Below are 41,121 nucleotides of genomic sequence, written 5' to 3'. Positions count from 1 at the left end.
TAGATACCATGTCACTGCCTGCACGATCAGCCATGCCTCGAAATGCCGCCCTTTGAAATCGTCCTTCGACTGGCGCTTCAGCTTTTCGGCAATGGCATTCAGAATCATGGCTACGCTCCGCTACATCGGGAGCTGAATTTCCACCGTTGTGGTCAACAGCTAGTTAACCAAAAGAATTTGCGACACGCCCGCTTCCTCTCGTCTTGATGAGAGTACGCTTAAAGAACTCCGCCCAGTTTTCCCCCAGTTCAACAGTATCCGCCATCAGGGGACATGACCAAAGCAGAAACACGCTTTACTCATCGTTGGGCATCTTCATTTGCCACGGAGTTCGCCGAGGCTGGACAGGAGGAGTGCTGTTCTAGCTATTTGGATTTTGATACGTATCCATCTACGGTTCGGCCACGACCACGTTGTTTCTGCCGTGTCGTTTTGCTTCGTATAGTGCCGTATCGGCGCGAAGCAAGAGCTCCTGAAGTCGTTCTTTGGGTCGAGCTTCGGCGACGCCGAAGCTGCACGTGATGCGCCCTTTAGGCAGAGGATCAACCACACGGCTTTCAATGACAACACGAAGACGCTCAGCCACAATCTCCGCGGACGCGAGGTCAGCTCGTGGCAAAACAATGCAAAATTCTTCGCCGCCCAACCTGCTTGCGCAGTCGTAAGGGCGAAGTTGATCCTTTACAGCTTCCCCAATCGCTATCAGGACATTGTCGCCAGTATCATGGCCGTATTCATCGTTGATGCGCTTGAAATGGTCGAGATCGAAGACAATCAGCGAGACAGCTTCACCAGAGCGCTTGGCCTGCTCCTGGATGGTGGGCATTTGCTCCATAAGCGCTCTTCGATTACCCAGCCCAGTCAAAACATCGGTCGACGCTTGATGTTTGAGCTGCTTGGTCAACTCTTCCATCTGCAATAACGTCGTCCGTGCAATATCGGTCACTGTTCCAATTTCGTCAGACGAGGTTGGATAAAATCTCAAAATACTTTTATCTTCCGGGTACCGCTTCATCGCGATGGAAAGGCGGGTCAGCGGTTGGATAAGCCGCCAGATCGCAAACAGACAAATGCTTGTGCCAAGCAGTGTTGCGCCGAGGACAATCGCGAAAACCGGGAGAGCGCCGGGTTCGAACCCCATCGCCAAGTAACCAACAAGCGCAATGAGCGGCACGTGCACGCTGGCGAAGCAGATAAGGAAGGTCTTCGCAACAAAGGACGATTTGATCTTGTTCAAGTGCACCTCTTGCAGTCAATATCTTTAGTCTGCCTCTTATAGAGCCTGGGAAAGGCCGATCCCATACTGCTTTTGAATAGGCGAGATGTTGCAGCCAGGTGTTTCCATTCAGGTAACTATGAAGTCATTGGGCGTCGGCGATCACATCGTCGAAATCTTGCCAGAAGTTCATTAGCAGGTCCCGGCAGATCGTCGAGCGGTAGCGACCTGAACGACACGACTGGAACACTGCGAAGTGGCGGATGGACATTCCCCGCAATACGTTGAGATGGGTTTGACGTTTGAGAACGCTTCGACGTGCTGGTGATGATTGAAGCAGCAATTAGCTGCTGTACTGATCGCGCGCCTGGAGAGATCGATCTGATGGCTTAAGCTTTTGCATCAAAGCATCCGTGCTGCGCGACCTCTGCGCCGCGTGGCATTGTTGTAACAACTCGGAGCCTGCTGCACAGACCTATGACGCAACTGCTCCACAGCATCGGGGAGCGGGATGTTGCGGTTTGCAGCCGCTGCCAGATACTCCAACCTTAGCCCATGTGCGGAAAACTCCCCCGGCTGCGACCCCGCCATCGCCCGTTGCTTCAGAATTGCGTTGATGGACTGCGGATCTAGCGCCTGCTTTGACACGGTGCCCCAACGCCCAATTCCGCTGAAGACACTGCCCTTTCCGATCTCGGCGGCCGCACGGTATTATCCTGCTCGCTGCTTGTGGTTTTCGTCCGCCCGAGATAAATGGCAAGAGAGGGGAGGGGAGGGCCGTCCGGCATCTCGATCGACGGCTCGCTGGTCAATTGCTCGACTCGAAATCCGGCGATCTCGCTGCGCCGACGGCCGCCGGAGCCAAAGGCGACCATCAGGATTGCTCTGTGACGCAGATCGCGTAGGCCGTCGCCCGCGCAAGTGGCCAGCAGTTTTGCCAAAACGTCGCCGGTCACTGCCTTCGCGCTTTTACGCGACGCGTCCGAGGGACGGCCCGCACGGCGTGGCGAATGGCCGATTTGAGGGCAGGTGAGGTGAAGGCACCATCGATGCCGTGCCATTTGGTCAGTGTCGACCAATTGGCCAGACGCCGACGCACGGTGGATGGCGCGTGCGGGCCGACGGATTTGAGAAACCCTGCTTTCGGAGTTTGTCATCCACCGCGGCTGGCATCCCATGAACGACATCGGCAGCTTGTTTTTGAGGTGATTGCCACCCGAACTGACCCGGTAGCACAGTATATTCTCATCGAGCGATGACCTACGTTCGAATCTTGCCTTTCGTCTGAAGAGCGGGGCTACGGACTGATCGACATGACAGTATTGAGCTTGATCCGACGCTGCCATTTTCGATCGGCTGCAAGACTGAAACACCATCCGCAAATTTTTACTAGTGGATAGCGGAGAGTAAAAATTATGGTTCCGGAGCAGCCGATCAAAATTTGTTAGGGTCAGGACTCATTGATCAGAGCCAGAAGATAACGGTTGCAGCGAGAGCGATGGCGGAGAGGAAGACCATTGGGCATCTGTCGTAGCGCGTAGCGACACGCCGCCAGTCTTTGAGACGCCCGAACATGATCTCGATCCGGTTGCGCCGTTTGTAGCGGCGTTTGTCGTATTTGATGGTTTTGTTGCGGGACTTCCGCCCCGGAATGCAGGGGGTGATCCCCTTCGCCTGTAAAGCGTCACGATACCAGTCGGCATCATAGCCACGGTCGGCCAGTAGCCATTTGGCCTTGGGAAGTTCATCAAGCAAGGCGGCAGCACCGGTGTAATCGCTGATCTGACCGGCCGTAATGAAGAAGCTGACCGGGCTGCGGCCATTCGCATCCGTGACGGCATGAAGCTTGGTGTTCATGCCGCCTTTCGTGCGTCCAATCAGGCGGCCCGCACCCCCTTTTTTACCCGCAGGCTGGAAGCTGTGCGGTGGGCCTTGAGATAGGTCGCATCGATCATGATGGTCTTGTGCTCTGCAGCTTCAGGCACGGCCAGACCTTCCATCATCTGGATAAATACGCCCTTGTCGCTCCAGCGTTTCCAGCGGTTATACAAGGTCTTCGCCGGACCATATTCCCTCGGCGCATCACACCACCGGAGGCCGTTGCGATTGACGAAAATGATGCCGCTCAGGACACGCCGATCATCGACACGCTGGCGGCCATGGCTCTTGGGGAAATAGGGCTGAAGACGGGCCATTTGCTCCTCCGTCAGCCAGAACAAATTACTCATCAGTCGGGCTCCTATCCGCCCGTCTGAATCATAGCCGTCAATTCAAATCAATGGGTCCTGACCCTAGATACGATCACCGCACTGCAGTCCGCCAACGACTATGGTCGGAACGCATTGGATGTTCTCGACCAAAAAGTCGGTTGGGACCGGTTGCTTCGGATGAAGCCTGAGCTTGAGTCGATGGTCGACGACAACGAGGCACCGCCGTTGACCGTGGCAGCCGAACAATACGCGACCGTCCACAAATACATTGGTGCATTTCTTTAGGCCTTCACGTTTCGCTCGGCGCATCGCCACGACCCGCTTCTGGCGGCAATTGCGCTGCTGAAACGGCTTTATGCCGAGAAGCGGCGGACACTCCCTGATCGCGTGCCGCTCACCCATCTCAGCCAAACTGATCGACGGCTTATCTTCGAACAAGGGAAACCTGATCGCCGTCTCTACGAGATCGCCACGCTAGCGGCTTTGCGAGACCGGCTTAGATCTGCGGACATTTGGGTCGACGGCAGCCGATCTTTCCGGCCGATTGACGAGCATCTGATGCCGCGGTCGACATTCATCACGATGAAGGAAGAAGATCGTCTCGGTTTGGGGGGCCAAGGCGACGGCGCGCAGTGGCTTGCTGAAGCGTGCCAGATGCTCGAGTTCAACCTGCAGCGTCTTGCGCACAGAGCACGATCCGGAAAGCTCGAAGGAGTTCGTCTTGAGGCCGGAACGTTGATCGTCACACCAACCGTCGGCGAAGTCCCCGTGGCAGCAGAGGAACTGAATGCCGAGATCAGCGATATGTATCCGTTGGTCGAGGTTCCCGACTTGTTAAGGGAAGTGCATGAATGGACCGGCTTTGCGGATCACTTCACGCATGTTCGCACCGGCGACATCCCGAAAAATGTCTCTGCCATGCTCGCTGGTGTACTGGCCGATGCGACGAACCTCGGCCCAAAGCGAATGGCGGGCGCATCCAAGGGGATCAGCGCTCACCAGATTGGGTGGATGCGCACATTCCATGCCCGATCGGAGACCTACCGCGCGGCGCAAGCGTGCATCACCGATGTCCACACCCAGCATCCGCATTCCCGCCTTTGGGGCAATGGCACAACGTCATCGTCAGATGGCCAATTTTTTCGTGCGAGCGACCGAGCCGCAAAGCGCGGCGACATCAACTTGCATTACGGCAGCGTGCCAGGATCGAAATTCTATAGCCATCTGTCAGATCAGTACGGCTACTTCAGTATTTTGCCCATCAGTCCAACCGAAAGCGAGGCGGCCTATGTGCTCGATGGGCTCTTCGATCAGGACACGGTCCTCGACATCCAAGAACACTTTACCGACACAGGCGGAGCCAGCGATCATATCTTCGGGCTGTTCGCCCTGATCGGAAAGCGGTTCTCACCGCGACTACGCAATCTCAAAGACCGGAAGTTCCATACGTTTGAAAAGAACGGCGCATATCCGGCGCTGTCGAACCATATCGGGACGCCGATTAATGCCAATCTGATCCTCGATCATTGGGACGACCTGCTCCATCTCGCGGCGTCGATCACGACACGGTCCGTGGTGCCGTCTACGATCCTCAAGAAACTGTCCGCGTCTTCAAGGCAGAGACATCTCGCGAGGGCGCTCCGCGAACTCGGCCGTATCGAAAGGTCGCTCTTTATGATCGAATGGTTCTCAAGTCCGGCACTACGGCGGAGATGCCAAGCCGGTCTAAACAAGGGCGAGGCCGCCCATAAGCTGAAACGCGCTGTGTTCTTCCACGAGCGGGGAGAAATCCGCGACCGGTCGTTCGAGAGCCAGGCGTTCCGCGCCTCGGGGCTCAATCTCGTCGTCAGTGCGATCGTGCACTGGAATACGGTTTATCTTGATCGCGCGGTCACACAGCTGAAACGAGCGGGGCGAGACATTCCTGATACTCTATTGAAACACATATCGCCGCTCAGTTGGGAACATATCAACCTTACCGGCATCTACACATGGGATGCCGAACATCAGATGCCGAACGGATTTCGATCGCTCCGCCTTCCGGCTAGGCTAAGGAACGCCGCGTAAGTTCTCATTCCGTTCGTCCTTAGCGTACGATTTCGGACTGCTCTTGTTCTGACCCCAAGATGATAAGGTCACCCTCCCAGTGCCCAAACCGCGATCTGTTTCCAATGAAATCAGGCCTTTGCGATATGCGATGGCTGGCCGGGAATGCTCCGTCGCGAGGCTTTCTTGACCGCAGTGGCCGACGTTTGCGGCGTGCTTCCGGCAGATAGTGATAGAGACCGAGCTGATAATCTTCCTTGCTGTAGATGAACCGGTAAATGGTCTCGGCGCAGACACGGACAAGGCTCAATTTCTCCGATACCAGACGCCCGGCGATCTGTTCGGGTGACCACCGGGCCTCCAATCGACGAATGACTTCGGCACGAAGATCTGGATAGCGTCGAAGCTTGCGCAGACGTCGCCGCCGCTCGCGCCTCAGTTCATCGGCGATCGTCCCAAAATACCCGGTGTACTCGGGCAGCTCGTTGTCATGGAAGGTGTTGCGGCGGATTTCTCGATAGATGGTCGACCTGTGGCGTCCCAGCCGCCGGGCCATTTCGTTGATCGTGACTTTCTGATCAACCAGACGGTGAAGGAGGCGGCGATCGGCGAGGGTCAATTGCGTATAGCAACCGGACATGTAAAAATCTCCAAAGTGAAGCCATTGAAAATATTGGCATGTCGCACTTGGAAATAGAATGTACCCGGCTACAGAGAAAAGTCGCGTAATCTATATTATGGAACTTATGATCACATCTGTGCGACGCGACAGGTTCATTGCGGCAGAAACATCTGCACCTGCGGGACAGCAATTGACAAGACTGGGCACCAATTTGGCTGTTTCGAAAATTTTTTGAATACACAATTGTTGAACTTATATGCATCAGCCGGTATCGGATTGTGCCGATTTCCTGGGTTTGACGGTAATATCCCAACACAAACACACCTCCCTGCATAAATATAAGGCGAAAACCGTCGATTTTCGACGGCCACCGGTCATGGGTGTCACGGATTTCCGTGCAAAAGCCGATGGACAGGTCGTTTGTTTTATGTAGATTATGGATACATAGTTTTCATTATGGGGAATATGATGCGTAAACTCATTCGGGCTGGCCATATTGTCGCGTTTCAGGATGGCGGCCATAAGCATCTGAGGGATGGTTACATCCTCATCGAAAACGACCGGATCGCCGATGTCGGCGGCGGCCAGTTCGAAGGTCAGGTCGACGAGATCATCGATGCCGCCGATAAGATCGTCACGCCCGGCTTCATCAATACCCATGCGCATCTGAGCGAGTCCCCGCTGGACAGGTCCTTCGTGGAAGATCGGGGTCCGCGCAATTTCTATCTCTCAGGGCTGTTCGAATTCCTGACGGCTCGCGATGGCGCTATTACCGACCAGGCCCGCCGCGCTTCGATTTCCGCTTCCATGCCGGAACTGATCCGCACCGGCACGACCACAATCGTCGAGATGGGCAGCCATGGTGATTTCGTGGCCGATCAGGCCGAGAAGGCGGGATTGCGCGCCTATATCGGCGAGTTCTACCGTTCGGGCCGCTGGCTGACGAAGGATGGCAAAAGCGTTCAGTACGAATGGCGGGAAGACGATGGCGCGGCGGCCATGCAGCATGCCGTCGATTTCATCGGCAAGATCGAAGGCCGTGCCAATGGCCGCATCAAGGGTTTCCTGACGCCTGTCCAGATCGATACCTGCTCGGAAGCGCTTCTGCGCCGTTCACGCCAGGCCGCTACCGACCTGAATGTGCCCATCGCATTGCATGTGTCGCAGTCGGTGCCCGAATTCCAGGAAATGGTCAGACGAAACGGCTGCTCGCCCGTCGAGTGGCTGGAGAAGATCGGCTTTCTCGGCGACGATGTCATCCTCGGCCATGTGATCATGCCGGGCGGCTCGACCTGGACCAACTATCATGCCGACGACCTCGGCATTCTCGCCGATACAGGTACAAACGTTGCCCATGCGGTCTGGGTCTTTGCCCGCCGTGGCATCGCCATGGAGAGCTACTCCAAGTATCTCGCTCGCGGCATCAACATGACGCTTGCCACTGACACCTGCCCGCAAAGCATGATCGAGGCCATGCGCTGGACGGCCGTCATTTCCAAGATCATGGACCGGCGCACGGAAGTCGCAACGGCCGCGGACGTGTTCAATTCCGCAACCCTGGCCGGTGCCAAGGCTCTCGGGCGCGACGATCTCGGCCGCATCGCAACCGGCGCCAAGGCAGATCTGCTGTTCTGGGAAGGCGCCAGCCTGTTCATGACGCCGATGCGCGATCCGGTCCGCAACATCGTTTACTCGGCCCAGGCGGAAGACCTGAACTCCGCGATGATCGACGGAAACTTCGTCATGCAGAATCGCGTCGTTCCCGGCTTCGATATCGCCGCCCTCACCGCCGATCTGCAGAAGGGCGCTCAGGACATGTGGGGCAACATGCACCTGCAGGACTGGGCACATCGCGACATCAATACCCTTTCACCGGAAAGCTATGCGGAGTTCCGGCGCTAGTTTCGCATGCCGCCGTCTCACACACGGGACGGCGGAACAGGTCTTGAAGCTCAAAAAACCAGGGGAACTCGAATGAAGTTCAATATCGTAAAGGCCGCACCGGTCCTCGCCGCGATCGCATCCGCGGTTCTGTTTTCCGCCCCGGCTCTTGCCAGCGATCTCAAGATCGTCATGGAAAGCCGGCTGGGTAATCTCGATCCCATCCTCAGCGGCTCGCACCAGACGCGCGACCATGGCTACCTGATTTACGACACTCTGTTCGGCCTCGATGCCCAGCAGAAGGTCCATCCGCAGATGGTCGATACCTATACGACCTCCGAGGACGGCAAAATCTTCACCTTCACCCTGCGGGACGGCCTGAAATGGCATGACGGCAAGCCGGTCACCGCCGCCGATGTCGTTGCATCCATCAACCGCTGGGGCAAGCGCGACCGCATGGGCATCGCCCTGATGTCGATCACCAGCGAGGTCAAGGCCGTCGATGAGAAGTCCTTCTCGCTGACCCTCAAGCAGCCGTCCGGCATCGTTCTCGACGCCTTCGCCAAGCCGAGCGGCAATCCGCTCTTCATCATGCCGGAAAAGGTGGCGCAGACGCCCGTCACCGAAGCGGTGACGGATTATACCGGATCCGGTCCCTTCGTGTTCAAGGCCGATGAATATCAGCCCGGCGTCAAGGCTGTTTACGTCAAGAACGAAAATTATGTGCCGCGCAAGGAAGCCCCGAGCTGGTTCTCCGGCGGCAAGATCGCCAAGGTCGATCGCATCGAGCGCATCGAAATGGCCGATCCGCTGACGGCGCTCAACGCCCTTAACAGCGGCGAGGTCGATTATCTTCAGAACATCAATTTCGACTTGCTCGACATCGCCGACAAGGATCAGGTGACGACAGACCGGCTCGATGAGCTTGGCTATCAGATCAGCTATCGTTTCAACCACCTACAGGCACCGTTCAACAACAAGCTGGTGCGCCAGGCGGCCATCTGGGCAATCGGCCAGGAGGAAGTCATGCAGGCGCAGTTCGGCGCGCCGGAAAACTTCAAGGTCTGCGGCGCGATCTTCGGTTGCGGCCTGCCCTATGAGAGCGACGTTTCCGCCGAGATGGCTGTCAAGGCAAACCCGGAAAAGGCCAAGGCGCTGCTGGCTGAGGCTGGATACAAGGGCGAACCACTCGTCCTCATGCACATCTCCGACATCCGTTCCCTCTCCTCCGTCGCGCCGGTGATGGCGCAGCAGTTGCGGGCCGCCGGGTTTGTTGTTGAAATGCAGGCGATGGACTTCATGACCATGCTGTCACGCCGCGCCAACCAGGGCCCGACCACCGATGGCGGCTGGAGCATCTTCATCACCAGCTGGCACGCAACCGAAATCCAGGACCCGCTGCGCAACTTCATGATCGTGGCCGAAGGCAAGGGAAGCTACGCCGGCTGGGCCGATGCACCGGTCATCCCGGCGCTGACGCGTGAATTCCTTACCTCCACCTCCCCGGAAGACGCAAAGGCGATCGCCGCCAAGATTCAGGGCGCTGTTTATGAAGAGGGCATCTTCGCCCCGCTCGGCACCTTTGCCCGCGTCAGCGGTTACCGCAAGACAGTCGAGGGCGTGCTTCCGGCACCTGCCAACATCTTCTGGAACATCTCGAAGACAGAGCAGTAAGACCATGCTGGCCTATATCGCCCGGCGTATCGTGATGACCATCCCCGTCATGGGGGTGGTCGCCCTGATCGTGTTTTCCCTGCTTCACCTGGCGCCGGGCGATCCGGCCGTGATCATGGCCGGCGATACAGCGTCGCCGGCCCAGCTTGCCGGAATCCGCGCCAGCCTCGGCCTCGACAGGCCGATCTACGTGCAGTTCGTCTATTGGCTGGGGCAACTGTTGCAGGGCAATTTCGGCACCTCGCTGCATTCGCACAAGCCGGTCGCGGAAATGATTTCTGCCCGCGTCGGGCCGACATTGACCATTGCTGCGACAACGATGATGTTCTCGCTGCTGGTGGCCATTCCCATGGGCGTTTATGCCGCCTGGGCACGGGGCCGGATCAGCGACCGGCTGGTCATGGCCGTCGCCGTACTCGGGTTCTCGACACCCGTTTTCGTGACCGGCTACGTCCTGATCTATCTCCTGTCGCTGAAGGCCGGCTGGTTCCCTGTCCAGGGTTTCACGCCGCTTTCCACGGACCCGGTGCGTTTCCTGAAGACAGCCACGCTGCCGACCCTGACGCTATCGACCATCTATATCGCGCTGATTGCACGCATCACCCGCTCGAGCATTCTCGAGATTCTTGGCGAGGATTTCATCCGCACGGCGCGTGCCAAGGGCGTGCCCGAAACCCAGGTCGTTCTCAGGCATGCCCTGCGCAATGCCGCAGTGCCCATCGTCACGGTGGCGGGATCGGGCGCAGCTTTCCTGATCGGCGGGGTCGTCGTCACCGAAAGCGTCTTCAACATCCCCGGCCTTGGCAGGCTGGTGGTCGAATCGGTGCTGGCCCGCGACTACCCGTTGATCCAGAGCCTGATCCTGCTGCTGTCGCTCATCTACATCCTCATCAATCTCGCGGTCGACCTCCTCTACACGGTCTTCGATCCGCGCATCCGCTACTGATCGGCCGCCTTGGGCGCCATAGAAAGAAGGCAACGGATGTCCGCCATTTCCTCGAATTCGAACGGCAACCGCACGATCGGCGGGAGCAACCTGCTTCTCATCGCGGCAATCGCCTTCCTCGTGCTGGTCACGCTTGCGGCGATATTCGCTCCACTTATGACCAGTGCCGACCCGATCTTCATCAATCCGGTGAACCGGCTGAAGCCGCCGTCTGCGGATTTCTGGTTCGGAGCCGACACGATGGGCCGCGATGTTTTTGCGCGTGTCGTCTATGGCGCACGCACCTCTCTCACGGTCGGCATCGCCGCCGCAGCCGTGTCGCTCATGCTGGGGCTTTTGATCGGGCTGGTCTCAGGGTATTTTCCGGTTATCGACGGTATCCTGATGCGGGTCATGGACGGCATCATGTCGATACCGTCCATCGTGCTTGCCGTGGCTCTGGTCGCAATCACCGGCGCCAATCTCTACACGGTCCTGCTGGCCATCATCCTGCCGGAGTTCCCGCGTGTGGTGCGTCTGGTGCGCGGTGTCATTCTGGGCCTGCGCAACGAGCCCTATGTCGAGGCGGCAATCTCGCTTGCGACCCCGACATGGCGCATTCTGCTGCGCCACATGCTGCCCAACACGCTCGCTCCACTGATCGTGCAGGGAAGCTTCATCCTCGCATCGGCTATCCTCACCGAAGCGGTGATGAGCTTTCTCGGTGTCGGCCTGCCGCCGGAGGTTCCCTCCTGGGGCAATGTGATCGCCGAAGGGCGCACCTATTTCCAGCTCAGGCCCGGCCTGATCTTTTTCCCCGGCGTCTTCCTTGCGCTGACGGTGCTTGCCATCAACCTGATCGGCGACGCCCTGCGTGATGCGCTCGACCCGAAACTCGCGCGGAGGGCCTGATCCATGACAGACACCGACATGCAACAGGACGTGCTTCGCATCGAGAGGCTGACCGTCTCCCTGAAACAGACCGGGGCGGCAACCGTCCGGGACATATCCTTTTCGATCAAGGCCGGAGAGACCCTCTGTGTGGTGGGCGAATCCGGCTCCGGCAAGTCGGTCACTTCGCTCGCGGTCATGGGTCTGCTGGATCCTGCCGCCCTTGCGGTGACCGCAGGCCGGATCGTGGTCGATGGCACCGATGTTCTTGCCGCCAGCCGGGAAGACCTGCAGAAAATGCGGGCGACCCGCATGTCCATGGTCTTCCAGGAGCCGATGACGGCGCTCAACCCGGTTGAAACCGTCGGTGCGCAGGTCGAGGAAGTGCTGCGGGTCCATGGCGAGACGGACCGCACCAAGCGCCGCAAGCGCGTCCTCGAGATGTTCGAGGCGGTGCATCTGCCCGAACCGGAACGCATCTACACCTCCTATCCGCATCAGCTTTCGGGCGGGCAGCGGCAACGCATCGTCATTTCCATGGCGCTGATCATGCGGCCAAAGCTGCTGATCGCCGACGAGCCGACGACCGCGCTCGATGTGACGACGCAGCGGCAGATCCTGCTGCTGATTGGCGAGTTGCAGAAACGTTACGGCACGGCAGTGCTGTTCATCACCCATGATTTTGGCGTGGTATCCGAAATCGCCGACCGCATCGTCGTGATGAACCGAGGTGACATGGTCGAGATCGGCAGCCGCGACGCTGTGCTGGCCAACCCGAAACAGGATTATACCCGCATGCTGGTGGCCTCGGTGCCAAGCCTGTCGCCGCCGGAAAGAACCAGCCTGGCCGGTTCCGAAGTGCTGCGGGTCACGGGTCTCACCAAGGTCTATGCATCCGGCGGGTTCTTTTTCGGCAAGCGTCAGGTGGATGCGCTGAAGCCGACGGATCTCGATCTCCGGCGCGGCGAGATCTTCGGCGTCGTTGGCGAATCCGGTTCCGGAAAGACGACTTTCGCCCGCTGCCTGACCCGCCTGATCCAGCCTTCGGCAGGCTCGATCCTGCTTGATGGCACGGATATTTCCCAGATGCGCGCCCGTGCCCTGCGTCCCCACAGGCGTCGTCTGCAGGTCGTTTTCCAGGACCCGTTCCGGTCGCTGAATGCCCGCATGCGGGTGCGCGACGTGATCGTCGAAGGCATGCTGAATTTCGGTGCTCCCAAGGACGAGGCTTATGAACGGGCGGGCGTACTGATGGAACGCGTCGGCCTGTCGCGCGATATGCTCGGCCGCTTTCCGCATCAGTTCTCCGGTGGCCAGCGGCAGCGTATCTCGATTGCCAGGGCACTGGCTCTGGAGCCTGATATCCTCGTCGCCGACGAGTCCGTTTCGGCACTCGACGTCTCGGTGCAGAAACAGGTGCTGGAACTGCTGCGCGGCATCTGCGACGACAATGGCGTCGGCATCCTGTTCATTACCCACGACCTGCGCGTTGCGGCACAGATCTGCGACCGGATCGCGGTGATGCGCAAGGGCGAGGTCGTCGAGGCCGGCACGGCCCATGCGGTACTCTCCAATCCCAGCCACGCCTATACCCGCGACCTGATCGCCGCGGCTCCGGGGCGCCACTGGGATTTCGCAAATTTCAAGGCATATGGCCCACCGGCATGAACCGGCGGGCCTTCGACATCATCCCAGGATCGAAATACGAAAGCGAAGCGCGATGAAAATGATCGGCGTTGATGTGGGCGGGACGTTTACGGACCTCGTCTGCTGTGACATGGAAACCGGCCATGTGGTCATCCACAAGGTCTCAACCACGCCCCACGATCCCTCCGAAGGGGTCATGCAGGGTATTCGGGAACTGTGCGTGAGGGCAAACGCCGAACCGTCCGAAATCGCCTACGTCTTCCACGGCACGACAACGGCTACCAATGCGGTGCTGGAAAACAAGATCGCGCTCACCGGCATGATCACCAATGAAGGCTTCCGCGATATCGTCCATATCGGTCGCCACCAACGCGTCGAGCATTATTCGATCATGCAGGAACTGCCGTGGCAGAGCCGCCCGCCGGTACTGCGCCGCCACCGCAAGACGGTTGCCGGACGCCTTGTTCCGCCGACCGGAGAAGAACTGGAGGCGCTCGACGAGGCTGCCGTGCGCCGGGCGGCTGAAGAACTGAAGGCCGATGGCGTCGAGGCCGTCGTCATCTGCTTCCTGTTCTCCTTCCTCAATCCGGCCCATGAATTGCGCGCCCAGGCGATTGTCGAGGAGGTGATGCCAGACGCCTATGTCACGACCTCGTCCTTCATGGCGCCCCAGTTCCGCGAATTCGAACGGTTCACGACGGCAGCGCTTGCCGCCTCCATCGGCCCGAAGGTGGAGCGTTACATCGCCAATCTCGAAGCCGCACTCGCCAATCTCGGTATTGCCGGAGAACTGAGGATCATGGCCTCGAACGGAGGCGCGGCAACCGCCCGCATGGTGACGGAAAAACCGGCGCTGACGCTGCTTTCAGGTCTGGCTGCCGGCGTTCTCGGCGGCGCATGGGTCGGTGAACTGGCCGACAGGCATGACATCATCACCTTCGATATCGGCGGCACCTCCGCGGATATCGGCATCATCCGCGCCGGGCGTTTCGCCGAAACAGATGCCCGCTCCACCTCGCTGGCAGGCTTCCCGCTCCTAATGCCGATGATCGACGTGCACACGATCGGCGCTGGTGGCGGCTCGATCGCCCATATTGACCGTGGCGGCGCCTTCCGGGTCGGCCCGCAAAGCGCCGGTGCCGTTCCCGGACCGGCCGCTTATGGCCGAGGCGGCGCGGAGCCGACCGTAACCGACGCCAATATCGTGCTTGGCCGTCTCGACCCGGACGACTTTCTCGGCGGTGGCATGAAGCTCGACGCGGAAGCGGCAAGTGCCGTGGTGGCGGAGCTTGCCGCAAAGCTCGGCCTGTCCCTCGAAGAAGCCGCGGAGGGCATCCTGACCGTCCTCAATGCCAACATGGCCAATGCCATTCGCTCGCGGACGATCCAGAAGGGCATCGACCCGCGCGGCTTTGCGCTGATGGCAATGGGCGGCGCCGGTCCGCTGCACGGCGCGGAAGTGGCGGCGATGCTGTCCATCCCGGAGGTGATCGTGCCGCCTTATCCGGGCATTACCTCGGCTATGGGCCTGCTGACCACAGACCTCAAATATGACGAGATCCGCACCCAGTTCCAAACCTCTGCCGCACCGGACCTCGCCCGCCTCGATCAGGGGTTCGATAACATGGAAACGGTGCTTGCCGGTCGCTTCAAGGCAGACAAGGTGCCTGAGGATGCGACCAGTTTCGTGAGAACCGGTGACCTGCGCTATGTCGGTCAGGGATACGAATTGAAGATCGACTTCCCCGAGGGACCGATGAGCACTGCCGCTCTTGCCGGCGTCTGGAAGGATTTCCACGACCGCCACCAGCAGGAATATGGCCAGGCCTTCCCCGAAAGCGCCATCGAAATCGTCAACATCCGGGTCTCGGCGATTGGCACGCTTCCCAAACTGCCGCCGCTCAAGGCCGCCACCGGCGGCTCGCTGGCCGAGGCGGAGCTACGCCGTAACCGCTGTGTCTTCCGTGTCGATGGCGCGCTGCGCCCCTTCGATACGCCGGTCTATCGCCGCTCGTCCCTGCCCGTCGAACAACCGTTCGAGGGACCGGCGATCATCCTGCAGCAGGATAGCACGACGGTGGTGCCGCCCGGCGCCACGGTGCAGGTCCATCCGTCCGGAAACATCATCATCACGCTGGGGCCTAATCAATGAACGCGACCATATCGAAACCCGTTACCCGCATCGATCCCGTCAGCGCCGCCGTCATCCATGGCGCTCTCGAAAACATCGCCATCGAGATGGGCCACAAGCTCATGCGCATGAGCTATTCCTCGATCATCCGCGAATCCGAGGATTTCGGCACGGCGCTGACCGATGCCACCGGCAGTCAGTTATGCGAATGCCGCATGTCCACACCGCTTCAGTCGGGGCCTATCCCCGGTTATGTCCGCCATGTCCTGAAGGTGATGGACGAACGGGGAGAAACGATCCTGCCCGGCGATGTGATCATGCATAACGACCCCTATGGCGGCGCAAGCCACGGCCCGGACGTCGCCTTCTGCGTGCCGGTCTTCCATGCGGGTTCGCTGGTCGGCTTTTCCGTGACCACGGCCCACCATCTCGATATCGGTGCGCTGACGCCCGGAAGCTGCGGCATTGTCGATGCCGTCGATACCTATGCCGAAGGCCTGCAGTTCAAGGCAATCAAGGTCTATGACCAAGGCCGCCGCGTCGATCCGGTCTGGCATATCCTCAGGGCCAATATCCGGGCGCCGCATCTGGTAGTCGGCGACATGGAAGCGCAGATCAAGGCGGCACAGATCGGCGCCGAACGCTATGTCGAACTGATCGACACATGGGGGCTGGACAAGCTGAAGGCAGCCCATGAGGATCTGATGGACTATTCCGAACGGCTGATGCGCAACGCGATCCGTGCCTTACCGGACGGCGAATATAGCGCGGTCGGGCATATCGATGGATATCTCGACGATCCCGATCCCTCCCGCAAGGACCTGCCGCTCGCTGTCAAGCTGACGATCAGCGGCGATAGTGTTGTCGTGGATCTCACCGGAACCGCGCCGCAACTGGCCGACAAGCCGGTCAACATGCCTTTCGAAGGCACGGTGGACTGCGCCATCTGGCTGACATTGCGTTCGATCCTGCTCGACAGCGTTGTCTACGGCAACATTCCCCAGAATGCCGGGCTCACACGCCCGGTCACCATCGTTGCGCCGAAGGGGTGCCTCGCCAACCCTGAATTTCCGGCCCCGGTCATCGCCCGCTTCTGCCCCGGCAACCAGCTGGCCGACACGCTGATGAAGGCGCTGGCGCAGGTTGCGCCCGACAAGGTTTCGGCAGGCATCGGCAACCTTCGCATCGCCTCCTTTTCCGGCCTCAAGGACGGTCAGCACTGGGTGCATATGGAAATCCTCGAGGGAAGTTACGGCGGCCGGGCCGGGCTGGACGGCATGGACGCCGTCGATACGCTTTACGCCAATACCCGCAACAACCCGATCGAGGATATAGAGATGCACCTGCCGTTGCGGGTCAACCGCTACGAGCTGCGCGAAAACTCGGTTCCGGCCGGTCGCTGGCGCGGCGGTATCGGCACGGTACGGGAGTTCGGCTTCCTTGAGGATGGCGGCTTCTCTATCGAGGGCGACGGCCACAAATACAAACCCTGGGGTTATGACGGTGGTGCGGATGGCATGACAGCCTCTATCACGCTTCTGTCTGGAGAAACCGAACGGGCCATGGTCTCCAAGGTCGCCTATATCAAGGCCCGCGAGGGCGACCGCCTGCTGTGCCTCGGCCCTTGCGGCGGCGGTTACGGCGATCCGCTGCTGCGCGATCCGGAAGCGGTGCTCCACGACGTGCGGGAAGGGTATTTCGGCGCAGAAACGGCCATGCAGGATTATGGCGTGGTGCTAGGCGCCAGTGGCATCGATACCGATGCCACGCGGGCGGAGCGCCAACGCCGCACGACCGCCTGAGAGCGAGGATGATGAGACCGGCGCATCATCACGCGCCGGTCACTGTTTCGGGCTTGTCACTGCTTCAGGCTTCGAGAAACTCCCGCCACCGGCGGACGAGATAGGAATGTTCGTCCATGAAGGTGTTCCAGACGCGAACCCGCCCCATGCGGGTCGGGTAGGAGCCGCCCTCGCGGACATGCCCAGCCGGGATTGCGATCTCGCCGAACGGATCCTGCAAGGGCCGTGCAGCGGCAATCCCGTCATACCAGTAGTCCCATTCTTCCTTCGCGAGATAGGCGCGCGCCCGTTCCGGGAAAAAGGCGTAATATCCCTGCCGGGAGAGACAGGCGCCCGGCCAGCCACCGGCCCACCAGTTGAGATAGGCATAGGCCGCATCCAGCGTTTCGCCGCTTGCCGCCGCTGAAATGCACAGATCGGAATGCCAGCCGCGACCGCCTTCCACCGGGTCGGCAACCTTGAAGTCCATCTTTTCGCGGCGCAGCCTCGTTGCGCCGGGCGTGAACATGCTCTGCACAAGCGCCCCTCGGTGCATCAGCCGCGCGGCTTCCTCGTAGTTCGACCAGACGCCGCGAAAATGCCCGAGCTTCTTCAACTGGATCAGCATGTCGGCGACAGTGTCGATCTCTTCGATCGTCAGGTTGCCGATATCCGGAAATGTCATGTCGTAGGCGGCTTCCATGGCCAGCGCGGCCTCGATCATGCCCAGCACGGGATCGGAGATCAACCCGACATGGCCGCGCAGGCGGCTGTCGAACAGCCAACCCCAGCTTTCGCTCGCATCCTGTCCCACCAGGTCGCGCACTGCGGGCTGATAGGCGAAACAATCGACGCCACGCAGAACCGGCAACATCGCCACCTGATCGCCCGGCGTCGCACCCAGTTCACCATCCGGTTGCACGAACAGCTTGGCCGTCACGGTCGGCGGCGACAGCGCTGCAAACGGCGGGCGTGCCAGTGCCTGCAGTTCGGTCGCACAATCCAGCCGGTCGAGGCTGATCGGCTGGATTGCCCTTGACGTCCAGATGAGATCTATCGTGTGCCACTGGTGATAGACGTCGAACGTATCGGGTGCGGTTACCACGCGGCGCAACCCCTCGAGCGTGTCGACCACGTCGAATTCGAGATCGATGCCGAGATCCTCGCTGGCCTTCCGGCGCAACGGTTCCGGTGCGAATTCCCGGCGCGCGATAACCCGCAGCCTGGGGCGTGACGTCGATCGGGCAGCCATGTCAGTGAATCCGTGTGAGATAGGGATAATCGGTCGGCGCATCGAAGATGGACAGAACCTTCAGTCGTGCACGGGTGCGCTGGTGCTGCAGGTCCAGATGCCGGCGCAGCGCCTGGGCGGCACCGTCGGCATCCCGGTTGACGAGGTGCGCCAGCACCAGATCATGCTCGTCGAACATGCGGGTCTCGTCCTGACGGGTGACATAGGTGCGGAACAGTTCATCGACGACATGGGATATCTGCAGGGTCTTGATCGTCGCCAGCATCCGCAGATTGCGACAGTTATGCAGGAGATCGCGATGCAACGCCGTCTCCAGCGCCGCGAATTCGCCCATATCGACCGTGCCGCCGCGCCGCCGCAACACATCGATCTGATCACGCATGGCACGCAGCGCGCCCGGATCGAGGCGCGGGGCACAATCCATCAGCGCCTGCGGCTCCAGCAGACGCCGCATTTCGTGGGTCTCGTCGAGGGTACGGGCGGATAGCGGACCGACGATCCAGTGAGAGGTGCGGCTCTTTTCGATCAGGCCCTGGACATCGAGGCGCGCGAGGACCTCTCGCGACACGGTGCGGCTCACGCCGAAATGGTCGCATATTCCTGCCTCGGAAATCTGGAACGTGCCGAACGGGATGCTGTGCAAAACCCGCTGCTCGACCTCTTCGAGGATCAGTTCCCAGCGCGGCGGCAAAGGCGTCGACTTGCCGCCCTCGAGCAGGGACAGGTCCAGATCGAGAAGATGCAGGTTTTCCCGCGCCTGCGAACCAGCTTCGTCGGCATGATCGCCGACCACATAACCGAATTGTGGATGGACGGCGAGAATGCCCTCCTCGTTCATCTGGTCGAGCGCGCGTTTTACAGGCGGCGGGCTGAGCGACAGCCGATCGGCCACGGCGGCCGTGTAAAGCCGCGTCCCGCGCGGGATCCTTCCCTGACGTATATTGTCTTCGAGGACGGCTCTGACGAGCTTGTAATATCCCTTGCTGCGCATGACTGCCCTTTATGCGTGTTACCTAATCTAGCCCAACTTTTGCACCGAGTGAACGGTCTTTCGTCGGCGAACGAAATGTCTTCGCCACCATGCTTGCCAAAGCACCCGCGCACCAGCCCGGCTGGCCGCTCGAAAAACGCCCGACCCATCGTCGATTTTGTTGAATAATGAAAATTATTGATACATAATTTTCGTTATTGAATAACGAAAGGGGAATTCATGCGAATTAAGGTCATAAATCCAAACACAACGCTCAGCATGACTGACAAAATTTATCAGTCGGCACGCCTGATCGCGTCCCCCGGCACAGAAATCGTCGCCGTATCGCCACAGATGGGGCCGGTTTCCATCGAAACCTTCCATGATGAGGTTTTTGCCGCAGCAGGCGTGATCGATGAGGTCCGCAAGGGCGAGGCCGAAGGGTTCGACGGTTATGTCATCGCCTGCTTCGGCGATCCGGGGCTGGCAGCGGCGCGGGAAGTCGCAAAGGGGCCTGTCGTCGGCATCGCCGAAGCGGCCATGCACATGGCAACCCTGATCGGTCACACATTCTCGATCATATCCCTGATCGATCGAATGGAACCGATGATGGCGCATCTGGTGCAGGCCTATGGCATGGAGCACAAATGCCGATCGATCCGCATGACCGCACTGGAGGTGCTCCAGCTTGAGGAAGAAGGCTCCGACGCAAGGCAGATCGTGGTGCGTGAATGCCGCAAGGCGATTGAGGAAGACCGCGCCGACTCGGTCCTGCTCGGATGTGCCGGGATGTCGGACCTGATGGCGCACGTTACTGCGGAAATCGGCGCGCCCGCCATCGATGGCGTGTCCGCGGCAGTCAAGCTCGTCGAATCCGCGGTCTCTCTGGGTCTCGGCACCTCCAAGCGGCATGGTTACGCCTACCCGACGCGCAAGACCTATACGGGCGTGTTCAGCGGCTACTCCATTCCCTGACTATCATGAACACCGTGGCGGGCCGCCATGGAGCGGTCGCCACGAGCATCGGTTTGAGAAGGTACTTCAACAATGAACGACAGGATCAAAATTGATCCGGCCGTCGTCGAGGGCATGATCCTCGACATGGCACGGCATGGTTCCGATGGCGGAACCGGGGTTTCGCGAACGGTTTATTCGCCCGAATGGGTCAAGGCGACGCAGCTTTACGCCCGCTGGTGCGAGGAAGCGGGCCTCAGCTCGCGCATGGACACGGCAGGCAATGTCTGGGGCAGGCTCGAAGGCCGCGAGACCGGCGCGAAGGCTATTGTTTCCGGCTCGCATATCGACACCCAGACCCCTGGCGGACGTTATGACGGCACGCTCGGGCTGATTGCCGCGCTGGTCGCGATCAGCGCATTGAAAGAACAGTTCGGCGAACCGCGCCTGCCGCTCGAATGCGTCGCCTTGTGCGAAGAAGAAGGCAGCCGCTTCCCCTCCGCCAATTTCTGGGGCTCGCGCGCTATTACAGGCCGTATCGCAGACCAGGACCTGCAGGCGACCATCGGTTATGACGGCGGCACGATTGCTGAAGCCATGCGGGAAGTCGGCCTCGATCCATCACAGATCGGCGAGGCGCAACGGGCCGATATCGGCGCCTTTATCGAACTGCATATCGAGCAAGGACCGATCCTCGAACAGGCCGATCTGCCGGTCGCTGTCGTCACCGGCATTACCGGCATCCGCCATTACCAGGTGGAACTGAAGGGCACGGCAAACCATGCGGGTGCTTTCCCGATGGACCTGCGGCGCGATCCAATGGCAGGTTTCGCAGAGATTGCCACCGGTGTCATCGACACGGCGCACCGATGGGGGCGACCCGCCGTCACGACCATCGGGCGTATTGCAGCCCTCCCCAATGGGGCAGCCATCATTCCGGAAAGCGTCCGGTTCTCCCTCGACGCCCGCCATCCCGACCCCGATCTCTGCCAGGCGCTTTATGCAAGCCATGAGCGGCTGATGCGCGAAGTGGCCGCGCGGCGAAACCTCGAAATCGACTGGACGATCACCCTCGATCATCCCGCATGGCCCTCCGCACCGGCAATCGTCGAGACGCTGAAGACGGCGGCGAAGGCGCAGGGCGTGCCGGTGATGACGATGGCGAGCGGCGCAGGTCACGATTCCCAGCAGATGGCTCGCATCGCGCCCACTGCGATGATCTTCGTGCGCAGCAAGGACGGACGAAGCCATACGCCGGAAGAGTTTTCCTCAATCGCCGACATCGTCGCTGGCATCGAGGTGCTGGCCGCGGGCCTCTATCGCCTGGCTTACACGGATAGCTCACCGGCATCGTGACGGCGCAACCGGTCCGACCCCGGTTTCGAGCGTCTTTCAGTAACCAACCACCCGCCCCGCAGCCTACACGTTACACAAGAGATTGGCAGATCGCGCAATCGTCCGCTTATTTTTTGCTCTTTGTGATCTTTTTTTCATCATTATAAACTTGACTGTAATTGTCTTCTTTAATACCAGTGCATTGCAACAAAAACGGAATAACGATCATGATTTCCAATAGCTTAGCCCAGCACATCGCTGCTTGGGCGGTGTCGATTTCGGCTGCCCTTTTTCAACCACTACCTGGGCGGAAGAAAAAACGATCACTGATGTGATCGGTCGCGAAGTGAAGGTCGACCTGCCAGCCAAACGCGTGGTGCTCGGTTTCTACTTCGAGGATTATATGGCCGTTGGCGGCGAAAACGCCTTCGATCAGGTCGTCGGCATTTCGCGCGAGGCCTGGGAAGGCTGGGTTCCGGCCAACTGGAACATGCACACCGCCCACCGTGCCTCGCTGAAGGATATTGCCGACGTCGGTGAAGTCGAGGCGCAAACTTTCTCCGTCGAGAAACTGCTCAGACTCAACCCGGACCTCGTCATCCTTGCCGACTGGCAATACAAGGCGCTCGGCCTTGATGCTGACCGGATAGAGGAAGAAGGCATTCCGGTCGTGGTTGTCGACTACAACGCCCAGACAGTCGATCGCCATGTCGCCTCGACCCTCGTGCTCGGCACGCTGACCGGCGAGGAAACACGCGCCAGGGAAATAGCAGACTTCTATTCCGACGCCCTGAAGGGCGTTGCGGATCGAGTCGCCAAGGCCGGCGCGGCAAAGCCTAAGGTCTACGTCGAATTCGGCAACAAGGGGCCGGCCGAATATTCCTTTACCTACGGCAAGAACATGTGGGGCGCCATGTCGACTGCTGGCGGTGGCGACAATATCGCCGCTCCCTTCGTGGAGTGGTGGGGACCGATCAACCCGGAACAGGTTCTGGCCTCGGCACCTGACGCCATCTTCATTTCCGGGCGGGAAAACAACAAAAGCGATACGGCGCTGCCAATGGGTCAGGGCGTCAAGGCAGAAGAAGCCCGCGCCAAGCTGAAGGCTTTCGAGACCCGCCAGGGCTGGGACCAGTTGCCTGCCGTCAAGAACGGCAAGGTCTTCGGCGTCTACCAGGGTGCATCTCGCACGCTCTCCGACTTCGCCATGGTCCAGTACATCGCCAAGCAGCTTTATCCCGAGCAGTTCGCCGACATCGATCCGATCGCCAACTATCATGCCTACTACGCAAAATACCTGCCGGTTCAACCTCAGGGGACCTTTGCCATCGGCGTGAAGGATTGATTGCCGCTTGCAGTCCCGCACTCCCTGGGCTGCCACTGATGGAAAGCGCCGATAAGCATCGGCGCTTTCTCCCGTCTTCACCGGTTTGCCGATCCCATGACAATCAATAGAAAAAACACCGAGGCGATCGGTGCTCAACGGGCGCGCGAGCGCCGCCGCTGGCGTACTGTTCTGCTGTTTCTGGCGGTGATGACAGCAAGCCTGGTGCTCGATATCGCCAGCGGCCCCTCCATGCTGTCGCCTGTGCAGGTCGTAAGATCGCTGACAGGTATTGGCGAACGCGCGCCTATGACCGATCCCATCGTGCGCTCGCTGCGCCTTCCCATGGCGCTGATGGCACTGGTGGTTGGGGCGGCGCTTGGTGCCGGCGGCGCACAGATGCAGACCATCCTCAACAATCCGATGGCAAGCCCTTACACGCTTGGCATGGCCGCGGCTGCCGGTTTCGGCGCGGCGCTGGTGCTGGCAGTCGGCGGGCTGGGCCTGCCCACCATGGTGGCCGTGCCGCTCGGCGCATTCATTTTTTCCATGCTGGCCGCCTTTTTCCTGTTCATGCTGGCCTCGATGCGCAGCATCAACGGTGAAACCATCATCCTCGGCGGCATTGCCCTGCTGTTCCTGTTCCAGTCGCTGCTATCGCTGATCCAGTTCATGTCCTCGCCCGAACTGTCGCAGCAGATCCTGTTCTGGTTGTTCGGCAGCCTGACCAAGGCGACATGGCCGACACTGGCACTGACTGCAATCGTCACACTGGCCTGCTGCCTTCTGCTGATGGCCGACTCCTGGAAGCTCGCGGCCCTGCGCATGGGAGAAGCGCGCGCTGCAAGCCTCGGTGTCGATGTGCGTTTCCTGCGCATGAAGGTGCTTGTCATCGTCGCCATCATGACGGCGACCGCCACCGGGCGTGTCGCAAAGCTGGCGATAGGACGCGTTGAGCCGATAATCACCCAGCTTTCACGCTTTGTTAACCTTTTGAAGTCCGAAGAGGCGCCCGAGCAGATCGTTTTGATCGTTGACGGTCCACTCGCCGGAAAATCCGAAGCCTTTGCGCAGCCACAACATCGCTTCGAACCCGGCGATCGTCCGGCGCGCCGTTTTGAATGACTGGAAACCGCCGATCTTGGGCATGTTCTTCTTCACTCGGAAGTGATCGCTCTCGATGCCTTGTTGGAGATGTTTGGTGACATAATGTACCGGGCCTGGATGCAGGAGCCCGTCCTCGACAGCTGTCTTGATCGTTGAAGGAAACGTGTTGGCGCCATCGGTGCCGATCTTACCCGGCGATAGTAGCGGCTCATCCTTGAGCATCTTACGGAAGAAGCGCTTGGCGGCGTCGAGATCGCGCTTAGCGGTGAGCAAGAAGTCGATCGGGTTTCCGTGCTTGTCGATGGCGCGGTACAGGTATCGCCACTTGCCCCGGATCTTAACGTAGGTCTCGTCAATCCTGACTGAGCCACAATGCGGTCGGCGAAACTGGCGAAGCCGCTTCTCGATGACAGGTGCATAGGCAAGGACCCACCGATTGATGGTGCTGTGGTCGACCTCAAAGCCGCGCTCGCGGAACATCTCCTCGAGATCTCTGTAGCTGAGCGGATACCGTAGATACCATGTCACTGCCTGCACGATCAGCCATGCCTCGAAATGCCGCCCTTTGAAATCGTCCTTCGACTGGCGCTTCAGCTTTTCGGCAATGGCATTCAGAATCATGGCTACGCTCCGCTACATCGGGAGCGGAAATTCCACCGTCGTGGTCAACAGCTAGTTAACCAAAAGAATTTGCGACAGGCCCGTGCCGGGTCGCGGCATTTACGATAACATGAAAACCGCGGTCGATCGCGTCGGTCGTGGCAAGGAGCGACAGGTCAATATCCGTTTCCTCGCGATGACGAACCACTACGTCTTTGCGCCTGAGTTTTGCAATCCCGCCGCGGGTTGGGAGAAGGGGCAGGTCGAGAAGAATGTCCAGGATGCCCGGCCGCGACTGTGGCAACAGATGCCGGACTTTCCTGATCTGGCGGCATTGAATGCCTGGCTGGAACAGCATTGCCAGGACCTGTGGCGCGACACAGCACACGGCACCTTGCCCGGCACGATCGCGGACGTCTGGTCCGCGGAACAGCCAGCATTGATGGCGCTCCCCGCTGCGTTTGACGGCTTCGTCGAGCAGGGCAAACGTGTCTCTCCGACATGCCTGATCACCTTCGAGCGGAACCGCTATAGCGTGCCTGCATCGTTTGCGAACCGGCCTGTCAGCTTGCGAATCTATCCCGAGCGACTGGTCGTTGCGGCCGAGGGTAATGTCCTATGCGAACATCCGAGGGTGATTGAGCGCAGCCACGACAAACCGCCGCGGACGATTTACGACTGGCGGCATTACCTTGCCGTCATTTAGCGCAAGCCCGGTGCCTTGCGCAATGGTGCGCCATTCCTGGAATTGCCGCTGGCCTTTCGACAGTTGCAGGACCAGATGCTGCGTCGCCTGGGCGGCGATCGTGAGATGGCCGATATCCTTGCTCTGGTGCTTCATCACGACGAACAGGTCGTCGTCAGGGCTGTGGAGCTGGCTCTGGATCAAGGCTTCGCGACCAAGACGCATGTGCTGAACCTGCTGCATCGTCTGATCGATGGGAAGACGACTGACGGCCCTGACATCGACACGCCACAGGCGCTGACCTTGGTGCGTGAACCCAAGGCTAACGTCGAACGTTACGATCGCCTACGTGTCCGGATCGTGGGAGGTCGCCATGCGTCATGATCCCGCAAGTGCCGCCGTCGTCATCATGCTGCGGAGCCTGAAGATGTATGGCATGGCCCAAGCCGTCACAGACCTGATTGAGCAAGGGGCTCCAGCTTTTGATGCGGCCGTGCCGATCCTGTCCCAGTTGCTGAAAGCCGAGATGGCCGAACGTGAGGTTCGCTCGATTGCCTATCACATGAAGGCTGCTCGCTTCCCAGCCTATAAGGACATCTCCGGGTTCGACTTCGCCGCCAGCGAAATCAACGAAGCGACGGTGCGCCAACTGCACCGATGCGAGTTCATGGACGGGGCGCAGAATATCGTGCTCGTCGGTGGGCCGGGCACAGGAAAAACACATGTCGCGACTGCCCTTGGGGTCCAGGCCATCGAGCATCACCGCCGGAAGGTCCGCTTCTTCTCGACCATCGAATTGGTCAATGCGCTCGAACAGGAGAAGGCCAAAGGCAAGGCAGGACAGATCGCTGAGACCCTCGTTCGCCTCGATCTCCTGATCCTCGATGAATTGGGATACCTTCCGTTCAGTGCCTCAGGGGGAGCGTTGCTCTTCCACCTGCTAAGCAAGCTCTACGAGCGCACCAGCGTCATTATCACGACCAACCTCAGCTTCAGCGAATGGGCAACCGTCTTCGGTGATGCCAAGATGACCACGGCTTTGCTCGATCGCCTGACCCACCGTTGCCATATCCTGGAAACAGGAAACGACAGCTTCCGCTTCAAGGCCAGCTCGGCCGCAGCAGCTCAGAAGAGAGGAGAAAAGGCCAATCCCTTGACCAAAGCCTGATCAGAAAACCATACTCAGAGGTGGCTCACTTCTCGGTGGAAAAACCGGGGGTGCGGATAAAAACTTGGACTGTTTTAAATACTCAGGCCGAGGCTCTTACGATATTCGACCGGGCTGAGTGATCCCAGTGATATTTTGATGCGCGTTTCATTGTACCATCGGATGTAGGCGTCCACCTCTGCCACGAACTGCTCGATCGTGATGACCTTCCAATCTCGTGGATAGAAGAGCTCGGTTTTCAACCGACCGAAGAACCCTTCGCACGCGGCGTTGTCTTGCGAGCAACCCTTGCGGGACATCGAGCGAACCAGTCTTGCTTCGCTGATACGGGTTAACCAGCCGGGCCATCGATAATGGGCTCCGCGATCAGAATGGATGATTGGCCGTTCCTCGCCGTTGGCGACGGTTTCGATGGCTGCATCCAGCATGGTGTTGACGAGACCTGCATCCGGTTGGGTTCCGATGGACCAGCTGATGACCATGCCGTCAAAGCAGTCGATGATGGGCGAAAGGTACACCTTGCCTGCTGGGATCTGGAACTCGGTGATGTCTGTCAGCCACTTCACGTTCGGCGCTTCTGCATGGAAGTCGCGATTGATCAGGTTCTCGGGCGCTGGACTGATCTCTCCCAGATAGGATCCAAACCGCCGTCGACGCGGCCTGGCAACGACCAGCTGCTCCTGCTTCATCAATCGCTGGACAACCTTTTCCGAGATTACCACGCTTTGTCTGGCCAGCGACGCCTGCAGTCGTCGATAACCGTAGCAACGACGGTTCGTTTCAAAGATCTCAGCTAGGCTGTGGCGGACGGCGGCATACTTGTCTGCCAGGCACATGCGGGCGCGATGGTAGAAGTAGGAGCTGCGGGCAATCCGAAGCTGGGCAAGCAGCTCTGGCAAGCGATAAACTTCCTTAAGGGCGTCAATCAGTTGGGTCTTCTCCCGATTACTCAGGATCTGCAGATCGACGCCCAGGTCTTTTTTTAGGAGTTCGTTGGCCTTCTTCAGGAGATCATGCTCGAGTTGTAACTGGCGGACATCACGCTGGAGGGCTTCAAGCTGTCGCTCGAGCTCTTCACGTTCAGGCAGCTTGGGGTTGGATTTGCGGCGTTTCATGGATGAGGGAGCCTCGTGACCGAGTAGCTGATCTTTCCAGCTGTACAATGTCGGCCTTGAGACGCCCAGTCGGTCAGCTACCTGTTGAGCGCTTTCATCTCCACTGCATAATCCGATGACCCCCGCTTGCCGGACCTCTTCGGAATAGCCAGGGTGCCACAATCGACCGACCATCGATGTCCGCGCCTCCGGAAACGCCTCACGAACCCATGCGGTTAGAGTTCCTCGACCGGGATAGCCGAGCGCCCTCATCGTCGCAGAGATGCAACGATCATGGGTGCGAAAGTGCTCAAGAGCAGCCTGCTTTTGGGCCTCGGAAAACTTTGGCGCTCGCGCTACCGGCTGAGTACGCAGGTCGAGATGCTGTAGGTACTCGCGGTACCAGCCCCTCAACGCATTCTTGGTGGGATACCCCAGCTGGCGAATGGTCGCGTTAAGTCGCTTGCCCAGCCGGATATAGAGCTCAACCGCTCGAACTCTGTCTGCGTAGGAATACATGAACTACCTCCTGTTAGTCCAAGTTTTCGTCCGCACCCCCACCGGCTCAGTTCCGCGTGGAAACCAACACATGGACTTCATGTCCCCGAAAATTGTTGGCGTTCTTCTTTTGTTCCGCTCTCTCCAAAGAGTCAAGCGGGTTTCATTGAGCTTATTTAGGCTCCGCTAAAGCGCTGTGGGCGAAATGATGAAACGAATCAGGAGCCTAGGCTGCGGGAGCCAAGTGACTCCACCGCCTCATTTTTTTGCGTTCTGCACAAGGACGTGAAACATGCCGCGGCGTGATAGCGGCGGCCCTCACGAAAAAGCCTGCCGCGGGAGGAGGTGCGGCAGGCTTTTCGAAAATAACCGAACAGCAACTGGGAGGAGGAGTGTTGCTGTTCCCGCAAACGCCCTTGGGAGGAGGAGTAGGGCGTCCGCATATCGAACCGACGCGGGAGGAGGTGCATCGCTTCGATAGTCGGATCATACAGGTTCTCCTCGCCAGCCGCGACAAAGCCATCAAGGCCGGCACACGGCAAGAACGCCAAGGCCGAGGTGATGGGCGTGATGATCTCAAGCCCGGACAAGCCGCTATGGCCGGATGCCAATGACGGAGAGCCTGTCACCAAGGAAGATCTCGCCCGCTACCATGAAGCCGTCGGACCATGGCTGATAGACCATATCAAGGGACGGCCTTGCTCGATGATACGAACCCCTGATGACATCGGCGGCGAGCAGTTCTTTCAGCGTCATGCCATGCCGGGGACATCGAACCTGCTCGAACTGGTCAAAGTATTCGGCGACAAGAAACCCTATCTGCAGATCGATCGGGGCGAGGGTCTTGCCGCCATTGCCCAGATCGGCGGCATCGAGCTGCATCCCTGGAATTGCGAACCGGGCCGGCAGCCGGTGCCTCGACCTGCTGTTCGTCCGAGACGTCGATGGGACATATCTCGGCGCGCCCGCCGAGCTATATGCATTGGGCGGCAACCTCTGCAAGAGTGAGTGGATCGCGTGAAGCAAGCAGAAGCCGGTGTTTGTCGGCGGCGAACGCCAGCGCGGCTGCTCGCCCTATTCCACTGGATGCACCGGCGATGACGACCGCTTGATATTTGCTTGAGGTATCCGTGCTCATTCTAGCTCGACAGTTCGTGCATCGCATTAAGTAATCGGCGGCGGTCGAATGGGTTTTGCATTCGACGGCGCTCGCCAAAAATTGGCTCGGTGGCGAGGCTTTCCGCGTCACTCGCACTTGCGATGACAAAAGGAATGCCAAGCGGGCATGAACCTCGACGAGGCGGTCAAGTTCCGAGGTTTTCTGGTCGTCCGAATTCTGACTGAATGCTGCGCTGCAGCGGACCCAACGTCCGGCTCGCTGCCTTTCACAGTACCATCGCTTCTACACCAAGGAGGTGACAATGATTTCGCCATCAAATCCCGTTTATGTCGCCAGACGACTAGCCGATGGAACGTGGAGCATCGTCGACACCAAGAGCGGCCAGGTCGCCGACATTGGCGGCTGCGTGCTGCGGCGGCTCGACGCCGCGATGGCCGCGGGGTTGGTGCAGGACTTGAACGAGACAGCGACCCCCGCCTTCGGTCGACGGATGCCGAGTAGATCCTGATCGATGGACCTCAGTCGGCGAGATTGTCGTTCGAACACGGCGGCATTCTCCTGGACCTCACGCAAGCCCTTGTATGAGGCGTGGCGCAGGTTCCCGTCGCCCGTCCAGCCGCGGAACTCGATCTCGGCAATCAGCGTCGGCTGCGCGAAGACGTAGTTCTTCCCTTTGAGAGGCACGACGGGTGTCCGTGTTTTCAGCTTGTCGAGCGTCTTCTTCAGATAGGCTGCGTCCTTTTCCCTGAAACCTGTTCCAACTTCACCGACGTAGACCCATTCGTGGCCGCTACGCGCGGCGAGCAACAGGCTGCCGATCCCGCCGCGGCCGGAGCCGGGCTGCTCGTAGCCGACAATCATAAAGCTTTCGCTCTCACGCATTTGATCTTCAGCCAGTCACCGGTGCGGGCCGCCACCTCGTCCGGCTCGAGGATGATGTATGGGCCGGGCCATTCTCGATCTCGTAACCCTTGACCTGCTCGTCCCGTTCGACCGGATCACCGGTCTCGCTGTCGACGAACTCGCGTTTTACCCGATTGCCGGTCTTCCGATTGAGAGTGTTGAAGGCGATCCATTCCGACGGTATAGTTCATCGCACCTTGAAGCGCGTTCGCCGCTTCCGTCGGGCCGCGCAACCTGCGCTGGGGTTCCTTTTATTTGCTGTGATAGAGCAAACTGGAGCGCTGTCTGATGAGGCTATCGTTCATTCGCAAGCACTCTACCGTGTAGCCGTGCCGATGCATCGGGAAGGAGCTGATCCTCCTGCCGGACACCTTCGCCGCTGGTCTGCACGCTTTCGAACAAAGGCCCGATTTCGTCCCAGATCTCCGGCCAGACTTCCCTCCCCGGCCGTCCAAGGGCCCACGGGTGCGTCTCGCCAGGGATCTCGCTCCAGGCGTCGTTGTAGAGGAGTGCGAGATCAGGCCCCCACTAGATTGCCATCGGGTAGTTGGTGCCGAGACAGATGCCCGCCGCGGACCGCAGGCTTTGCGGCCAGGTTTCCGGCGGCCCCAGCGGCGTCACCGACCAGTTGAGGGAGCACATCAGAGAACCTGCCTCGCCGCCTTCCGACAAGACGTCCGCTCGTTCCTGGCGCGGTGGATGATCGGGAGACTGCGGATTCACGGCTACCTCGGGACACAGGATTCGCTGGCATGGCTACGAAGCGCTTGTTCTATCGAAACAATACCGCCTTGTCAGCAGGTCGAGAGGCTGGACGCTGTGGGTCGATCACGGAGGTGATAAGACGTTGTCATCGGTGCTGGCGACGAAATTTATTCCCACTCGTTCAGGGCGCGGAACCTTGACGCCTCCACCGCGTTAAATCGCACTCACGGACACGTGATTATTGGGACGACGGGCTCATGAATCCTTTCGTGGTGATTTCGGTACGCCAAGTATCGCAGCTCCGTTTCAGGCCACGTCCTCACCCGCTCAGACAAGGAGGATCACTTTGAGCATCTTCGACCGTATCAAGCACGCAATCTTTGGCGAAGCACATGCTGCATCTGCTCCGCAGGCATCAAACTCGTCCGCATCTTCGACCTCACCGTCTTCTTCCGCGCCGGCCTCCACAATGTCTTCGTCGCCCGCACCGTCGACGACCGCGGCCGCTCCGGCGGCAAGCTCGTCGTCTTCCGCAACGCAGCCTGCAGCCCCGTCGTCCGCGCAGCCCTCTCAGTCGGCCGGCAGCGGTTCCTCCGTCGATGTCGAAACCATTCTGAACGAAGCCGTGAAGAAGTCAGGCCAGAAGCTCGACTGGCGGCACTCCATCGTCGACCTGATGAAGGCGCTTGACATGGACGCGAGCCTCGAAGAGCGCAAAGAGCTTGCTCAGGAACTCGGCTATTCCGGCGACGCCCATGACAGCGCGAAAATGAATACCTTCCTTCACAAGGCGCTCATGAAGAAGCTGTCGGAAAACGGCGGCAAGGTACCGGCCGACCTGCTCGACTGATCGCAGTCATCGTTAAGTTAGAAATCATCAACAGGGAGAAATGAAATGGCAACCACCAAGACACTCGACGACCTGTTCCTCGACACGCTCAAGGACATCTATTTCGCCGAGAAACAGATCCTGAAGGCGCTTCCTAAGATGGCGCGTGCTGCCCAGTCGGAAGAAGGCAAGGCAGGCTTTCTTCAGCATCGCGACGAGACGCAGGGCCAGATCGAGCGGCTGGAGCAGGTCTTCGAACTGCTCGGCAAGCCCGCACGCGGCAAGACCTGCGAAGCCATCCAGGGCATCATCGCCGAAGGCGAGGAGATCATCGAGGAGTTCAAGGAATCTCCGGCTCTCGATGCAGGTTTGATTTCCTCGGCGCAGGCCGTCGAGCATTACGAGATCGCCCGCTACGGCACTCTCATCGAATGGGCGAACCAGCTTGGGCTGAAGGACGCCGTTCCGCTCCTTCAGGCAAACCTTGCCGAAGAGGAAGCGACGGACAAGAAGCTGACGCAGCTCGCTAAGGCGTCTGCGAATACCAAGGGCAAAAGCAAGGCAGCCTAAGCCATCTGAAGTCACGAGAAGGCCGTCCATAGGGCGGCCTTTTTGACATCCGGCCATCATCATCGGGGACAACCATGGCAAAGCGTACGACACGGGCTTCCGGCTCGATCTCATCCAAAGACACCGTCACCATTCACGATCAGCAGCTTCACCGTGGCGTGGGCGGAGAGCTTCATCAGATCGCAGAGGACGGCGCCGACATCCTGACCACCTCGCAGGGCGGGCCGGTTGCCGACGATCAGAGCTCCCTTCGCGCAGGATCGCGCGGGCCGCTTCTCGTCGATGACTTTCATTTCCGCGAGAAGATCTTCCACTTCGACCACGAGCGCATTCCGGAACGCGTCGTGCATGCGCGTGGCTACGGCGCACACGGCTTTTTCGAGAATTATGAGTCCCTGTCGGAGGTCACCCGCGCCGACATCTTCCAGCGACCGGGTGAGAAGACGCCGGCGTTCGTTCGCTTCTCGACTGTCGCCGGCAACAAGGGTTCGGCCGACCTCGCCCGCGACGTACGCGGTTTCGTTGTGAAGTTCTACACTCAGGAAGGTAATTGGGACCTCGTCGGAAACAACATCCCTGTCTTCTTCATCCAGGACGCGATCAAGTTCCCGGATGTGGTGCATGCTGCCAAGCAGGAGCCAGACCGTGCGTTCCCGCAGGCGCAGACCGCCCACGACAATTTCTGGGACTTCATCAGTTTGACGCCGGAAAGCATGCACATGGTCATGTGGATCATGTCCGACCGGACGATCCCACGCTCCTTCCGCTTCATGGAGGGGTTTGGCGTCCACACCTTCCGCTTCGTGAACGACAAGGACGAGTCTACGTTCGTCAAGTTCCACTGGAAGCCGAAACTCGGCCTTCAGTCGGTGGCGTGGAACGAGGCGGTCAAAATCAACGGCGCCGATCCCGATTTCCATCGTCGCGATCTCTGGCAGTCGATCCAGTCCGGCAACTTTCCTGAATGGGAGCTCTGCGTACAGCTCTTCGATCAGGAGTTTGCCGACAATTTCGACTTCGACGTCCTCGATCCGACGAAGATCATTCCTGAAGAGATCCTGCCGGTGAAGCCGATCGGCCGTCTCGTGCTCGACCGCATGCCGGACAATTTCTTCGCGGAGACCGAGCAGGTCGCATTCATGACGCAGAACGTGCCGCCGGGTATCGACTTCAGCAACGACCCGCTGCTTCAGGGCCGCAACTTCTCTTACCTCGACACGCAGCTCAAGCGTCTTGGCGGCCCGAACTTCACGCATCTGCCGATCAACGCACCGAAGTGTCCCTTCCACAATTTTCAGCAGGACGGGCATATGGCGATGCGCAACCCGGTCGGCCGGGTGAACTACCAGCCGAACTCCTTTGGTGAAGGTCCGCGCGAATCTCCGTCGAGAGGCTATCGCCACTTCCCTGCCGAGGAGAACGGTTCGAAGGTGCGGCTGCGCCCGGAGAGCTTCGCCGACCATTACAGCCAGGCTCGCCAGTTCTTTCTCAGCCAGACGCCGCCGGAGCAGCGGCACATCGCCATGGCGCTGACCTTCGAACTGAGCAAGGTGGAAACGGTCGCCATCCGGGAGCGGATGATCTCCCATCTCCTGAACATTGACGAGACGCTCGCGACCACTGTCGCGCAGAAGCTCGGGATCCAGACGATGCCGAAAGCAGCGGACGCCGCCATGCCGACGCGCCAGGATCTCGAGCCCTCTCCTGCCCTCAGCATCGTCGAGCGTGGTCCGAAGCGGTTCGAGGGCCGCAAGCTTGGTGTGCTCGTCACCGACGGGGTCGATGCGAAGCTCTTGAAGGGGTTGAAGACCGCTATCGAAAAGGAGAAGGCTCTAGTCGAGCTGATCGCGCCGAAGGTCGGCGGCGTGACCGCGTCCGACGGCTCCTGGATCGAGGCCCAGCATATGATCGACGGTGGTCCGTCGGTGCTGTTCGACGCCGTTGCCGTCCTCGCCTCGCCCGCCGCGATCGAGGATCTGGTAAAGGAGGCGACCGCGCGGGACTTCGCCGCGGATGCATTCCAGCACTGCAAGTTCATCGGCTACGACGAGAGCGCCTTCCCGCTGCTCGTCAAAGCCGGGATCACCGATGTCCTCGACGAGGGCATGATCATCCTTCCCGGCGAAGAAGGACTTGCCGCCTTCGTGTCTGAGCTCGGCAAGCTTCGGGTCTGGGGGCGCGAACCCGCGCTCAAGCTCGGCAAGGCGTCTCCGCCGGTGAAGTGAACATGAGGCGAGGACCCCGTGTCCGCCCCCCTCCGTCGAAGGAGTGAGGAACGAGAGACCTCTTCCAGTGTTGTCGTTCCACGGAGCGGCAACACACCGGAAGAAGCTAACACAGGAGATAGATCAATGATGAGTGGACCTATGAAAGCGCTGCTGGGAGCGCTCGCCGTGGCAGGCTACCAGAACCGTGACAAGATCGCGGAGGTGCTGCGCGGGCTTCAGAACCGGCAGCCTCAAAGCGGCGACGCCTCTCGCCCGACCGATAAGGCGGACGGCGGCCTGGGTGGTCTCTTTGGGGGACAAGGCGGCCTTGGAGACCTACTCGGGGGCCTGACGACCGGCGGCATCCTCAGCGGCGGCCTGGGCGACCTTCTGAAGACGTTTCAGCAGAACGGCCACGGCGACAAGGCAGATACGTGGGTCCAGCCGGGACCGAACGCTCCCATTGAGCGAGGACAGCTCTCGGAGGCTCTCGGCCCGGACGTCCTCGACGAACTCACGGCCAAGACGGGCCTGTCTCGCGAGGACATCCTCGATCGGTTGACGCGCGATCTGCCGAAGGCCGTGGACGACCTTACGCCCGATGGCAAAGTGCCGAGCGAAGAAGACGACTTCCTTCGCTCGGCCAGCGCGCTGTCGACGGGCAAGACCGCATGAACTCTACCTCTCGAACGGAGAACACGATGTCCGAACCGAACAATTCGCCAGCCGTCCAGTTGATGCGCGAGGAGCAGGAGCGGCAGCGCTCCGCAGCGAGCGCCGGCACCCTCGATAAGGGGCTAGAGGCCACCTTCCCTGGTTCCGATCCCGTGTCTGCAACGATCACCTCGATCCCGGCGGGCCGAGCGGAGACCGCAGACGCAGGTTCCCCAGCGCGCGGCGCGGAACTTGCAGAGGATCGGGACTACCCACGCGTCGACGCCGCACTGCAGAGCCAGTCGCAAATTGACTCTGAGGTTCTCGATGCCGGGGAGGAAGTCCGCGCTTTGCGTCGGGACGTCGCCCGACTGAGGGAAAACCTGCTTGAAATCGCCGAGGGCGGTGTCGAACTGATGAAGGCGGAAGCCCGATCCGCAGTTCGCGACGCTGAGAGCCGCATTCGGGAGCGTCCGCTAACAGCCGTAAGTATTGCCGCGCTATTGGGTTATGTCTGGGGGCTGACCCGCTAGACCCGGCGTTAGCTCAATTCACTGGCCCTCGCGGCTTCCCTTGCTGGCTTCGGCGCCCATCAGCGTCATTGTCAATCGGCGTCGTAACGGGGGGTCTGACGCAATTTCGATGACATCAGGGTGCTCCGACGATACGTGCCTCAAGCAAATCCAGTTTCCCGCGCCCGTACATCTGGCGCTTGATGAGTTTGCTTGGTGATCTGGCCCTCTGTCGGGCCGTTCGACCAAATTGAAGTGATTGCATTTTGAACCGCTGCTCTATCGCGGATAACGCCGTTCGCGAATGGAGAGATTAAGCTTGCTGCGGCGCAGTTGATCCATGTGTCCAGATCATCTTTAGACTTGCGCCGCAGCATTTCGTGGAAGCTCTCCACAACATTTCTTGCGTCGACAAGGTCTGGTAGCTGCTCCTCAATCGCTGCGACCATCATCGTCTGCGCCTTGGTCAAATTGTTGCGCTCAAGGGTCATCAGGCGGACGATGGTGCGTGCTGTTGGCGCGTGACCGAGCCCGTTCTCGGCCTTTTCGGCCCTTCTTCGTCGTGTTGCCCATTCCGTGACGACGCGGAGACCGCCGCCAAAACCAGCCAGCCAAGCTGCCGCCCAAGGTTCAGCGCCGTTTCGTAATCCGGCATCCCATTGCGCTTCGAGCCACGGGAGGTGTGGTTCGAGCGAAGTTTGCCGGACTCGGAAGATGTCGGTCCTTTGACCACGGATGACACTGCGAACGAGCTTACGACTATGTCCTGTTCTGCGCACGATTTCCTTGATGGACACGCCATCGCCGACGAGCCCACGAATGACAGAGTTAGTCTCTTCACGCCGTAGATAGCCCTCATATTGCAAACGCTCGGCGGCAGTCAGAAGCTTAGGGCTTACGGTTGCTGTTCCAACTGCCAGGCGCACCTGCCGGATCGACTTGCGAACGGCGTCAAGAAAGGCGTGGCTAGCATTTTCCATGAGATGCCAGCGGTCGACGACCTGTTCGGCCTGTGGCAGGGCTTGCGCAGCGGCCTGTGCATATCCGCCGCCGCGGTCTCTTGCGACGATTTTGATTTGCGGCTGCTCAACCAGCCAGGCCTTTGCGGTCGAGGATTCTCGGTCGGGCAACAACGCGATCGTCTTTCGCCGTTCCAGATCGCAGATAATCGTGCCATATCGGTGATTGCTACGCCACGCCCAGTCATCAATGCCGATAACGCTTGGCGGCGGTGGTGGTGGGCGATCATATCGGCGAACGGTTCGAAGCAGCGTGTCATTGCTAACCGGTAACCCGAGACGATCTGCGAACCGTGCTGCTGGCCGACCACCCAATGCCAAAGCGAGATGGTAAACTAAGGTCTCTAGGCGTGCCGTGCGGCGGGCCATCGGTCGGATCACGCCATCACCGAAACGCTCGGCGAAAATCTTTCGGCGACAATGGACGACATTGCAGACGAAGCGTCGGACCGTCAGATGCAATTCGATCCTTCGGCGCGCACACGGCAGATCGGCGATCATCCGAGGATAGCGGCTATGAACGCGATGGGAGGTCGTACCGCATTCGGGACACTTGCAACCTGGGGAATGACCGTATGCGGCGATGACCATCGCATCGGATGTGTGGTGCACTGACTTGACGTCAGCTCGGCTGGGATCAGATCGGAAAGCCGAAACTGGGCTCGCATGGCGCTGGTTCTCCGTGAAAAACCAGGCCAGTGGAATCTAAAACATCATCAAGATTGAGTCAGACCCCTTATTTCATGCCTAATCAGGGCCTGGCAGAGATGCATGGTTCACTTCATGCGCAATGCCTTGGTCCAAGCCGGAAAGAGCGGACGTCGCGTCGTGTCCGCCTTCATTGCCACGGCATTTGCTCAGGACACGCCAGCGGCGGCGAGCACCCAATGGCGCAGTGTCGCCGACCAGATCAGGCCGAAGGTTCCGAAACTCGCTATGCTGATGGATAGTGCCGAACAGGATGTCCTCGCTTACATGACCTTTCCCAAGCAGCACTGGGCAAAGCTTCAGTCGACAAATCTGATCGAGCGTCGCACGGCGAGATCAAGTAACGAAATCCATCCCCATCCGCGCTCAAAATGGCTTCCCCTCGGCAGTTCATCAGGGCTAAATCAAACTGGCATGTCCGCCGAAACGGGCACTCCAAGACTACAATGGCTCGGGAAACGCTTCCCGTCGCACTCAAAAAAGTGAGGCCCGCCGATCTCGTTGGAGATTAATCGAGCGGGCCTCGTGCCGCTGCGGAATTGGAACACCGACGGCAATGTTTCAATTCGCTAAAAAACCAAACGTTCCTGGGCACAGGTGAGAACAAAAAAGCCCGTCACCTGGCGGGGTGACGAGCTCACGCTTAGGCGCTATTCGCAACGCCGCTGCATTCTATGATGCCTGTTCTTGGCATTCGTGCCGTTGGAATAGAAGATAGCGCAGATAGGTTGCGCGAAGCTTACGTTTCAACTGTAACTTATAGTCTTCAAAAAGAATGAGGCCCGACGCTCCTCGTAAGCGCCGGGCATCTATGCCGCTACCCGTTGGAAAGACGCGACGGTTCAAGGCTAACCCCGCCGGCAATACCGGCAAACTTAAAAAACACGACAGGAGAACAGGGCGACTGTACGCGAGGGGGAGCGGGAGGCTTGTGCCACCGGCCATTTTTGGGGCCGCTTTGCTCAACGCTGTGGCCATAATGTAAGGCTGATTCTGAATAGCCCCGAGATCTGTAGACGCCTTCTTTCCTAATTTTGAGGCAGGAAGAGCATCATGAGCAAATCGAATTTCACCGAAGAGTTTAAGCGCGACGCTGTTCGTCAGATCACGGAGCGAGGCTATCCGATGGCACCCATGTTGACCGCCAGCCCCGATCCGGTCACGCGGCCAATTCTGGCGCTGACAAGCTGGATTGCCGACATCAGCGGATAAGACAGCAACATGGTCCAAAGCATGTTGAAGCCGAACTGCGCGCCGGCCTGGGAGTAGGTTGCGACCCCACTTGGATCGTCGTCGGCGGCTCCAGTGATTAGGCCAGGGCCAAGCTTCTTCAGAACCGAGCCTGATGTCGGACGCGACGTGGCGTGCCCGGAAGGGGGCGCGGGTAGCGGGCCGTCAATTGAGGTGTTCACATCCGTCGTCCCGGTTAGCGGGTCGCGCCAAAGATCCAGGCGACCGCAGCTGTGAGGGCTACAGCAGTGAGCGGGTTTTCCTTGATCCAGCCGCGAACGCTGTTTGCAAAACCGTCGCTTTGCTGGTTCTCAGGAGCACTGGCTTTGACGCGCTCAGCCTCTTGTGGATCGGTGCGGCCTGCCGGGACGGAGGTGATCGTGTGAGAAACAGGATCCGACGCGGGAAAGGTATCTTCGAGGCCTTTATCGAGATCGCCCTTGTCCTCCTCTTGCCGCTGTCGTGCCTTCTCCAACTCGTAAGCCTGAACTGCGGGTGAAGAAGATTTGGGATCGTCGGCCATCGGGGCTCTCCAGGATGAGGTGCCAGATAACGTCATCCCAAAACGATAAGTTCCGATGGTGCATCAGCACCGTACCCTGTCGTACATTCCTCTTGTTGACGTCCCCCTCTACTTGTCGCTGTTTTGCTGAGCATTAGTTCATCGTGATCGAAAGATGACGACATTCCACAAAAACGAAACCGCGAGAAGAGTTCCTTGGCGGACAGGAAGCAACGCTTCGACGCAACGCATAACAGCGCCATGGCGTCAATCAAGGCGGAGGCGGAGGAGCGGCGGCTGAAGACCGAGCGTTTGCGCAAGATGCGCCTTCAGTCGGGAAGTTGACGGAATTTACCCGCCTACACACTCTCGCTTGAGCGGCGAAACGTATCGTTGGGGGTAAGGCCTGACCTGACGCATCCGGAAACGCGCCTGAGAATGCAAATCTGACTTTGAGCGGACCAGACGCGTTCTGACATCGCGCTGTCATCTCCCTTCGCTATCTCATCTTCGAATGGAGAAGGTGATGGCAAGAGAACTGGCATCAGACATTGAGGATATCGCGCGGACGATCGCCGAACTCGCTCTCCCGGGAATGCGACCGAAGGATCTCGTAGACGCGGTCAGAAAGAAACACGCTGCTGCGTCTAAAAAAGAAATATCTCGGGCCGCCTTCTACGCGGTTATTCTGGCCGCTGACGAGGAGCCAGGCCGCGCCGAGGGGCTCCACGAGTTGGCGAGCGTCACACGAAACGAGCTCGACGAATAGAAGGGTCTCGCCGAGTAGTCGTCGTCAATGAAACGCAATAAACCGCTTAGGAGCGATACAGTCCCGCCCGGCGTGACGATCCGTTGCGAACTGGATCGCCTCGACCAATTCAAGGTCCATCACCGGCTTTGAGATCACCCCGAGGGCGCCATCGACGCCTGAGCCAAGCTGTTCCGGGTTGCCGGTCATGAAGACGACGGTGACGTCGTCTGCCGCCAGGCGTCGGCCGATTTCCGGTCCGGTCGCACCATCGATGAGATTGACATCGACAAATGCAACTTCTGCCTTGTCGGCAAGCTCGTACGCTTCCTTTGCCGTGGTTGCCGTCCCGATGGCCTCATGCCCAAGCGACAACACTGCCTCTTCGACCGCGCTCGATAACAGCCACTGGTCTTCGACGATCAGAATATTCACCATGCTTATCCAACCTTTCTTCGTGAGCGACAAAATCACTGCGTCAATACTTTGTTCCGGCCTTGGGCGATTTTTGCGCAGCTGGTGACGTGTGACCTTTTCCAAGGAACAAAGTTGGATTCCGCTCGTTCAATGCTGGTCGCAACAATCTGGAATGCGGATGACCAAGCCTGACGAGAAACTCTCGGTGATCGAAGAACAGCTTGTCATCGACAAGCGCGCCGTGCGCGACGGCAGCGTCCGCGTCAGCACCAAAACCGAGTTTGTTACAGAAGCAGCGGAGGCACGCCTCGACAGCGAGAATGTCGAGGTGACGCGTGTGGCAATCGGACGTGAAGTGTCAGAAGCGCCGGCCGTTCGCACGGACGGTGACGTGACCATCGTGCCTGTGATGGAGGAGGTTCTCGTTGTCGAGAAGCGTCTGATGCTGGTCGAAGAGATCCACATCCGCCGCGTCGCCACCACCGAGGACGTTACCATTCCGGTCGAACTGCGCAAGCAACGTGCCACCATCGAGCGCGACGACCCCTGAGCTAATTATCAATCCGAGAAAAGGAGAAATTCATGACCTACAGCGAAACCACATCGTCCTACCGCGCCTCGTCATCGAACACGGTGACGGCCTTCTTCGAAAACCGCAGCGATGCGGATGCCGCCGTCGAACGCCTTGCGGAAGCCGGGATTGCCCGCGACGGCATTCGCGTCGTCGCCGGCAAGGAGTCTACTACCTCGACTGAGGTTGCCTCCGAGCACAAGGGCTTCTGGGAGAAGCTGGAAGACTTCTTCTTTCCCGACGAGGACCGCGCCGTCTATTCCGAAGGCCTTCGCCGCGGTGGTTATCTAGTAACTGTCAGCAACGTCACCGCCGCCTCTTATGACAAGGTTATCGATATCCTCGATGACGAGGGCAGCATCGATCTCGATCAGCGCGCCGAGAGCTGGCGCTCGGAAGGCTGGAACCAGCAGGA

Annotated in this window: 28 protein-coding genes and 12 pseudogenes; 25 read left to right on the top strand and 15 right to left on the bottom strand. The window is 59.5% G+C overall.

What is annotated here, in order from left to right; translation table 11 throughout:
- The 4 genes and pseudogenes from OK142_RS23970 to OK142_RS23955 all read right to left on the bottom strand — a co-directional run.
- Nucleotides 1-108: pseudogene (locus tag OK142_RS23970) on the bottom strand (IS6 family transposase); the annotation flags it as partial.
- A gap of 283 nt (nt 109-391) precedes the next feature.
- Entirely contained in the window at nt 392-1,237 is an 846-nt protein-coding gene (locus tag OK142_RS23965; RefSeq protein ID WP_498685652.1) for a GGDEF domain-containing protein, read from the bottom strand.
- Between the two features lie 381 nt (nt 1,238-1,618).
- A pseudogene (locus OK142_RS23960) lies at nt 1,619-2,422 on the bottom strand (site-specific integrase); the annotation flags it as partial.
- A gap of 258 nt (nt 2,423-2,680) precedes the next feature.
- A protein-coding gene (locus tag OK142_RS23955; RefSeq protein ID WP_136883211.1) for an IS5 family transposase occupies nt 2,681-3,444 on the bottom strand; the annotation gives its coding sequence in 2 pieces (ribosomal slippage) (nt 2,681-3,120 and nt 3,120-3,444; 765 coding nt in all).
- 63 nt (nt 3,445-3,507) lie between these two features.
- Between OK142_RS23955 and OK142_RS23950 the strand changes: the two are divergent.
- Nucleotides 3,508-5,493: pseudogene (locus tag OK142_RS23950) on the top strand (Tn3 family transposase); the annotation flags it as partial.
- 58 nt (nt 5,494-5,551) lie between these two features.
- On the opposite strand, the pseudogene OK142_RS23945 reads toward OK142_RS23950, so the two are convergent.
- Nucleotides 5,552-6,112: pseudogene (locus tag OK142_RS23945) on the bottom strand (IS30 family transposase); the annotation flags it as partial.
- 450 nt (nt 6,113-6,562) lie between these two features.
- Between OK142_RS23945 and OK142_RS23940 the strand changes: the two are divergent.
- The 7 genes from OK142_RS23940 to OK142_RS23910 all read left to right on the top strand — a co-directional run bounded on the left by OK142_RS23940 (nt 6,563) and on the right by OK142_RS23910 (nt 17,045).
- Nucleotides 6,563-7,996: an amidohydrolase family protein gene (locus OK142_RS23940; protein ID WP_498685651.1), complete on the top strand. Its 1,434-nt coding sequence runs from the start codon at nt 6,563-6,565 to the stop codon at nt 7,994-7,996.
- 72 nt (nt 7,997-8,068) lie between these two features.
- Nucleotides 8,069-9,649: an ABC transporter substrate-binding protein gene (locus tag OK142_RS23935; protein ID WP_172873301.1), complete on the top strand. Its 1,581-nt coding sequence runs from the start codon at nt 8,069-8,071 to the stop codon at nt 9,647-9,649.
- Nucleotides 9,650-9,653: 4 nt separating this feature from the next.
- Nucleotides 9,654-10,595: an ABC transporter permease gene (locus tag OK142_RS23930; protein WP_498685650.1), complete on the top strand. Its 942-nt coding sequence runs from the start codon at nt 9,654-9,656 to the stop codon at nt 10,593-10,595.
- Nucleotides 10,596-10,631: 36 nt separating this feature from the next.
- Entirely contained in the window at nt 10,632-11,486 is an 855-nt protein-coding gene (locus tag OK142_RS23925) for an ABC transporter permease (RefSeq protein ID WP_172873303.1), read from the top strand.
- 3 nt (nt 11,487-11,489) lie between these two features.
- Nucleotides 11,490-13,133, top strand: coding sequence for an ABC transporter ATP-binding protein (locus OK142_RS23920; RefSeq protein WP_498685649.1), 1,644 nt, complete (start codon nt 11,490-11,492; stop codon nt 13,131-13,133).
- 52 nt (nt 13,134-13,185) lie between these two features.
- Complete coding sequence (locus tag OK142_RS23915) at nt 13,186-15,264, top strand: hydantoinase/oxoprolinase family protein (RefSeq protein ID WP_172873305.1); 2,079 nt, start codon at nt 13,186-13,188, stop codon at nt 15,262-15,264.
- Nucleotides 15,261-17,045: a hydantoinase B/oxoprolinase family protein gene (locus tag OK142_RS23910; RefSeq protein WP_172873306.1), complete on the top strand. Its 1,785-nt coding sequence runs from the start codon at nt 15,261-15,263 to the stop codon at nt 17,043-17,045. Before OK142_RS23915 ends, OK142_RS23910 begins: the two co-directional genes overlap by 4 nt.
- Before the next feature lie 64 nt (nt 17,046-17,109).
- On the opposite strand, the gene OK142_RS23905 is transcribed toward OK142_RS23910, so the two are convergent.
- Together OK142_RS23905 and OK142_RS23900 are read right to left on the bottom strand one after the other, a co-directional pair.
- Nucleotides 17,110-18,276 (bottom strand): ABC transporter substrate-binding protein, encoded by a 1,167-nt coding sequence (locus tag OK142_RS23905; RefSeq protein ID WP_172873307.1) that lies wholly within the window; start codon nt 18,274-18,276, stop codon nt 17,110-17,112.
- A gap of 1 nt (nt 18,277) precedes the next feature.
- Entirely contained in the window at nt 18,278-19,267 is a 990-nt protein-coding gene (locus OK142_RS23900) for a GntR family transcriptional regulator (protein WP_498685646.1), read from the bottom strand.
- Between the two features lie 219 nt (nt 19,268-19,486).
- Between OK142_RS23900 and OK142_RS23895 the strand changes: the two genes are divergently transcribed.
- From OK142_RS23895 to OK142_RS23880, 4 genes and pseudogenes are all read left to right on the top strand, one after another.
- Nucleotides 19,487-20,221 carry an aspartate/glutamate racemase family protein gene (locus tag OK142_RS23895; RefSeq protein ID WP_172873309.1) on the top strand — a complete coding sequence of 245 codons (735 nt, stop codon included), beginning with the start codon at nt 19,487-19,489 and terminating at the stop codon, nt 20,219-20,221.
- A gap of 72 nt (nt 20,222-20,293) precedes the next feature.
- The gene (locus OK142_RS23890) at nt 20,294-21,556 is read left to right on the top strand and encodes a Zn-dependent hydrolase (RefSeq protein WP_498685644.1); all 1,263 of its coding nucleotides are present in this window, start codon (nt 20,294-20,296) and stop codon (nt 21,554-21,556) included.
- Between the two features lie 241 nt (nt 21,557-21,797).
- Nucleotides 21,798-22,880 carry an ABC transporter substrate-binding protein gene (locus OK142_RS23885; protein WP_498685642.1) on the top strand — a complete coding sequence of 361 codons (1,083 nt, stop codon included), beginning with the start codon at nt 21,798-21,800 and terminating at the stop codon, nt 22,878-22,880.
- A gap of 96 nt (nt 22,881-22,976) precedes the next feature.
- Nucleotides 22,977-23,837 (top strand): annotated as a pseudogene (locus OK142_RS23880) (FecCD family ABC transporter permease); the annotation flags it as partial.
- Here the strand turns inward: OK142_RS23880 and OK142_RS23875 are convergent.
- Nucleotides 23,835-24,587: an IS6 family transposase gene (locus OK142_RS23875; protein WP_209193785.1), complete on the bottom strand. Its 753-nt coding sequence runs from the start codon at nt 24,585-24,587 to the stop codon at nt 23,835-23,837. The pseudogene OK142_RS23880 and the gene OK142_RS23875 overlap by 3 nt on opposite strands.
- 82 nt (nt 24,588-24,669) lie before the next feature.
- Here OK142_RS23875 and OK142_RS23870 point away from each other — a divergent pair.
- Together OK142_RS23870 and istB are read left to right on the top strand one after the other, a co-directional pair.
- Nucleotides 24,670-25,635, top strand: a pseudogene (locus OK142_RS23870) (Mu transposase domain-containing protein); the annotation flags it as partial.
- Nucleotides 25,625-26,419 carry an IS21-like element helper ATPase IstB gene (gene istB, locus OK142_RS23865; RefSeq protein WP_137396213.1) on the top strand — a complete coding sequence of 265 codons (795 nt, stop codon included), beginning with the start codon at nt 25,625-25,627 and terminating at the stop codon, nt 26,417-26,419. The pseudogene OK142_RS23870 and the gene istB, both read left to right, overlap by 11 nt.
- A 74-nt stretch (nt 26,420-26,493) precedes the next feature.
- Here istB and OK142_RS23860 read toward each other — a convergent pair whose 3' ends face one another.
- Complete coding sequence (locus tag OK142_RS23860) at nt 26,494-28,032, bottom strand: IS3 family transposase (protein WP_498685638.1); 1,539 nt, start codon at nt 28,030-28,032, stop codon at nt 26,494-26,496.
- Nucleotides 28,033-28,536: 504 nt separating this feature from the next.
- Between OK142_RS23860 and ligD the strand changes: the two are divergent.
- A pseudogene (ligD, locus tag OK142_RS23855) lies at nt 28,537-28,929 on the top strand (non-homologous end-joining DNA ligase LigD); the annotation flags it as partial.
- Nucleotides 28,930-29,458: 529 nt separating this feature from the next.
- On the opposite strand, the pseudogene OK142_RS23850 reads toward ligD, so the two are convergent.
- Both OK142_RS23850 and OK142_RS23845 read right to left on the bottom strand, forming a co-directional pair.
- Nucleotides 29,459-30,212 (bottom strand): annotated as a pseudogene (locus OK142_RS23850) (Ku protein); the annotation flags it as partial.
- A 350-nt stretch (nt 30,213-30,562) separates the two neighbouring features.
- Nucleotides 30,563-30,757: a hypothetical protein gene (locus tag OK142_RS23845; RefSeq protein ID WP_498685636.1), complete on the bottom strand. Its 195-nt coding sequence runs from the start codon at nt 30,755-30,757 to the stop codon at nt 30,563-30,565.
- Between the two features lie 328 nt (nt 30,758-31,085).
- Between OK142_RS23845 and OK142_RS23840 the strand changes: the two genes are divergently transcribed.
- The 5 genes from OK142_RS23840 (at nt 31,086) to OK142_RS23820 (ending at nt 35,532) form a co-directional block, all read left to right on the top strand.
- The gene (locus tag OK142_RS23840; RefSeq protein ID WP_498685634.1) at nt 31,086-31,589 is read left to right on the top strand and encodes a DUF3597 domain-containing protein; all 504 of its coding nucleotides are present in this window, start codon (nt 31,086-31,088) and stop codon (nt 31,587-31,589) included.
- A 45-nt stretch (nt 31,590-31,634) separates the two neighbouring features.
- The gene (locus tag OK142_RS23835) at nt 31,635-32,138 is read left to right on the top strand and encodes a YciE/YciF ferroxidase family protein (protein WP_498685633.1); all 504 of its coding nucleotides are present in this window, start codon (nt 31,635-31,637) and stop codon (nt 32,136-32,138) included.
- A 74-nt stretch (nt 32,139-32,212) separates the two neighbouring features.
- The gene (gene katE / locus OK142_RS23830) at nt 32,213-34,363 is read left to right on the top strand and encodes a catalase (RefSeq protein ID WP_498685632.1); all 2,151 of its coding nucleotides are present in this window, start codon (nt 32,213-32,215) and stop codon (nt 34,361-34,363) included.
- 126 nt (nt 34,364-34,489) lie between these two features.
- Complete coding sequence (locus tag OK142_RS23825; protein WP_052821344.1) at nt 34,490-35,020, top strand: YidB family protein; 531 nt, start codon at nt 34,490-34,492, stop codon at nt 35,018-35,020.
- Complete coding sequence (locus OK142_RS23820) at nt 35,017-35,532, top strand: hypothetical protein (protein ID WP_498685631.1); 516 nt, start codon at nt 35,017-35,019, stop codon at nt 35,530-35,532. Before OK142_RS23825 ends, OK142_RS23820 begins: the two co-directional genes overlap by 4 nt.
- Before the next feature lie 115 nt (nt 35,533-35,647).
- On the opposite strand, the pseudogene OK142_RS23815 reads toward OK142_RS23820, so the two are convergent.
- Nucleotides 35,648-37,198, bottom strand: a pseudogene (locus tag OK142_RS23815) (ISL3 family transposase).
- Between the two features lie 79 nt (nt 37,199-37,277).
- Between OK142_RS23815 and OK142_RS23810 the strand changes: the two are divergent.
- Nucleotides 37,278-37,562, top strand: a pseudogene (locus OK142_RS23810) (transposase); the annotation flags it as partial.
- Nucleotides 37,563-38,362: 800 nt separating this feature from the next.
- Here the strand turns inward: OK142_RS23810 and OK142_RS23805 are convergent.
- Together OK142_RS23805 and OK142_RS23800 are read right to left on the bottom strand one after the other, a co-directional pair.
- Nucleotides 38,363-38,650, bottom strand: a pseudogene (locus OK142_RS23805) (divalent metal cation transporter); the annotation flags it as partial.
- A 14-nt stretch (nt 38,651-38,664) separates the two neighbouring features.
- On the bottom strand, nt 38,665-38,991 hold the full coding sequence (locus tag OK142_RS23800) for a hypothetical protein (RefSeq protein ID WP_052114311.1): 327 nt from the start codon (nt 38,989-38,991) through the stop codon (nt 38,665-38,667).
- A 195-nt stretch (nt 38,992-39,186) separates the two neighbouring features.
- On the opposite strand from OK142_RS23800, the gene OK142_RS23795 reads away from it, so the two are divergent.
- Entirely contained in the window at nt 39,187-39,315 is a 129-nt protein-coding gene (locus OK142_RS23795) for a hypothetical protein (RefSeq protein WP_279795943.1), read from the top strand.
- A 181-nt stretch (nt 39,316-39,496) separates the two neighbouring features.
- On the top strand, nt 39,497-39,739 hold the full coding sequence (locus tag OK142_RS23790; protein ID WP_113731509.1) for a hypothetical protein: 243 nt from the start codon (nt 39,497-39,499) through the stop codon (nt 39,737-39,739).
- Nucleotides 39,740-39,763: 24 nt separating this feature from the next.
- On the opposite strand, the gene OK142_RS23785 is transcribed toward OK142_RS23790, so the two are convergent.
- Nucleotides 39,764-40,258, bottom strand: a complete 495-nt coding sequence (locus OK142_RS23785; RefSeq protein ID WP_498685629.1) for a response regulator — start codon at nt 40,256-40,258, stop codon at nt 39,764-39,766.
- 55 nt (nt 40,259-40,313) lie between these two features.
- Between OK142_RS23785 and OK142_RS23780 the strand changes: the two genes are divergently transcribed.
- Together OK142_RS23780 and OK142_RS23775 are read left to right on the top strand one after the other, a co-directional pair.
- A complete protein-coding gene (locus OK142_RS23780) occupies nt 40,314-40,685 on the top strand; it encodes a YsnF/AvaK domain-containing protein (RefSeq protein WP_498685628.1) in 372 nt (123 codons plus the stop codon).
- A 32-nt stretch (nt 40,686-40,717) separates the two neighbouring features.
- Nucleotides 40,718-41,121 (top strand): annotated as a pseudogene (locus OK142_RS23775) (hypothetical protein); the annotation flags it as partial.

It is taken from the genome of Agrobacterium sp. BT-220-3 (assembly GCF_025910175.1).
Classification (GTDB): domain Bacteria; phylum Pseudomonadota; class Alphaproteobacteria; order Rhizobiales; family Rhizobiaceae; genus Agrobacterium; species Agrobacterium oryzihabitans.
This window is presented reverse-complemented; position numbering and strand designations above follow the sequence as displayed.

Bases quoted from the DNA above. Each gene is read 5' to 3' on its own strand.
- OK142_RS23925 (WP_172873303.1), top strand. From the start codon at position 10,632: ATGTCCGCCATTTCCTCGAATTCGAACGGCAACCGCACGATCGGCGGG.
- OK142_RS23930 (WP_498685650.1), top strand. From the start codon at position 9,654: ATGCTGGCCTATATCGCCCGGCGTATCGTGATGACCATCCCCGTCATG.
- OK142_RS23895 (WP_172873309.1), top strand. From the start codon at position 19,487: ATGCGAATTAAGGTCATAAATCCAAACACAACGCTCAGCATGACTGAC.
- OK142_RS23825 (WP_052821344.1), top strand. From the start codon at position 34,490: ATGATGAGTGGACCTATGAAAGCGCTGCTGGGAGCGCTCGCCGTGGCA.
- OK142_RS23940 (WP_498685651.1), top strand. From the start codon at position 6,563: ATGCGTAAACTCATTCGGGCTGGCCATATTGTCGCGTTTCAGGATGGC.
- OK142_RS23820 (WP_498685631.1), top strand. From the start codon at position 35,017: ATGAACTCTACCTCTCGAACGGAGAACACGATGTCCGAACCGAACAAT.
- istB (WP_137396213.1), top strand. From the start codon at position 25,625: ATGCGTCATGATCCCGCAAGTGCCGCCGTCGTCATCATGCTGCGGAGC.
- OK142_RS23910 (WP_172873306.1), top strand. From the start codon at position 15,261: ATGAACGCGACCATATCGAAACCCGTTACCCGCATCGATCCCGTCAGC.
- OK142_RS23935 (WP_172873301.1), top strand. From the start codon at position 8,069: ATGAAGTTCAATATCGTAAAGGCCGCACCGGTCCTCGCCGCGATCGCA.
- OK142_RS23835 (WP_498685633.1), top strand. From the start codon at position 31,635: ATGGCAACCACCAAGACACTCGACGACCTGTTCCTCGACACGCTCAAG.
- OK142_RS23905 (WP_172873307.1), bottom strand. From the start codon at position 18,276: ATGGCTGCCCGATCGACGTCACGCCCCAGGCTGCGGGTTATCGCGCGC.
- OK142_RS23860 (WP_498685638.1), bottom strand. From the start codon at position 28,032: ATGTATTCCTACGCAGACAGAGTTCGAGCGGTTGAGCTCTATATCCGG.
- OK142_RS23800 (WP_052114311.1), bottom strand. From the start codon at position 38,991: ATGGCCGACGATCCCAAATCTTCTTCACCCGCAGTTCAGGCTTACGAG.
- OK142_RS23875 (WP_209193785.1), bottom strand. From the start codon at position 24,587: ATGATTCTGAATGCCATTGCCGAAAAGCTGAAGCGCCAGTCGAAGGAC.
- OK142_RS23900 (WP_498685646.1), bottom strand. From the start codon at position 19,267: ATGCGCAGCAAGGGATATTACAAGCTCGTCAGAGCCGTCCTCGAAGAC.
- OK142_RS23915 (WP_172873305.1), top strand. From the start codon at position 13,186: ATGAAAATGATCGGCGTTGATGTGGGCGGGACGTTTACGGACCTCGTC.
- OK142_RS23780 (WP_498685628.1), top strand. From the start codon at position 40,314: ATGACCAAGCCTGACGAGAAACTCTCGGTGATCGAAGAACAGCTTGTC.
- OK142_RS23890 (WP_498685644.1), top strand. From the start codon at position 20,294: ATGAACGACAGGATCAAAATTGATCCGGCCGTCGTCGAGGGCATGATC.
- OK142_RS23920 (WP_498685649.1), top strand. From the start codon at position 11,490: ATGACAGACACCGACATGCAACAGGACGTGCTTCGCATCGAGAGGCTG.
- katE (WP_498685632.1), top strand. From the start codon at position 32,213: ATGGCAAAGCGTACGACACGGGCTTCCGGCTCGATCTCATCCAAAGAC.
- OK142_RS23790 (WP_113731509.1), top strand. From the start codon at position 39,497: ATGGCAAGAGAACTGGCATCAGACATTGAGGATATCGCGCGGACGATC.